Origin of the sequence: Phocaeicola sp. ICN-14070 (genome assembly GCF_037892625.1) — a bacterium.
Taxonomy (GTDB): domain Bacteria; phylum Bacteroidota; class Bacteroidia; order Bacteroidales; family Bacteroidaceae; genus Phocaeicola; species Phocaeicola plebeius.
Genome location: NZ_JBBKBF010000030.1, coordinates 1 through 45,241, shown reverse-complemented (window position 1 = coordinate 45,241; position 45,241 = coordinate 1). Strand labels below are relative to the sequence as shown.

The 45,241-nt window shown below is 44.6% G+C and carries 40 protein-coding genes and 2 pseudogenes; 34 read left to right on the top strand and 8 right to left on the bottom strand.

The genetic code is table 11. The annotated features are described in order from the left end of the window. The 3 genes from WKT20_RS09750 to xseB form a co-directional block, all read left to right on the top strand. The coding region (locus WKT20_RS09750) for a S8 family serine peptidase (RefSeq protein ID WP_340417297.1) at positions 1 to 836 on the top strand (836 nt) is incomplete at its 5' end. Continuing rightward, the gene (gene xseA, locus WKT20_RS09745; protein ID WP_117701384.1) at positions 826 to 2,130 is read left to right on the top strand and encodes an exodeoxyribonuclease VII large subunit; all 1,305 of its coding nucleotides are present in this window, start codon (positions 826 to 828) and stop codon (positions 2,128 to 2,130) included. The genes WKT20_RS09750 and xseA, both read left to right, overlap by 11 nt. Before the next feature lies 1 nt (position 2,131). Further along, the gene (gene xseB / locus WKT20_RS09740) at positions 2,132 to 2,341 is read left to right on the top strand and encodes an exodeoxyribonuclease VII small subunit (protein ID WP_007561272.1); all 210 of its coding nucleotides are present in this window, start codon (positions 2,132 to 2,134) and stop codon (positions 2,339 to 2,341) included. 38 nt (positions 2,342 to 2,379) lie between these two features. On the opposite strand, the gene WKT20_RS09735 is transcribed toward xseB, so the two are convergent. Beyond that, on the bottom strand, positions 2,380 to 4,545 hold the full coding sequence (locus tag WKT20_RS09735) for a S46 family peptidase (RefSeq protein ID WP_370859953.1): 2,166 nt from the start codon (positions 4,543 to 4,545) through the stop codon (positions 2,380 to 2,382). Then, a complete protein-coding gene (locus WKT20_RS09730) occupies positions 4,542 to 6,713 on the bottom strand; it encodes a S46 family peptidase (protein ID WP_340417296.1) in 2,172 nt (723 codons plus the stop codon). Before WKT20_RS09730 ends, WKT20_RS09735 begins: the two co-directional genes overlap by 4 nt. Before the next feature lie 175 nt (positions 6,714 to 6,888). On the opposite strand from WKT20_RS09730, the gene WKT20_RS09725 reads away from it, so the two are divergent. After that, positions 6,889 to 7,584: a DUF4369 domain-containing protein gene (locus WKT20_RS09725; RefSeq protein ID WP_022054774.1), complete on the top strand. Its 696-nt coding sequence runs from the start codon at positions 6,889 to 6,891 to the stop codon at positions 7,582 to 7,584. Between the two features lie 44 nt (positions 7,585 to 7,628). Here WKT20_RS09725 and WKT20_RS09720 read toward each other — a convergent pair whose 3' ends face one another. The 5 genes from WKT20_RS09720 to WKT20_RS09700 are packed head-to-tail and all read right to left on the bottom strand — an operon-like array spanning position 7,629 to position 12,588. Next, a complete protein-coding gene (locus tag WKT20_RS09720; protein ID WP_340417295.1) occupies positions 7,629 to 8,378 on the bottom strand; it encodes a lysophospholipid acyltransferase family protein in 750 nt (249 codons plus the stop codon). Between the two features lie 13 nt (positions 8,379 to 8,391). After that, entirely contained in the window at positions 8,392 to 9,561 is a 1,170-nt protein-coding gene (locus WKT20_RS09715) for a metallophosphoesterase (RefSeq protein WP_117701390.1), read from the bottom strand. 14 nt (positions 9,562 to 9,575) lie between these two features. Continuing rightward, on the bottom strand, positions 9,576 to 10,481 hold the full coding sequence (locus WKT20_RS09710; protein WP_118163043.1) for a vitamin B12 dependent-methionine synthase activation domain-containing protein: 906 nt from the start codon (positions 10,479 to 10,481) through the stop codon (positions 9,576 to 9,578). Between the two features lie 10 nt (positions 10,482 to 10,491). After that, a complete protein-coding gene (locus WKT20_RS09705; protein ID WP_340417294.1) occupies positions 10,492 to 11,832 on the bottom strand; it encodes a dihydroorotase in 1,341 nt (446 codons plus the stop codon). A gap of 9 nt (positions 11,833 to 11,841) precedes the next feature. Further along, positions 11,842 to 12,588 (bottom strand): polyprenol monophosphomannose synthase, encoded by a 747-nt coding sequence (locus WKT20_RS09700; protein ID WP_117701397.1) that lies wholly within the window; start codon positions 12,586 to 12,588, stop codon positions 11,842 to 11,844. Positions 12,589 to 12,984: 396 nt separating this feature from the next. Between WKT20_RS09700 and coaW the strand changes: the two genes are divergently transcribed. Further along, a complete protein-coding gene (gene coaW / locus WKT20_RS09695; protein WP_118162985.1) occupies positions 12,985 to 13,821 on the top strand; it encodes a type II pantothenate kinase in 837 nt (278 codons plus the stop codon). Between the two features lie 44 nt (positions 13,822 to 13,865). On the opposite strand, the gene WKT20_RS09690 is transcribed toward coaW, so the two are convergent. Then, positions 13,866 to 16,031 carry a tetratricopeptide repeat protein gene (locus WKT20_RS09690; RefSeq protein WP_340417293.1) on the bottom strand — a complete coding sequence of 722 codons (2,166 nt, stop codon included), beginning with the start codon at positions 16,029 to 16,031 and terminating at the stop codon, positions 13,866 to 13,868. A gap of 353 nt (positions 16,032 to 16,384) precedes the next feature. Here WKT20_RS09690 and WKT20_RS09685 point away from each other — a divergent pair, with 353 nt between their 5' ends. From WKT20_RS09685 to WKT20_RS09545, 29 genes and pseudogenes are all read left to right on the top strand, one after another. Beyond that, positions 16,385 to 16,969, top strand: a complete 585-nt coding sequence (locus WKT20_RS09685; RefSeq protein ID WP_259300749.1) for a hypothetical protein — start codon at positions 16,385 to 16,387, stop codon at positions 16,967 to 16,969. 26 nt (positions 16,970 to 16,995) lie between these two features. Continuing rightward, positions 16,996 to 17,493: a sigma-70 family RNA polymerase sigma factor gene (locus WKT20_RS09680; RefSeq protein WP_340417292.1), complete on the top strand. Its 498-nt coding sequence runs from the start codon at positions 16,996 to 16,998 to the stop codon at positions 17,491 to 17,493. Between the two features lie 4 nt (positions 17,494 to 17,497). Continuing rightward, entirely contained in the window at positions 17,498 to 17,725 is a 228-nt protein-coding gene (locus WKT20_RS09675; protein WP_117701409.1) for a hypothetical protein, read from the top strand. A gap of 69 nt (positions 17,726 to 17,794) precedes the next feature. Next, the gene (locus WKT20_RS09670; protein WP_340417291.1) at positions 17,795 to 18,550 is read left to right on the top strand and encodes a carboxypeptidase-like regulatory domain-containing protein; all 756 of its coding nucleotides are present in this window, start codon (positions 17,795 to 17,797) and stop codon (positions 18,548 to 18,550) included. Continuing rightward, the gene (locus WKT20_RS09665; RefSeq protein WP_340417290.1) at positions 18,543 to 18,698 is read left to right on the top strand and encodes a hypothetical protein; all 156 of its coding nucleotides are present in this window, start codon (positions 18,543 to 18,545) and stop codon (positions 18,696 to 18,698) included. Before WKT20_RS09670 ends, WKT20_RS09665 begins: the two co-directional genes overlap by 8 nt. 30 nt (positions 18,699 to 18,728) lie before the next feature. After that, the gene (locus WKT20_RS09660; RefSeq protein ID WP_340417289.1) at positions 18,729 to 19,361 is read left to right on the top strand and encodes a hypothetical protein; all 633 of its coding nucleotides are present in this window, start codon (positions 18,729 to 18,731) and stop codon (positions 19,359 to 19,361) included. 47 nt (positions 19,362 to 19,408) lie between these two features. Next, positions 19,409 to 19,549 carry a hypothetical protein gene (locus WKT20_RS09655; protein WP_182423981.1) on the top strand — a complete coding sequence of 47 codons (141 nt, stop codon included), beginning with the start codon at positions 19,409 to 19,411 and terminating at the stop codon, positions 19,547 to 19,549. A gap of 12 nt (positions 19,550 to 19,561) precedes the next feature. Beyond that, entirely contained in the window at positions 19,562 to 19,714 is a 153-nt protein-coding gene (locus tag WKT20_RS09650; protein WP_181976291.1) for a hypothetical protein, read from the top strand. Between the two features lie 60 nt (positions 19,715 to 19,774). Further along, positions 19,775 to 20,128 (top strand): hypothetical protein, encoded by a 354-nt coding sequence (locus WKT20_RS09645; protein WP_340417288.1) that lies wholly within the window; start codon positions 19,775 to 19,777, stop codon positions 20,126 to 20,128. An 84-nt stretch (positions 20,129 to 20,212) separates the two neighbouring features. Continuing rightward, positions 20,213 to 23,581 carry a transcription-repair coupling factor gene (gene mfd, locus WKT20_RS09640; protein WP_340417287.1) on the top strand — a complete coding sequence of 1,123 codons (3,369 nt, stop codon included), beginning with the start codon at positions 20,213 to 20,215 and terminating at the stop codon, positions 23,579 to 23,581. Positions 23,582 to 23,714: 133 nt separating this feature from the next. Then, entirely contained in the window at positions 23,715 to 25,001 is a 1,287-nt protein-coding gene (locus WKT20_RS09635; RefSeq protein ID WP_117701418.1) for a histidine-type phosphatase, read from the top strand. 164 nt (positions 25,002 to 25,165) lie between these two features. After that, positions 25,166 to 27,820: a TonB-dependent receptor domain-containing protein gene (locus tag WKT20_RS09630; RefSeq protein ID WP_118163006.1), complete on the top strand. Its 2,655-nt coding sequence runs from the start codon at positions 25,166 to 25,168 to the stop codon at positions 27,818 to 27,820. A gap of 48 nt (positions 27,821 to 27,868) precedes the next feature. Then, positions 27,869 to 29,296 carry a hypothetical protein gene (locus tag WKT20_RS09625; RefSeq protein WP_270653458.1) on the top strand — a complete coding sequence of 476 codons (1,428 nt, stop codon included), beginning with the start codon at positions 27,869 to 27,871 and terminating at the stop codon, positions 29,294 to 29,296. Between the two features lie 189 nt (positions 29,297 to 29,485). Further along, the gene (locus tag WKT20_RS09620; protein WP_118163044.1) at positions 29,486 to 30,430 is read left to right on the top strand and encodes a metallophosphoesterase; all 945 of its coding nucleotides are present in this window, start codon (positions 29,486 to 29,488) and stop codon (positions 30,428 to 30,430) included. Between the two features lie 281 nt (positions 30,431 to 30,711). After that, entirely contained in the window at positions 30,712 to 32,223 is a 1,512-nt protein-coding gene (gene accC, locus WKT20_RS09615) for an acetyl-CoA carboxylase biotin carboxylase subunit (RefSeq protein WP_007561313.1), read from the top strand. A 25-nt stretch (positions 32,224 to 32,248) separates the two neighbouring features. Next, positions 32,249 to 32,770: a biotin/lipoyl-containing protein gene (locus WKT20_RS09610; protein ID WP_340417286.1), complete on the top strand. Its 522-nt coding sequence runs from the start codon at positions 32,249 to 32,251 to the stop codon at positions 32,768 to 32,770. After that, entirely contained in the window at positions 32,767 to 34,299 is a 1,533-nt protein-coding gene (locus WKT20_RS09605) for an acyl-CoA carboxylase subunit beta (protein ID WP_007561317.1), read from the top strand. The genes WKT20_RS09610 and WKT20_RS09605 overlap by 4 nt, the downstream gene beginning before the upstream one ends. A gap of 110 nt (positions 34,300 to 34,409) precedes the next feature. Then, entirely contained in the window at positions 34,410 to 35,315 is a 906-nt protein-coding gene (locus tag WKT20_RS09600) for a DMT family transporter (RefSeq protein ID WP_340417285.1), read from the top strand. Next, positions 35,303 to 36,931 carry an AAA family ATPase gene (locus WKT20_RS09595; protein ID WP_340417284.1) on the top strand — a complete coding sequence of 543 codons (1,629 nt, stop codon included), beginning with the start codon at positions 35,303 to 35,305 and terminating at the stop codon, positions 36,929 to 36,931. The genes WKT20_RS09600 and WKT20_RS09595 overlap by 13 nt, the downstream gene beginning before the upstream one ends. Next, on the top strand, positions 36,858 to 38,228 hold the full coding sequence (locus tag WKT20_RS09590; protein ID WP_340417283.1) for a vWA domain-containing protein: 1,371 nt from the start codon (positions 36,858 to 36,860) through the stop codon (positions 38,226 to 38,228). Before WKT20_RS09595 ends, WKT20_RS09590 begins: the two co-directional genes overlap by 74 nt. An 822-nt stretch (positions 38,229 to 39,050) precedes the next feature. Then, a complete protein-coding gene (locus WKT20_RS09585; protein ID WP_118441507.1) occupies positions 39,051 to 40,229 on the top strand; it encodes a hypothetical protein in 1,179 nt (392 codons plus the stop codon). Positions 40,230 to 40,375: 146 nt separating this feature from the next. After that, complete coding sequence (locus WKT20_RS09580; protein WP_340417282.1) at positions 40,376 to 40,744, top strand: hypothetical protein; 369 nt, start codon at positions 40,376 to 40,378, stop codon at positions 40,742 to 40,744. 1 nt (position 40,745) lies between these two features. Further along, positions 40,746 to 40,898, top strand: a pseudogene (gene tnpB / locus WKT20_RS09575) (IS66 family insertion sequence element accessory protein TnpB); the annotation flags it as partial. Then, positions 40,899 to 41,543: pseudogene (locus WKT20_RS09570) on the top strand (IS66 family transposase); the annotation flags it as partial. It abuts the pseudogene before it with no gap. Positions 41,544 to 41,856: 313 nt separating this feature from the next. Next, entirely contained in the window at positions 41,857 to 42,306 is a 450-nt protein-coding gene (locus WKT20_RS09565; protein WP_340417281.1) for a hypothetical protein, read from the top strand. Between the two features lie 88 nt (positions 42,307 to 42,394). After that, positions 42,395 to 43,057, top strand: a complete 663-nt coding sequence (locus tag WKT20_RS09560) for a hypothetical protein (protein ID WP_340417280.1) — start codon at positions 42,395 to 42,397, stop codon at positions 43,055 to 43,057. Positions 43,058 to 43,089: 32 nt separating this feature from the next. Continuing rightward, the gene (locus tag WKT20_RS09555) at positions 43,090 to 43,731 is read left to right on the top strand and encodes a hypothetical protein (protein ID WP_117703090.1); all 642 of its coding nucleotides are present in this window, start codon (positions 43,090 to 43,092) and stop codon (positions 43,729 to 43,731) included. Continuing rightward, on the top strand, positions 43,731 to 44,279 hold the full coding sequence (locus WKT20_RS09550; protein WP_118442090.1) for a hypothetical protein: 549 nt from the start codon (positions 43,731 to 43,733) through the stop codon (positions 44,277 to 44,279). Before WKT20_RS09555 ends, WKT20_RS09550 begins: the two co-directional genes overlap by 1 nt. Before the next feature lie 224 nt (positions 44,280 to 44,503). Beyond that, positions 44,504 to 45,091: a hypothetical protein gene (locus tag WKT20_RS09545; protein WP_117703088.1), complete on the top strand. Its 588-nt coding sequence runs from the start codon at positions 44,504 to 44,506 to the stop codon at positions 45,089 to 45,091. Positions 45,092 to 45,241: the final 150 nt, after the last annotated feature.

The window sequence follows — 45,241 nt, the reverse complement described above, 5'->3', positions numbered from 1 at the left end:
ATAATGTGGATGCCATGAAAATCTTCAAGAATACGACGATTTTAGGCACACGTGATTTTGTCAATCCTTCTTCAGATATTTATGGGGAGCATAATCACGGCATGAAAGTCTTGTCGTGCATGGCTGTAAATACGCCTTACGTCATGGTGGGAACAGCTCCCGAAGCAAGCTACTGGCTGTTAAGAAGTGAAGATAATGATACGGAACAGCCGGTGGAAGAGGATAACTGGGCTGCAGCGGTGGAATTTGCCGACAGTGTAGGAGTGGATATTATTAATACCTCCTTAGGATATTATTCATTTGACGACCCGATTGATAATTATACGTATCGTCAGTTGGACGGGCATACTTCTTTGATGGCCGCTTCTGCTTCGTATGCAGCAAAGAAAGGGCTTTTGGTGGTTTGCAGTGCCGGAAATTCCGGTATGGATGAATGGAAAAAAATCACTCCTCCGGCCGATGCGGAAGATATATTGACCATAGGTGCCATCGATAATATGGGAGTGAATGCCGCTTTTTCTTCCATCGGTAATACGGCGGACGGGCGTATCAAACCCGATGTCATGGCAATGGGAGTACACTCGGCAGTGATAGGAGTGGATGGAGGTACCGCTTTTGCCAACGGTACTTCTTTTGCGTCGCCTATCTTCTGCGGATTGGTGGCTTGTTTGTGGCAGGCATGTCCTTGGCTTACGGTACGGCAGCTCATTCAGGTAGTGCATGAAGCCAGCGACCGTAATGCTTATCCAGATAATATCTACGGATATGGAGTGACGGATATGTGGAAAGCCTATCAACTGGCCATGAAACTGAAAGCGGATACTGATGGAAAATAAGCCTCTTTCTTTACTCGAACTGAACTCCTTGGTCAGACGGAGCATCACCTCCTGCCTGCCGGATGAATATTGGGTGCAGGCTGAATTAAGCGATGTACGCGTAAATTATTCCGGACATTGCTATCTGGAGTTTGTGCAGAAAGATGCTACCGGCAATGCGCTCCTGGCCAAGGCACGAGGAATTATATGGGCAAATGTCTTTACCCGCTTACGGAGTTATTTTGAGCGGGAAACAGGGCAGGCCTTCGTTTCAGGCTTGAAGGTGCTGGTAAAAGTCACGGTCGATTTCCACGAATTGTATGGCTACTCGCTGACGGTAGTCAATATTGACCCCACCTATACTTTGGGCGATATGGTACGCCGTCGCAAGGAAATTCTCCGGCAGTTGGATGAGGAGGGAATCTTGACATTGAATAAGGAACTGAAGCTTCCCGTACTGACGCAGCGTATTGCGGTCATTTCATCGGCTACGGCTGCCGGGTATGGCGATTTCTGCAATCAGTTGCTGCATAATTCTTTCGGCTTTGTATTTTATCCTCGGCTTTTTCAGGCCATTATGCAGGGAGAGCAGGTAGAACAGTCCATCATTCAGGCACTCGACCGTATTAATTCGACACGCGATAACTGGGATGTGGTGGTGATTATCCGGGGAGGAGGAGCCACTTCCGACCTTTCAGGTTTTGATACCTACGATTTAGCGGCAAACTGCGCACAGTTCCCGCTTCCTATTATTACCGGAATCGGACATGAACGAGACGATACGGTGCTGGATATGATTTCACATACCCGTGTCAAGACTCCGACAGCTGCGGCTGAGTTTCTGATTAATCATGTAAGACAGACGGCACAGGAGCTGGAAACATACGAGGAGGTTATCTATCAGGAGGTGCCTCGTTTACTGCAACAGGAAAAACAACGGCTGGATTCGTTTATAACCCGGATTCCGGGACAGGTACAGATGCGGTTGCAGCGGGAAAACTTCCGTCAGGAGAAATTTCAAAACCGGATGAAAACAGCCTGGCAGTCGCGCTTGTTGCAAGAAAACTACCGTTTGCAATTGATGCCTCGCTTGCTTTCTGCTTTGCAGAACCGTGTACAGCGTGAGACATACCGGCTGGAACTTCTGGCACAGCGGGTAGATTCGGCTTCTCCGGAGAAGTTATTGAAAAAAGGATACAGCCTTACTCTGCTGGATGGAAAGGTGGTGACGGATGCTTCTCAACTGAAGCCGGGAGATGAAGTGGAGACCCGTCTGGCAAAAGGTAAATTTAGGAGTAAAGTAATAAATAAGTGATATGGCAGCAAAGAAGGAAACCTATTCAGAGGCGATGAAACGCCTGGAGGAAATAGTGTCTCGCATTGAAAGCAATGAACTGGATATCGACCAGTTGGGCGAATACTTGCAGGAAGCCCAGAAGCTGATAAAGTTCTGCAAGAACAAACTGTATAAGGCCGATGCGGAGATAAAGAAAATCTTGGAAGAAGATAATGAGGCACAAGCCTGAAACAAAAAAGCCAGACTTTCCGGTCTGGCTTTTTCTGTTTATCGGATGATGGTCATTTCTTTGAGCAAATGAGAAGCACCGGCAAACTTGTCAATGATGAACAAGGTATAGCGGATGTCTACACAAGCCGCACGTTGCAGTTGCGGGTTGTAGGCTATGTCACCGGTCAGCCCCTCGTAGTTACGGTCGAATCCGGTACCGATTAGTTCCCCTTTCGCGTTGAATACCGGAGAACCGGAGTTACCTCCTGTGTTGTCTGTCGCAGTGGCGAAGCAGACCGGCATTCGTCCGTCGGGCATAGCGTAGGGACCGAAATCTTTCTTTTCATACAACTCTTTCAGCTTGGCTGGTACCACAAATTCCGGATTGTTCGGGTCCTCCTTTTCCATCACCCCTTTCAAGGTAGTGTAATAAAGGTATTCCTTTCCGTCAGCCGGTTCGTAAGAGCCAATCTTTCCGTAGGTTAGTCGGAGGGTAGAGTTGGCATCCGGATAGATAGGCTGTCCGTTGGCTTTCTTCATTTGCAATACACCTTCTACCCAAGTCCTGTGAGCTGCGTTGTATGCATTGGTTTCCTCCTGCATGGCATCGCTGGTAGCCTGGTATCCGTTGCGTACGGAAGCAGCATATCTCACCATCAGGTCGTTTTCCAACTGCTGTGCATCGGGCTGCTTCAGGAACTCATCTAGTGCTTCCGGACTTCTGAAGATAGACTGGTTGAAGCAGGCATCCACAAACGCATCGGTATTTCCCTGGAAATCCTTTTCGATGGTCTGGAATATGTCAATCCGCTGGTCTGCCGGAATCAGTCGGGCATACAAGGCAATCAGCTGTTTGGATACCTTGCGGTCGACTTCCGGATTGTAGTCCTTGTTGAAGAACTTCTGGCCGGCTTCCTTCAGGGCAGCTACAGCTTCGTCAATGTCTTTCTGTTTCTGGCCTTCCAGTGCCACTCTCAACGCATCCGTATCGGGTACTTTAAAGAATTCGGTTCCCAGCATCAAGGCTTCGTAAATCGCCTGCTGGTGGTACACTGCATCGTGACGCTGTGCTATAATCTGCTTGATGCTTTCGTAGGCTTTCCGGTAATTATCATTTCCGATGGAATCTCCGAAAGCTAACAATTGTTCCTGCTCCCGTTTCTTGCGGTCTAGTACTTTCAGACGTACCAGTCCTTCGTTCATACCGATGGCATTTTTCCAGTAGTTGGCCGATGAAGCATACTTGGCTGCATACTGGATACGGGTACGTGCATCCTTAGCCATTTCTTCTCCCAGCACCCGCAGGCGTACGCCGCGAATGGTGTCGCGCATGAAGTTGGTAGTCTGCATGCGTTCTTCCACCTCATCGCTGATCATGTAACGCCAGTTGCGTCCGGGGAATCCCATCACGAAGGTGAAGTCACCTTCCTTCACTCCTTTCAGGTTGATGGCAATGTGTTTCTTTACTTTCAAAGGTACGTTTTCTGCACTGTAATTGGCCGGCTTTCCGTCCTTATTAGCGTAGATACGGAAGATAGAGAAGTCACCGCAGTGGCGGGGCCACATCCAGTTGTCGGTATCTGCTCCGAACTTACCGATGGAAGAGGGAGGAGCACCTACCATACGCACATCCTTGTAAGATGTCTTGACAAACAGGTAGTATTTGTTGGCTCCATAGAACGGTTTCAGCTCCAAGGTCGTAAATTCGTTGGTGCGGATACGTTCCTTTTTGGCAAACTTTTCAGCCACTTTGGCTAAGAAAGAAGGAGAGAGGTAGTTGGTTCCGTCCGGGTCTTTGGACTTCTTCAACTGTTTCTGCACGTATTCCGTTACGTCAAGTATCCGGTCGATAAAGGTCACGTTCAGTCCTTCACACGGAAGTTCCTGTTCGCGAGTCATGGCCCAGAAACCGTCGGTCAGGTAATCATGTTCCACTGAACTGTGTTGCTGGATGTAACCGTATCCACAGTGGTGGTTGGTCAGCACCAGTCCTTCCGAGGAGATGACTTCCCCCGTACATCCGCCTCCGAAATGCACCACGGCATCTTTCAGGCTGATGTTGTCCGGACAGTACACCTGGTCAATGCTGATGTCCAGTCCCAAATCCTGCATCACGGCAGCATTCTGCTGTTTTAGGTCGGTCAGCATCCACATCCCCTCATCCGCATGAGCGGTGAGGGAAAGTGTGGCAAATAAGGATAATAATAACTTATGCTTCATTATTCTACAATTGTCATTTCATCAATCAGGTTCTTGCAGCCTCCCAATTTTTCTACGATGAACAGCACGTAGCGAATATCTACGGCAATACAACGCTGGAGGTTGTTGTCGAAGTTGATGTCACCGGACAGAGATTCCCAGTTACCGTCGAATGCGGCTCCAATCAGTTCACCGTTTCCATTCATGACCGGAGAACCTGAGTTACCGCCGGTGATGTCGTTGGTAGTCAGGAAGCAAGTCGGCATTTCTCCGTTAGGCAGGGCGTAGCGTCCGTAGTTCTTTGTAGCATACAACTCTTTCAGTTTGGCCGGTACCACGAATTCCGGATTGTTCGGGTCTTCTTTTTCCATTACCCCTTTCAGTGTAGTGTAATATTTGTAGTGTACACCGTCTTTCGGATCGTAAGCCTTTACGTTTCCGTAAGTCAGACGAATCGTGAAGTTGGCATCCGGAGCTTTCGGAGTCGGTGCATACATTTCGCAAAGACCGCGTACGTAAGTCTTGTGCAGCAGGTTGATGTCACCGTTGGCTTGATCCAGTTTGTCTGCCAGTTCCTTGTATTTCTTGCTCACTGCAGCAGCATATTCAGCCGACAAGTCTTTGTTGATTGCTTCTACAGTAGGATTCTCGATGAAAGCGTTGAAGTTCTTTTCATTAGTGAAGATACTGTTGTTGTAGAGGGCATCTACGTAGGCATTGTAATCACCCTTAAATGCATTCTTAACAGTCTGATAGAAATCAGGCAATGCTTCAGACGGTACTTTTTCGGCATAAAGTGGCAGTAGTACTTTAGCCACCTTGCGGTCTACTTCATGGTCATAGTCCTTGTTGTGGATGTCAGCGTAGGCTTCTTTCAGGGTAGCGATGGCTTTTTCTACATCTTTTTTCTTATTCTTCTGCAGGGCAGTAGCCAAGTCCTGAAGTGCTTCCATCTTCGAAGTTAGGGTGAATTCGATACCGCTTCTGAAAGTTTCAGTGAAATAAGTCAGCTGTGTGCGCAGCGGAGTGACACGCTTCACGTATTCGTCAATTTTTCCTACTACGGCTGCATAGTCAGCATTCTGTTTTTCTTTGGCAAAAGCAGCAAATTTAGCTTCCTGTTCTGCCTTCGTTTCCAGAACCTTGTTGTCCACAATGGCCTTGTTCATACCGATGGAGTTTTTCCAGTAGTTGCTAGAACCGGCAAACTTGCTGGCATACTGGATACGTACCTTGTCGCTGGCAGCCATTTCCTTGCGGAGAATATTCTGGCGTTCTTCGCGTACGGTGATACGCGGCACGTTGATGCCTTCCATGCGCAGGCGTACTTCACTTTCTGTCAGGTAGCGGCTGGTGCTTCCGGGGAATCCCATAATCATGGCATAGTCGCCTTCCTGTAATCCCTTCAGTGAAATAGTCAGGTGTTTCTTTACTTTCAAAGGCACATTCTCTGCGCTGTATTCAGCCGGATTGCCATCTTTGTCGGCATAGATACGGAACATAGAGAAGTCGCCTGTGTGACGCGGCCACATCCAGTTGTCGGTTTCACCTCCAAACTTACCGATTGATGAAGGAGGAGCGGCTACCATACGCACGTCGCTGTAAGTCTTGATAAAGAACAAGTAGAATTTGTTACCTTCATAGAACGGAAGAGCCTGTGTAGAGATGCCCGGTTTGCCTTTCAGGTCACTTTTCTTCAGTTCGTCGGCAGCCAGTTTCTTCAGGTATTTGCTTCCGAAAGATTCTGCTTCAGAAACTTTTCCTTTACGGATGTCTTCGTTTACTTTTTCCGTTACATCCACAATACGGTCTACGAATTTGAAGGTCAATCCCGGTGTAGGAAGTTCTTCCTGATAACTTTTTGCCCAGAATCCGTCGGTCAGGTAGTCATGTTCCACCGAGCTATGCTGTTGGATGGCATCGTATCCACAATGGTGATTGGTCAGAATCAATCCGTTGGGTGAGATAATTTCACCTGTACATCCGCGTCCGAAAATTCCGACAGCATCCTTTAATGTAATTTGGTCAGGGTTGTAGATATCCATGATATCCATTTTCAGTCCTTGCGCTTTCATTCGGTCCGCAAGGTTCTGCTCCTGCATGAGCTGGAGCAACCACATTCCTTCATCGGCCTTGGCCGGAGAGAATACAGCACAAACAAGTGCGAGTGCGAGTACTTTCAGTTTTTTCATTGTTATGTATAGTGTTAAAATATAGATTGCACAAAAATAGTAAAAAAACGCACACCATTTTCACACAGGTTACTTAAAAGGTAATAAACCACTATCTTAGTATAAATTTTGATAATATATTTCGGTGCTTCCTTGAAAGATTATACCTTTGCCCACAAATTTAAAAGGTTTCAGCATGTATAAACTTTATTTTTTCCTGTTGTGTGCCATGCTTTGCACCTCTTGCAGTAAGAAATATAAGATAGAAGGTACTTCGTCTGTTTCTATGTTGGACGGCAAAATGCTGTTTATAAAAATCCCGGTGGGTGATAAATTGGTCAACATTGATTCGGCAGAAGTAATTCATGGCTTATTCGAAATGCAGGGAAAGGTTGATTCCACGGTTTTAGCTTCATTGTATATGGATGATGAGTGCATCATGCCTTTAGTGATAGAACCGGGCCACATTGATATTCAGATAGACAATGCGGGAATTACCATCAAGGGGACTCCATTGAACGACTGTTTCAATGATTTTGTGGTACAGAAAAACTCGCTCGATGACCGTGCTTACGAAGTAGAGCGCGAGGAAAGTCGCATGATTATGGATGGAAAGGATTTGCAGACGGTGCATCAGGAAATCCAGAAAAAACGTGACGAGATAGCTACGGAGATGAACCAGCTGGCCAAGACTTTTATTCAGGACAATTACGAGAATGTATTGGGACCGGGATTGTTCATTATGTTGGGTAACAGCATGCCCTATCCCTTCATGACTCCGTTGATGCAGGAAATCGTTGACGCGGCTCCTGAAGCGTTCAAGAACAATTACATGGTGAAGGAATATGTGTCTGTGGCACGTGAAAATATGTCGCATGCTCCCCTTCATTAAAAAGAAAATCGGGTAAGAAATTCTTCCTACCCGATATTTATTTTTTATTCTCCACTTTTCTTTTCTCCTTTGTATTTTTCCGGCAAACCTTTTTCAATGGCCTGATAGGATTCTTCCATCAGCATGGTTTGGTTTTCTTGTCCTCTTCCTTGCGGATAGATGGGCTGATGGATGGTCAGCTTCAACGGATGCCAGGAGAGCAGTTTACCCGTGCGCGGTAAAATATCAAAAGAACCGCTAATACTCATCGGTACGACCGGAAGCTGCAACTGGTCAGCTAGCAGGAAAGCCCCTTTCTTAAACTCGTTCATGCGACCAGTAAAGGTTCTTCTGCCTTCCGGAAATACCACGAGTGAAGTACCTCCTTGTAAGATTTTTTCTGCACGCTTGATGGTTTCATACACTTTGCGTGGACTGGATTTGTCTACAAAAATGAAACCGGCCGATTCGCAGGCTTTTCCGACGAAAGGAATGCTGCGCAGGCTTTTCTTCATCATCCATTTAAAGTTTCTTCCCAAGAATCCGTAGATAAGGAATATGTCGAACGCTCCCTGATGGTTGGCTACGAATACATACGATGTTTTGTGGTCAATGTTTTTGTGTCCTTCCACTTTCACCGGAAGCAAAAACAGAAAACAAGTGAGTTGTGACCATATTTTCCCCGGGTAATATCCCCAGAAGTGTCCGTTGCCCAGCCAGCATCCCAGCATGGTGGTCAGTGCGGTCAGAATGGTCAGCACAAGAAAAATGGGAAGCCCGATACAGATTTGATAAATGATGTATAAGAATCTCATAAGTGTGATAGATTTATTGGATTGATTTGTTATTTCCTTTTTTTAGTGTGAGGACGGTAATTTCCGGCCAGGCACCCAGCCGCATGGGGAAAAGCACATAGCCTAACCCAATGTTGACGTATAGTCCCCGGTTGCCTTCCAGATACATACCTCTGTGTTCCGGATAGATAAACTTGGACACTGAAAAGCCGAACAGGCTGATTTGCATGTCGTGGGTATGACCTGACAAGGTAAGCTGTACCGAGGTCTCCGGAAGCACTTTCCGACGCCAATGTGTCGGGTCATGACTTAGCAGCACCTTGAACATGCCGTCTGTGCCTTGCAGAGCCTTGGGCAAGTCGCCTCTGTCAGGGAAAGGTGGTTTCCCGCTGTTTTCCACACCAACTATAGCAATGGAATCAGTACCTTTATATATAATACGGTGGTCATTTTGCAGCATGAACCATCCCATACGGTTTTCGCGTGCAATCAGGCTGTCTACGTTAGCCAGACGGGCCTGCTCGTTTTCCCATTTTACGTAGGAGCCATAGTCGTGATTACCCAATACGGAATACACTCCGTCGCGCGCTTTCAGTTGTGAGAACACAGGCATAAATTCCAGCAATTCGTCAGCGCGACTGTTCACGAGGTCGCCAGTGAATACAGCCAGGTCTGCATCTTGCCGGTTGCAAATATCGATGGCTTCCTGAAGTGCCTTTCCATTTCCTTTCCAGCTTCCAGAGTGGATGTCCGACAATTGCAGAATGCGATAGCCATCGAATGCATCCGGAAGGTTGGGCGAGTAGAATGTAACTTCTTTTACTTGAAAATTTTCCTTTCCCTTAATGGCTCCAAACAATACATATCCGAAAGCAAACAATGCGGGTGCCAGTGAAATCCATCCATGAGGAATAGGGCGCTTTATCAATCTTCTGATCAGTTTCAGCAGAATACTGGTCAGCATGAATATCATTTTAGGAATAGTGAAGCATAGAGCAACAATCAGGTAAGTCCCGAAATATTCATGTAAACTGTCATGTCCAACAAGGAAAACTACTAATGCGAGCAATAGTAATAAGGTGGGCAGCCAGTAGGCACGTTTCCACTTCTTATCGTGCAGGCTGGTCAAATAGGTCTTGTATATATACCAGTCTGGTAGCAGAAACAAGGCCAAAAATATCAGTGACACTCTTAGTAGAATCATATTTGCTATTCATTTTAGGGTTGCAGATTGGCTGCGAGGTATTTTCGCAGTACGTCGGCATCTATATTCCGGCGGGAAGCGTAGTCCATGAGTTGTTCCTCGTCTATTTTTCCAACCGAAAAATAGCGTGAAGCCGGATGGGCAAACATCAGTCCGCATACCGAGGCATGAGGTTGCATCATTCCGTTCTCTGTCAGATGTATGCCGATGCGTTTCATGTCAATAAGCTTGTCGAGCAGAAAACTGACTGATATGTCGGGCAGGGAAGGATAGCCTACAGCAGGACGTATGCCCTGATAGTCTTCGTTGAGCAACTGTTTCATGGTCAGCTTTTCGTCCTTGGCGTATCCCCATACCTCTTTGCGCAGGGTTTCGTGTATCTTTTCAGCAGCGGCTTCTGCCAGTCTTTCCCCAAGTGTTTTGATGAGCAAGGACTGGTAGTCGTCATGGCTGAATTCTTCTTCCATGGCCGGATCGATGGTCGTGGCGAATCCTCCTACCGTATCCTTGATACCGGAAGAAAGGGGACGGACAAAGTCACTCAGGCAGAGAAACGGGTCGTCGGGGCGGACGCGGGTCTGCTGGCGGAGCAGAGGAAATAATGTGCCCTCTAACCATAGGTTGTCGCCCTCGGCATTGGCTTCCATCAGGCGATAAATGGCATAGACCTTGTATTTCCCGTCGATTTTGTTCAGCATGCGTACTGCTTCTTTGTGCAGTTGCATGGCTTCGGCAGCTTTGGCGCGTTCAGCTTCGGGAAATGAAGCCAGCCACCCGGCGCGGCAGGCATCACAGCCATGAATGTCGGCAATGGCTGCATAGCGTGGCTGAAACCCCCATGCGTGGAAAAAATAAATCCAGTTGATGTATTCAGCCAGGTCGTGTATGTCGTAACGGACGGTCGTGATGTCTGTTTTCATTCGCTTTCTTTTAACGTTCAAACCGAAGGGCTTGTCCACGGTGTGCTTTGTTTACTTTTCCATTCTCGTAAACTGCCGTACCGTTGACAAATGTCTTTTCTACCTGTGCATGGAAGGTGCGGCCTTCCATCGGACTCCATCCACACTTGCTTTCAATGCAGTCGGTTGTTACAGTCCATTCTTTATGTGGATTCAGCAGAACAAGGTCGGCCTGATAGCCCGGTCGGATAAACCCTCTTTGGCTAATCTGGTAAAGCTGGGCCGGTGCGTGACACATTTTCTGAACTAACTGTTCGATAGACAGGACACCTTTGTGTACCAGTTCGTAGATGCTGACCAATGAGAACTGCAGGGTCGGCATGCCTGATACGGCTTTCAGTGCTCCTCCTTCTTTTTCACTCAACAGGTGAGGTGCATGGTCGGTAGCGATGACGTCGATCAGGTTAGTGCTCAGAGCCTTTCTCAGCGCATCACGGTCGGCTTTTGTCTTGATGCTGGGATTGCACTTGATGCGTGCCCCTAGTTGCGCATAGTCTTCATCGCAGAACATAAGGTGCGATACGCAGGCTTCTGCCGTAATTTTCTTTTCTTGGAGCGGGCGGTCTTCTAACAGGCCCAATTCACGTGCCGTGCTGATGTGAAGTATGTGCAGGCGGGCACCTGTTTCTTTCGCTAACTGTACGGCGAGTGCCGAAGAATGGTAACAGGCTTCCTCGCTGCGTATCAGCGGATGGAAAGAAATGTCCAGATCTTCGCCATATTGCTGTTTGAGACGTTCGGTATTTTCGCGGATAATCTGCTGGTCTTCACAGTGAGTCGCAATCAGCATACCTGCCTCGGAAAATATTTTTTTCAAGGCTTCCATGCGGTCGACCAGCATATTCCCGGTGCTGGCTCCCATAAACAGTTTCACACCGCATACGTGTGTTTTGTCCAATGCTTTCAGTTGGTCGGCATTGTTGTTCGTAGCCCCAAAATAGAAAGAATAGTTGACAATGCATTTAGTGGCTGCATCCTGGAATTTATTGTCCAGTGCTTCGAGTGTGGTAGTCTGAGGGTTGCAGTTCGGCATATCCATGAACGAAGTTACTCCACCAGCCGCAGCCGCAGCTGTTTCGGTAGCCATGTCTGCTTTGTGAGTAAGTCCCGGATCGCGGAAATGCACATGGTCATCTATCACTCCTGGCAGCAGAAAGCATCCTTGTGCATCAATTTCTTCTTCACAGTCGGCAGCGGGTTTGCCGTCTCCTTCAATGACCTCTTGTATCTTTTCTCCTTCAATCACCACAGAACCGGCAAAACGGCGTCCTTCATTTACGATGATTGCATGATGTATCCACGTACGTTTCATAAGTACTTTTTAATTAGCATGTTTGGGATATTTCTTGAGCCAGCTGTCCCATTTCAGTTGGATGACACCGAATACGGCCTCCCCAAAGATGCTGCTGTTCATTTTGGAAGTACCTAATTCGCGGTTGATAAAGATAACAGGTACTTCTGTAATATGGAAACCGCATTTGTAAGCGGTAAATTTCATTTCAATTTGGAAAGCATACCCTTTGAAGCGGATATGGTCCAGGTGGATGGTCTCAAGTACTTTACGGCGGTAACATACAAAGCCGGCAGTGGTGTCATGAATGGGCAGTCCGGTAATGAACCGCACATATTTAGAAGCAAAGTAGGACATCAGTACTCTTCCCATGGGCCAGTTGACCACATTTACTCCACTTACGTAGCGTGAACCGATGGATACATCAGCTCCCTCTTCATGGCAAGCCTTGTAAAGTCTTGGCAGGTCATTGGGGTTATGGCTGAAGTCGGCATCCATTTCAAAGATGTAGTCGTATCCCTTTTCGATAGACCATTTGAAGCCGGTAATATAAGCAGTTCCCAGCCCGAGTTTGCCTTTTCGTTCAATCATAAACAAACGTTCGGGGAAATCTTTTTGGAGACGGCGTACGATGTCGGCTGTTCCGTCGGGAGAGTTGTCTTCGATGACTAGAATGTGGAATGTTTTCTCAAGTCCGAATACCGCCCGGATTATATTTTCGATGTTTTCCTTCTCATTGTAAGTAGGAATAATCACAATACTGTCACTTGTCTGCATGGTGTTTCATTTATATCTTTGCAAAGATAGAAATAAAAATGTGATTCCTTTTCGTGCTCCGAATTTTTCTTTCCAAAAACGCAAGTGCGTTTAAGAGCAAACGCCTAAGTGTTTTAGTTGAAACATAAGTACATTTTGAATCAAGCGTAAGTGCGTTTGATTCAAAACGCTTGGACGTTTGGGAACATGCGTTTAAGTGCTCTTGAAAAGTCTTGAAAATAAGCGTTTTTCTTTTCGGAACTTTGCAAAAAAAGCAAAGTGTCTTTTCATTCGAAAGTGGGCTACATAGGGAAAGGCTTTCAAATTTTTATAAAAAAGTAACAGAAGTGTCTGCTTTCCCGAAAAAAGTTTGTAGACTTGCGCCCATATTGTAAAAATAGCAAAATCTTTTAAGTTATGATAATAGGAATAGATGTGGGAGGAAGTACCACCAAGATTGTCGGGGTGAAAGACGGTGAAATAAAGCATCCGATGTTTGTGACTGCCAAGGACCCTGTCACTTCGTTGTTTGGTGCATTCGGAAAATATATATACGACCATTCCATCCAGCTTTCGGAGGTGGAGCAGGTAATGCTGACCGGAGTGGGAAGTTCATACATTCAGCAGCCCTTGTACGGTCTGCCTACGGCTCGTACGGATGAATTTATCGCCAACGGCCTGAGTGCCCAGTATGCCACGGGGCTGGACCGGCTCATGGTGGTGAGTATGGGAACGGGTACTTCCTTTGTGAAAGTGGAACACGATGTGATTCGCCATGTGGGCGGAATCGGTATCGGGGGAGGTACACTGATGGGATTGTCGCGTCTGTTGTTGCATACGCAGGACATTCTGTGGGTGTCAGAACTGGCTGGAAAAGGTAATTTGCAGAACGTGGACTTACAGATTCAAGATATTTGTCAGACTTCCTTGCCCGGATTGCCGCTTGATGCCACGGCTTCCTTGTTGGGAAAATTAGATAACAATGTATCTCCCGAAGATTTGGCTTTGGGCTTGATGCACATGGTATTGCAGTCCATCGGGCAGGCAGCCGTACTTTCAGCATTGGAAATGGGAATCCGTGATTTTGTGCTGATTGGCAATCTGACACAATTGCCTCAATGCCGTCCGGTTTTCGATACCATTGCGCAGATGTATGATGTGCGTTTTATCATTCCAGCAAATGCGGAATATCAGACGGCCATAGGAGCTGCATTGGCTTATATCAAAAAAATAGAAACAAGTCCGGTAGGGTGATAAGCTTTATCGGACTTGTTTCTATTGGTATATCTTATGTGCTGTTATTTCTGGCGCAGGATATCGTCCATCAGGTAAACCTGACTTTCTGACAGACCCTGTGCTGTCAGCGCATCTTTGTCGGCCAGAAACTGTGAGATGAACTCCTCGTCCGATTTGCAGGCTGTTTCCGCTTTCCGGTAGTGAATTAGTGCCTGAGGTATATTCCCCATAGCCAGATACACGTGGCCTGAGTTTAGCCAGTCATTGGCTTGTGGGTTTTCCAGAGCGAGCAACTTTTCATACATCCGGACAGCTTCTTCGTACTTCCCGGACATGAAGTAGCACCATCCGATGGCACGCCGTGCCTTTTCCGGATGTGTTTCCAGAAATTCCACCTTATAGAAAACCTTAATGGCCTCCGGATAATTCTTCAGTGCCGCAAGGCATTGTCCGGTTTGCATCAGGATGTGCAGGTTGTCTGGATCGAACTCAAGCACTTTCTGAAAGCAGAAAGCAGCTTGAGAGTAATTACCCGACAGTTTGTGACACTGTGCCAGATGCTTGAGTGTCCATAAATGGTTGGCCTTTAGTGCGTCTGCCTGCACGTATGCTTTTACCGCTTTATCATAAAGCTTGTTTTTCTGGTAGGCGAATCCTAGTTTTTGCCAGGTTTCTGCATTCGCCGGATCTTGTTGAGCCAGACTTTCATAAAGTTCGGCAGCTTCTTGCATGTATCCTTTTGAAAAAAGATATCCGGCAATCTGGTTATGATACGTTCCTTTCAGTATCAAGGGGCGGAGCAAGGTGTTGTTCCAGAAGTCCAGTTTTTCACGGAAAATGTCTTGCATTTCCTGTTTGAATCTCCATAATTTATAAAACCGGTATAAATTGTGGATATATTGCCGTTGTATGGCATTGATTTTCTGTTCTTCCGGATTTTCACTTGTTTCCAGTTCCTTGGGAATCAATTCTTCTCCTTTCATGTGCGAACGCATGAATGTCTGCTGGTCATGAGGCAACGACTGCATGGCCAGACAGAAAGAGAATTTATCGGAATCGCAGAACATCTGTGAGTTAATCATGAGTCCGAACAACGATTTTTCATTGAATTCCTTGTCTTTGAAAATCTGGTATAAATCGGGCACTTTCATGCTGAACAGGTAAAACCAGTGGGCTGCTTCCTGAAAGAACGGGAAGGTCTTGAGTTGTGAAAAGGCAGTCATGTAGGTATCAGCTCCTTCCATTTGCAGCTCTCCCAATTCACGAATGTGGCTGTTTATTTGTTCCATGTCTTTCTGCCATTCCGGATTGAGGTCTTCGATGTCTTCTATCTCAATGACTTTTGACTCTGAATTTCTGAGATTGGGATTGCGCATCATTTGGGGAATAATCTCCTCCCTCATTTTTTTATCTATTTTCTCCGTTTCGCGTGAAAGAAGGAAAATAATCTGTATATCGTGCAATTGTTTCAATGCTGTAGGGTCATCTTCCATCAGCTTCAAGGCAGAAACCAGTTCCGGATAGAGTTTAATCCGGTCAGTCTGGAAATAGGTGGCAAGAGCAATTCCTGTCAATGCCCGCTGGGTAACAGCCGGTTCTTGGGTTTGCTGATAGGCTGTGAGTAACAGCAGGAATTTTCGGCTGTCAAAGAGCTGAAGCAGATTGAGCGTGACGGCACTCATCATTACTGCTTTGTCGTTGGTGGCCATAGACGGAGAAAGTAGAAGTTCACGGGCTTCCTGATAGTCTTCTTCACTCCATTGTGTAGATACCCATATCTTATTGAATAATTCATCGACTGTATTTTTGTGAAGCGTGTAGCATTGTAATTTTTGAGCTTCTTCTTCCTCTGTGTTTTGGGGAGTGGCAGACGTGTGCTTAGCTGCTTCCAGCATGAAGCCGATTTCCTTGAATGAGTGTGGAGGAGTTTGAGAAAATTTACGGAATTTATCGGCAAAATAGCCATACGCTTTTTCCCAGTCTTTCAGGAAATAAGTCTTGTCAGCCAGTTCATATCCCTTGCAAAGCAACTGGTTATAAATTGTTTCACGTTGTGGGTCTTGTGTGCCCATTGCCATGTATTGAAGCATATATTCATAAGTCGTCTGTTGGGTTTCAACCTGTGCCTTTAGTTCCCAGTTATTAAGCGTGTTTGCCGATTCCTTAATTTGGGTAAACGCTTCTTTTAATCTTTTCTCGTTTAACAGTTGAATGATTTCCTTATGCATGATGTCGTTTCAGAAGTCTTATAAAATACAATCAGAAAAATACCTTAGTAAAAAACTTTTTCCTGTAGACAAAAGTAATAATTATTTCTCACTTTTTGTCGGTAGAATATTGATAAATGAAAAAAAGTCAGTTACAGATGTTTTTATTTAAGCTTCATTATCAGGTATTTAATGGGATGTGGAGATTTTTTTCAAAAAAAATGATTTTTCGGATAGGGGTTTTACCTAAGAACTGCGTTATGAAGACAAAACCACCAGGCCGGGTGAAACAACAGAGAATTAAACGTAAGACTTTTTAAAACTAAAAAAACTAGACATTATGAAAATTCAATTGATTGCTTTATTCTTTGTGTATGTTGACAAGTACAAATCTGGTAAAAGGACAGGGTTTTACTCCTTCTGAAAATAAACACGAAATACGTTTGTCTGTCAGTGACGGGTTGACTCAGGGTACGGTAGATATACTGGGAATGGGATTAGTTGATGCAGTGACAGGAAGCAAGCGGACCGATGAAAATTACAGTCTGGTATATGGCTTTGGCTATCGCTATTCTTTAGGGCGTTTCAAGGTAGGAACTGATTTGGGCTTTTCTACTTCCAGCAGTAAGTTGGCATTGGCGGGTGAGCAGACTCCTTCATTGAAAGAAAGCAATGTAAACTTCCTGGTTCTTCCTGCTGCTGAATTTGTATATTATAAAAGAGGCTTGTTTGAATTATATGGAACAGCGGCAGCCGGTGTAAACCTGAGTCGTCACAAAGAAACAGTTTTGACGGAAACAGGAAAAAAAGCCGCAAAGAAAGCCGATTTGAGCACTTCTTTTGCCTACCAGGTAAATCCGATAGCCTTGCGAGTAGGAAATGACCGGATTGGTGGTTTTGTAGAAGCAGGATTAGGAAATAAAGGCTTCTTGACAGCAGGTGTAAGTTTGAAATTCTGATTATTTGTATTGACAGAATCATGATAATGAGTGCCGATAGAAAGGACATATTCAAATCTCGGTTTCAGGAACATTATTCAAGGCTGTGCTGTATAGCCTATGGATATGTTTCTGACCAGGATGATGCGGAAGATATTGTGCAGGAACTGTTTATCAGCGTATGGAACAAGCGTTTGGATAGTATGCCTGAAAAGGAGTTTGCTGCTTATATGACGACTTCCGTGAGAAACAGTTGTGTATCCTTTCTGCGGAAGCGTAGGGATGATACGGTGTCGATAGACGCATATCCGGCTTCTGCCAGTTGCATGCCGGACGAAGGTCCTGAAGAAGGTAAAACCCTTCAGAATATAATGGAATCGGCGCCAGATACTCTACCTGCCAGATGCCGGGAAGTTTTTTTGCTGGCTAAACTCCATGGACTGAAATATCGTGAAATTGCTGAAAAACTGGAAGTGTCAGAGCATGGAGCACTGCTGGTGACAGTGGCTGTCATTATATTGTCCATTATTATAAATTGTGAATAAGACTATGAGTAACAAGGAAGATATCAACCAACTACTGGCCCGCTATTTTACGGGTGAAACGCTGAGTCTTGTTCAGCAACAGGAACTGGATGCATGGATTGCGTCGCATCAACAGGAATTTGAGCAGATGCGCAGATTGATGAATACTCCGATGGAGACTTCTGCAGAAATTCATTTTGATGCGGGTAAGGCCTGGCAAAAAATTGAGCCGCGCCTGGAAAACCGGACATAGCCGGAGAACTGGCTTTTCTTTGTGGATGTAAATGCGAGACATTGGTGAAAGGAAAACATTACAGATTATATGAAAAGTAAATGGCTGTTCCTCTTGCTGTGGATGTGCGTGATAGTACGGCCGGAAGCATGGGGACAGGAAGTCAAATCAGCGAATACGGTAGCGGAAGAGTGGATACAGGTGAGCTCCTCTTCCGCTACCGTATTGCAGTGGTTTGAATGGATTGAAAAAAGTACGGGAATCGTATTGTCATATAATCCGGCACAGATGGAACTGGGGGATGTATGCCGGATAGAGCATGGGGGAAAAATGACTGTGGAGACACTTGTGCGTCGCATTCTCTCCGGTTATCAGATGAAAATTGCTGTAGTACCTCCTCGGAAGCTGGTGATTCATGCACGGAAGATTGAAAGTTATGATGTCAGCGGTACGGTGTCCGAAGAGGACAGCGAAGAACGTTTGTATGGGGCGGTCGTTACATTGGAGGATAAAGATGGAAAACAATGGAATACTATTTCGAACGGGAAAGGTATTTTCCGTTTGCATGTACCCGAAGGAACATACACGTTGAAAACTTCTTATATGGGCTATGCTCCGCAGTCACAGTCGGTTAGGGTAACGAGAGATTGCTTTGTGCGTACTTGTCTGAAACCGTTGTTGTTTGAGATAGAAGAAGTTACCGTGGAGTCGGGTAAACGGGAAAATGAATTGGGAGAACTGACTCCATCCAACTTGCTGGCTTTTAGTGGAGGTGATTTGTTTTCACAGATATGGATTCTGCCGGGGGGGGACTTCTTCCTTGGCTGGCCAGAATTTTATGGTTGATGGAGGAGGATATGATGAAAATCAGCTACTGCTGGATGGCGTGCCGGTTTTTCATCCCGGACATTTCAGTTCGCTTTTACCTGTGTTCAATGGAGATGCCGTGAAGAATATGGTCTTTCATAAAGGTTTTTTCCCGACTCCTCTGTAGGGGCGTATTTCGTCGGTCACGGAAGTCAATTTGAAAGAAGGAAATAAAAAGGAGCATGTACGTACATTGACGTTGGACATGCCGGCTGCCTCCGTCATGCTTGAGGGACCGATTATCAAGAATAAACTATCGTACATGGTTGGTGCACGTAGAAGCTGGCTGGATTTCTTTGACAGTCTTTTGTCGGAGGAAAATCGTTTGAATCACTCTACTTATGATTATAATGCCAAGTTATCGTATAACTTGTCTCCTGTTACCATGATGAATTTTCTGGCCTACGGTGCCCGGGATGATTTTCATTTACCCATCGAGGAAAACGGAGAAAATGTGTCAGTGTTGCGTTGGGACAATCAGGCCTATCAGCTCTCGTTTGCCACGCAGAAGGGAAGACTGGGAAATAACGTGACGACGGATTTTAGCTATTCGCTGGAGAATCTTTATCATGCGCGCTGGGGAGTGAAATATGCGTATGAAGTCTACGATTTGGTGTCGCAAGGTGAAGAGATGCGGGTACGGCATGAGCCGGTGAATCAGGTGTCGATTTATTATGACAACCTGTTGCGCATTTCTCCAGAATTCTCAGTGCAGGTGGGTTGCATGGAGTGGCCTATTGCCCACAGCACCACCGGTCGTACTATAGTATTCAGCCACGTCTGTCGGTGAAATACTTCCCGTCGGAAAGAAATCTGCTTTATCTGAACATTTCGAAGATGGAGCAGTTTTATCATTTCCTTCGTTTCGACAGCTTCTCTTTACCCACAGATTTCAGAATGCCCAGCATTGACAGTTTCAAGCCTCGCTCTTCCGAGCATTATGAGATGGGTTGGAAACATTTTATGGATTCGGGATAGTGTGAAGTCTCTGTGTACTATAAGACAAGACGGAATGTGCTGGCCTTGCGCCCGGACACGTGGGTTGAAGATGAGAGCTGGCAGAAATACTTGATGGTAGGAAATGGAGACAGTTATGGGGTAAAGGGATATTTGTATCAGCACTGGAAGCGTTGGAGTCTGTAACTGTCGTATGCTTACTCTCGAAGCCGGGAGTGGTTTGGTGAATTGCCGGAAAAAGGGAAGGTGCCCTCTTTGTACGATGTACCTCATCAGTTGGGAGGAGCTTTGTCGTATCAGCTGACGACTCGTTCTTCTTTCTCTGTTGGAGGGATGTTGCGTTCCGGAAAAGTCCGGTTCTTGAATGAAGATTATGGGCCTTTGTCGGTGGACGATTTTCGTGAAAAGCGTGAGCCGCTGAACTACCGGGTAGATGTGGGCTATTCTTACCGGAAATCATTCGGTGAGAAATTGCTGTTGCTTCGTCTGGGCGTGTATAATGTCGTGGGAAACCCTTCCGAAGAGGATATTTTGAGTTTTTATTCCGTGCACTGGAGAGGAAATTGTTTGCCGTACGGAAGCATCAGCTTCAAATTTTAAGGAAGAGTTGCTGCGGTATTCTTTGTTTTTTGTGCGCATATTCAAACGAGATTGCTTATTTTTGCAGCATCTATTGATGAGACAATGAGTATAAAAGAGCTTCAAGAGGTATATGCCAAGCATCCTAATGTGGCAGGCTTGGCTTCTTTACGTAAAAATAAGGATATAAAGACTGTTTATTTGGAAGGTATGCACGGCTCGTGTGCTTCCTTGTTTGCTTCGGTATCGGTCAAGACGATGCCGGGGATTCATGTGTTTATACTGAATGATTTGGAGGAAGCCGGGTATTTTTATCATGACCTGGTGCAGGTGGACGGAGAGGCTGATATTCTATTTTTCCCGTCTTCTTACCGTCGTGCCATCAAATACGGACAGAAAGATGCAGCCAATGAAATTCTTCGCACGGAAGTGCTGAGCAGACTGGAGCAGAAGAAGCCGGTCACGGTAGTCACTTATCCGGAAGCTTTGGCAGAGAAAGTGATCTCACGGAAACGACTCTCGGATGCGATGCTGACTTTGAAAGTGGGACAGCAGGAAGATACGGTCAAACTGATGGAGACGCTTTCCAAGTATGGGTTTGAGCATGTGGACTATGTCTATGAGCCGGGGCAGTTCGCCTTACGCGGCAGCATTCTTGATGTGTATTCTTTTGCATCGGAATATCCGTACCGAATTGACTTTTTCGGAGATGAAATTGATAGTTTGCGTACGTTTGAAGTAGAGACTCAGTTGTCAAAAGAAAAGAAAGATTCTATCTGTATTGTACCTGAACTTTCAGGAACGGAAGGAGCGGATATTTGTTTTCTGGATTTCGTGGATAAAGACGCTACGCTGTGGGTAAAAGATTTGCTTTGGGTGCGTGAACGCATTCAGGTCGTACACGATGAGGCGGTTTCTCCTCAGGCACTGAAAGCATATGAAGGCGAGCAGACGGAACTGATGAATTTGTCCAAAAAACTGATTGACGGAGCCGAGTTCACGGTGCGTGCCCTTGATTTCTTCCGGGTAGATTTCGGACATAAAGCCTTAGGAACTCCGCAGGCACGCTTGTCGTTCGAGACCTCCGTACAACCAATTTTCCACAAGAATTTTGATTTGGTTGCAAGTTCTTTCACCGATTTCCTGCAACGGAAATACCGTCTGTATATCTGCTCGGACAGCATGAAGCAAACGGAACGTCTGAAAGATATATTCAAGGAAAGAGGCGATGACATTACCTTTGAACCAGTAGACCGTACGTTGCATGAAGGGTTTGTGGACCATGCGTTGCGGGTTTGTGTGTTCACGGACCATCAGATATTCGACCGTTTCCATAAATACAACCTTCGCAGTGACAAGGCACGTAGTGGAAAAGTGGCATTGTCGCTCAAGGAGCTGAATATGTTTGAACCGGGCGATTATGTGGTACATATCGACCACGGTATCGGACGGTTTGCAGGACTGGTGCGTATTCCGAACGGAAACACTACGCAAGAAGTCATCAAACTGGTATACCAGAATGAGGATGTGGTGTTTGTGTCCATTCATTCATTACATAAAATCTCCAAGTACAAAGGAAAAGAAGGAGAACAGCCCCGTATCAGTAAGCTGGGCACAGGAGCCTGGGAAAAAATCAAGGAACGGACGAAGACTAAAATCAAGGATATTGCCCGTGATTTGATTAAACTTTATTCTCAGCGTAAACAGGAGAAAGGGTTTAAATATAGTCCGGACAGCTTTTTGCAGCACGAACTGGAGGCCAGTTTCTTGTATGAAGATACTCCGGATCAGTTAAAGGCTACTCAGGAAGTAAAGGCGGACATGGAAAGTGATAAGCCGATGGACCGTCTTGTCTGTGGTGACGTGGGTTTTGGTAAGACAGAGGTCGCTATCCGTGCCGCATTTAAGGCAGTGACTGACAACAAGCAGGTAGCGGTGCTGGTGCCGACTACGGTACTGGCTTATCAGCACTTCCAGACTTTCAAGAAACGTCTGGAGGATATGCCTTGTAAGGTGGAATACCTGAGCCGGGCACGTACGGCAAAGGATACAAGCCGTATTCTGAAAGAGTTGGCCGACGGTAAAATCAATATCCTTATCGGTACGCATAAGATTATTGGCAAAAGTGTCAAATTCAAGGATTTGGGTCTGCTTATCATTGACGAGGAGCAGAAGTTTGGCGTAAGTGTGAAGGAAAAGCTTCGCCAGTTGAAGGTCAATGTAGATACGCTGACACTGACGGCGACTCCTATTCCGCGTACGCTTCAGTTCTCTTTGATGGGGGCCAGAGACTTGTCTGTCATCCAGACGCCTCCTCCCAACCGTTACCCTATTCAGACAGAAGTGCATACATTCAATGAAGAAATTATATCCGAAGCTATCAATTTTGAGATGAGCCGCAACGGGCAGGTTTTCTTTGTGAACAACCGCATTCAGAATCTGGTGGAGCTGAAGGCGATGATTCTGCGAAATATACCGGATTGCCGAGTATGTATCGGGCACGGACAGATGCAGCCGGAAGAACTGGAGAAGATTATTTTCGACTTTGTCAATTATGATTATGATGTCTTGTTGGCCACAACGATTATTGAGAGTGGAATTGACATACCTAATGCCAACACCATCATTATCAATCAGGCGCAGAATTTTGGATTGAGCGACTTGCATCAGATGCGCGGACGAGTGGGACGAGGCAACAAGAAAGCATTCTGTTATTTGCTGGCACCACCTTTGTCGTCGCTTACACCGGAAGCCAGACGCCGCTTGCAGGCCATTGAGAATTTCAGCGATTTGGGTAGTGGCATTCACATTGCCATGCAGGATTTGGACATCCGTGGAGCTGGAAATATGTTGGGTGCAGAACAGAGTGGTTTTATTGCAGACTTGGGATATGAAACTTATCAGAAGATTCTGAATGAAGCGGTTACTGAACTGAAGAATGAGGAATTTGCCGATTTGTATGCTGAGGAAATCAAAGCGGGTGAAGAAAAAATCAGCGGAGAGGAGTTTGTGGATGAATGTACGGTGGAAAGTGACCTGGAGTTGCTCTTCCCGAATGAGTACATTCCAAGCAGTAGTGAGCGAATGTTGCTGTATCGTGAACTGGATAAACTTGAACTGGATAAGGATGTGGAAACCTTTAAGGCCAAGCTGGTTGACCGATTCGGGAAAATACCGCCAGAAGGGGAAGAGTTGTTGCGTATTGTTCCGTTGAGACGTTTGGCCAAGCGTTTGGGGGTGGAAAAAGTGGTATTAAAGGCAGAGCGGATGACGCTCTACTTCGTCAGCAACTTGGATAGTCCGTATTATCAGAGTATGGCTTTCGGCAAGTTTATTGATTACATGGCCAAGAATCCTCGTTATTGCAATCTGAGAGAGCAGAACGGACGGCGCAGCATGGTGGTATCGAAAGTGACAGATGTGAAGAGTGCGGTAAGCATCTTGCAGGAAATTGTCAGTATAGAAGCAAAGTAGCCGTTTTCTCAAAGTAGTGACAAGAGGATTTCATTTCTGTTTCATGGGAAGTGTTTTCATGATTTTCCAAGTTGCATAAGAGAGGATTAAGTGGAGTAATGGTGTAACTTCACGCCTAAAATTTGGAAAATATATGAAGAAAAGAGGATGGATTGTGCTGTTCCTGGCTTTTCCTTTGTGGGGGCAGGGACAAAGTGCACGTGAGGAGATTGGAAAGAATCCGGCATTGGCTGCAGGAAAATATTATGCTTATCAGACTCCGGAGGAGAAGTTGACTCCGGCTCCTGCTGGATATGAACCTTTTTATATATCCATGTTTGCCCGGCATGGCTCCCGGTATCTTACAAAAGAGAAGAAATATGCCGCGCCGTTGTCACTCCTTCTTGAGGCAGACGAGGAGGGAGTGTTGACCCCAGATGGAAAGCGTGTGCTGAAGGTGGTGGCTTCTCTGGCCCAGGAGGCAGAGGGACGCTATGGAGAGTTGACTCCGAAGGGAGCACAGCAGCATCGGGAATTGATAGACCGGATGTTCCACCGTTACCCTGAGGTGTTCAGTGACGGTACGCATGTGGATGCACGCTCCACATACAAGACCCGTGCTTTTCTTTCCATGGCTGCCGGATGCGTGGAATTGAAAGGTTTGAACCCTAAACTAAATGTTACGACACAGACCAGTGAAGCGGATGCTTATTATATAAAGTATAAGAATCCTTTGTATGAAGCACAGCATTTGGAGAATGTGGATTCTGTGTATCGTGCTGCCGATAGTGTTTATGTACATCCGGAACGATTGATGAAACAGATTTTCCGTGACTCTGTTTACGTGGAAAAGCATGTGGATGCCGCAAAACTGATGATAGACTTGTTCGAACTTCATGGCATCAGTCAAAGTAGTTACAAGCAACCGGATCTTTCTTTTTTATTTACTCCCGAAGAACAATATGATTTGTGGCAACGGAATAATTTTGAATGGTATTACGAAAAAGGGCCTTCTCCGTTGAGCGATGCGTGTATGTATAAGCTGGAAAGAAATCTGCTGAATAATTTCATAGAAACAGCCGATACGGTAATTGCTTCCCGGAAAAATGCAGTGACGTTACGTTACGGGCATGATACGAATCTGGCTCCATTGGCCACGCTGATGGGAATGAACGCACTGCAAAAGGAAACTGCCGATTGGAATAAAATAGCGGATACATATCGCACTTATCGCCTGATTCCGATGTGTGGTAATGTTCAGCTTATTTTCTATCGAAAACGAGGCAGTCAGGATATTTTGGTGAAATTGCTGCTGAATGAGCGTGAAGTCGCACTCCCTTTGCAGACAGATGTCTCACCTTATTATCATTGGAACGATGTAAGGGAATACTGGAAGCGGGTTGTAAAAGGAATTTCCCTTCCAGAAAGTAAGGATAAATAATCGTATTTGTAATATGTTTGTAAAAAGAGGTATTTGCGGGCTGGACCTGAAAGTACCTCTTTTTATTGTAAAGGATATTGGGCGTAAATGTAACACAATAGAAATCTCTATGCAATACCTATGAAAATCATACGGGATACTTTTGCGGCAAATAAGGAAAGCAAATGAAATTTAAGATTGTATTGGTATTGTTATCACTGATGTCGGCTGGAGTTCAAGCTGGTGTGATAAAAGGTAAAATTAAGGATGCACAGACTGGAGAGGAGATTATAGGTGCATCGGTGATTGTAAAGGAAGACCCAGGAAAAGGAACGGTAACCGGATTGGACGGAAGTTTTAATCTGTCGGTGAACAGAGACAAATATACGTTGGTCTGTTCTTATGTGGGCTATAAAAAATATGAAGTCAGCATAGCAGCAGATAAGAAAGAAATTGTAATTCCTTTGAAAAGTGACGATGTCGCTTTGGATGAAGTGGTGGTGGTAGCTTCTAATCCGGGAAGAACGGAAGCTGGTGCAAGAGGTATTGAACGTCAGGCTATGAACGTGGTGAATGTGATGAGTGCGAAGGCGATAGAGCTTTCTCCGGATATTACGGTAGCCAACGTGATTCAGCGAATGTCTGGTGTGACAATTGAACGTAACAGTAGCGGTGAGGGACAGTATGCGATTCTTCGTGGTATGGATAAGCGCTACAACTATACCTTGGTAAACGGAGTAAAAATTCCGAGTCCGGACAACAAGAACCGTTTTGTGCCACTGGATATTTTCCCGTCAGAAATGTTGGACCGTCTGGAAGTGACCAAATCTTTGACTGCCAACATGGAGGGTGACGGAATCGGTGGAGCTGTTAATCTGATTATGAAGGATGCGCCTTCTGAACGTCAGTTTACAGCGAATCTGTCAACCGGTTACAATGCAATGTATTTTGACCGCGATTTCCAGTCGTTCAATCATGGAGCGATTGTGAAGAAATCTCCTTACGAGCAGATGGGCATGCCGGAAGACAGCCGTGTGACAATGGATAACTTTACGACAGATAATCTGCGGATGAAATGGAACAAACCATTGCCCGATTTGACTGCCGGATTATCTTACGGTGACCGCTTCTTTAACAATAAATTGGGTGTGATGCTGGCAGGTAGTTACCTGAATACGTATAGAGGAAAAGAAAGCCAGCTGTATTATCAGCCGGGAACAGCCCATAATGGTATCGAATACCGAAATTATTCTTCGCAACAGACTCGTATCGGGGCACATGCCAAGCTGGATTATCATATCAATGCCAATCATAAACTGACCTGGTATAATGGATATATGGATATGAGAGAAACAGAAGTACGTGACGGGCATGACGATAAGGAAGGAGCTGTACGTATGAAGTGGAATCATCAGTATATTATCAATTCCACGCTGAAAGGTGAGCATGCCTTTCTGGAAGGCGGTGTGCTTCGTTTGAATTGGTCGGCTGTACTTTCAAAGGCATACAGTGAAACACCGGATAATGCGGAAATCTTTTTTCTGGGTAATCATGTACAGACTTCTGGAGCAGCAATCCGCCGTTGGGAACATAACTCCGATAAGGACAAGGCAGGATACCTTGATTTGATGTATAAGTTGAAACTGGATGGAGGTTCTGTATTCGACTTCTCAGTAGGAGGTATGTACCGTGATAAGAAACGTGACAGCTTTTTCAATGAATATACTTTTAACTCTGCTACGGGAGTGAAAGATCCGCAGTATCAGGGAGAGGACTGGAATAACTACGATGAAATCTTGTTTACCCCGCTTAAATACGGTAACATCAGTGACCCGTTAAACTATGATGCCACTGAAAAGATTGGTGCAGGGTATGGAATGGTGAAATACACATACCAGAAATGGGAATTTATTGCCGGAGTTCGTGTGGAACATACCAATCAAGGTTACACTTTGAAGTTCCCTACAGAAAATACAGATCCTGAAGGATACCAGAAATATACGGATGTATTGCCGAGCTTCCATGTAAAATATGGAGTACATAAAAATGCGAATCTGCGTTTCTCGTATGCCCGTTCCATCAATCGTCCCAGCTTCTTTGAGATTGTTCCTTACAGCATTATCAATGAAGATTATAAAGAAAAAGGAAATCCGGATTTGAAGCATACGGTAGCCGATAACCTCGATTTGCGTTATGAATTCTTCCCGAAATCATCCGAGCAGTTCATGGTGGGTATGTTTTACAAGAAACTGAAGAATCCGATTGAATACGGATTGCTGAACGAAGGACAGGATACCTATTATAAGCCGATGAATTTTGGTAATGCTACCAACTTGGGAGTAGAAGTGGATGTAATGAAATATTTTAACTGGTTTGGAATAAAAGCCAATTATACTTACACGCATTCTTCCATTACGACCGAAAAGCGAATTATGGATGGAAATGATGTGAAGGCATGCACTCAGACACGTCCGTTGTTTGGTCAGGCTGCCCATGTAGCTAACCTGTCATTGCTGTTCAAAAGCACTAAATATGGCTGGGAAGGACAGATTGCCGGAAGTTATACCGGAAAGCGCTTGAGCGATATTTCTAACTGGTATGATGACGATATATGGGAAGATGGCTATATGCAGTTGGATGCTTCTGTAGAGAAAAGTTTTAAGAACGGTATCAGCCTTTTTGCCAAGGCATCTAACTTGCTGGATACTCCTTTGATTCGCTTTATTCAAAGTGGCCCTCGTACGGAGAATGTCAATTCCGAACGTAATAATGGCAATGTGATAGAACGAAAGGAATGGCACGGACAGTCATTTATGCTGGGAATCAGATACAAACTATAATAAAGAGATAAAGAACTATATTGACTAACGTTTCTAAATTATTACAAAATGAAACTGAAGAATTATTTGTTGGCCGGAACGGCTCTGATAGCATTGTCTTTTATGGCTGCTTGTACAGAAGAAGACCCGATTGCAAATGGGGATGGAACTGAGACTCCCGGAAACGATGATGATGGAAATAACGATGAAAATACCGATGGTGGAAATGGAGAGACAACTGGCGACATCATTGTCTGGCCTGCAGATACTACAGTAAATCTGACTAACCATTACACAGTACCCAAAGGTAAAAGCCTTGTAATCAAAGAAGGTGTGAAAATTATTGTAAGTACAGCGGGAGTAGGAGCTAATCATGTTCCGGTAGAATTTACCGTAAACGGAAACTTGTATTGTGAAGGTACTGCTGAAAAGCCTATCTTGTTCTCTGTTCCGGAAGATGAACGTACAGAAGAAAATATTTTTGCAGGTCTTTGGGGAGGTATTGTGGCTTCATCCACTTGTGAGGAAATGTTGATTGACCATACAATCATTGAGTATACAGGTGGTCAGGTTGTAGAAGGTTCTCCTGCTGCTGCAACTGAAGTATATACCGCTGGAGATGATGCATATCCGCAGATTACAACCAATAACATCAATGGACATTATGTCATTACCAACTCTGTATTGCGCAACGGATGGTCAGATGGTATTTATCTGATGGGTGGAAATGCCATTATTGCTAACAATGTGTTTGCTGCAAATGGATATGATGGTGCAGAAGCTGTAAACGTAAAAGCTGGATGTGTGGTCGATGTAGCTGGAAACGTAATGTTTAGCCCGAACACCAACGGCTTGAAACTTTCCAGCTCAGGTCAGAGTGAAACACGTGATATGGCAAAAATCCAGGCATACAACAATACCATTATTAATGCAGGATGGCGTCGTGACGGTGAAAAAGGTGGTGGCGTGTATGTAGAAAAGAATGCATTGGCTAATGTGTTCAATAACCTGATGGTGAACTGTAAGTTCAGAGCCATGACTCCTAGCTTCAATATTCCGAATGATCCGGAAGAAGGATACAATGATAAGTCGGTTATTGACTATAACTACTATGCTTCAGGTACACAGAAGAGTGACGTCGTGTTTGCTGATGAGTCAGGTGTGGCTTACTCTTGGGAAGGATATGCTTATGCGCATGAAGATTATAATGAAGGAGTGGTAGATGCACACAGTATAATTACGAAGACACAGGAGGCATGCGCTACTAATGATCCGAAATTCGTAAACTATCCGATTAATGAAGTTGGTTTAACTGATTATGTATATCAGGATGCGTGGGACTTCCATGTACAGGCTGGTTCACCGGTACTGACTGGTGCTTACAATGGTAATGATGAAGCTATGCAGCCTTATTTCGCAGCAGGTCTGGAAGTAAATGGAGTGACTTATACCTCTCCGAAAGTGGAAGCTCGCTTCGGAGCACACGGTACAAAATAATAACATCCTTTTCTAGGTTTTGTTAAGGCAGTTGTGAAACTGCATTTTTCCTTAGACGAATAAGTCCGGACAGTTGTGTTTCGGACTTATTTTTTGAAAATTTTCTGCAGAGGAGTTTTCCTGATTTTATTCAGAATTGGGATTTACCTTTGCAACAACAAATAAATAATTGATAAAACTAAAATGATTATGATCTCATTAAAAAGAATTTTCTGTACATGTTGTCTGCTTTTATCGGTATGGGCAGTTTTTGCACAAGGTCCTTCTGAGTGGAAGGCATTGGAGAAGCCCTTGAATTTTTATCTGGCAAATGATTTGGGCCGTAATGGATATTACGACCAGAAACCTATTGCCGAATTGATGGGTCAGATGGCAGAGAATGTAGATATTGAAGCTGTAGTAGCTGCTGGCGATGTGCATCACTTTGAAGGCGTACGCAGTGTAAACGACCCGTTGTGGATGACCAACTACGAATTGGTGTACAGCCATCCGGAACTGATGATTCCATGGTATCCTATATTGGGTAATCATGAATATCGTGGTAATACGCAGGCTGTATTGGATTATAGTCAGGTGAGTGCCCGTTGGGAGATGCCGGCACGTTATTACACAAAGGTGCTGGAGAACGATGATATTACGGTGCGCCTGGTAATGATTGACACAGCTCCTCTGTTGGATAAATACCGTGAGGATACGGAGAAATATCCGGATGCATGCAAGCAAGATATGGACAAGCAGTTGGCATGGCTGGATTCTGTACTGACATCTGCCAAAGAAGACTGGGTGCTGGTCGTAGGTCATCATCCTATTTATGCGGATACAGACAAGAATGATTCGGAACGCTTGGATATGGAAAAACGAGTAGACAGCATTTTGCGCAAGCATAACAATGTAAACATGTACTTATGCGGACATATCCATAACTTCCAGCATATTCGCAAAGCAGGAAGCAAGATCGATTATGTAGTGAACACTTCCGCATCTTTAAGCCGCAAGGTAAAAGCTGTAGAAGGCACTGTGTTCTGTAGCGGAGAGACAGGTTTCTCTTTGATTTCTGCCGATAAGAAAGAATTGTGCCTGTATATGATTAATAAGGAAGGCAAAGTGTTGCATACAGTAAGACAGGCCCGTTAATGCGGCTTTCTGTTTGTTTTCATTGTTTTGTAAACTCGACTTTGCGTTATTGTTTTTAAATAGATAATCTTCTCCTCATTTTTAGGTATTTTAGAGGGAAAGAGTAGCAATTTGGCAAAAAAAGAGACATTCGTTGGAACGGTGTCTCTTTTTTTGCTATTTTTGCACAGTTTTTGGGGCATTTGTGCCGAATCGACTATGAGGGGCATGCAGATACCCAGCTTATTGGACTATATGAGAATAGTCCTGCATCAAAAGAAATCATTATTAAAACATAAAGCATGATACACAAAGTATTAATCGCTAATCGTGGTGAAATTGCTGTGCGCGTGATGCGTTCTTGCCGTGAAATGGGTATCCGTACCGTAGCAGTTTTTTCCGAAGCCGACAGAACGGCTCGCCACGTACTTTATGCAGATGAGGCTTGCCTGATAGGTCCGGCAGCATCTCGCGAAAGTTATCTGAACATAGATAAAATTATCATGGCTGCAAAACGTCATGGAGTGGATGCTATTCATCCGGGATATGGCTTCTTGTCTGAAAATTCAGAATTTGCACGCCGTTGCCGTCAGGAAGGTATTATCTTCATTGGTCCGGATCCTGAAACGATGGATGCGATGGGTGACAAGATTTCTGCCCGTAAACACATGATTGCAGCTGGAGTGCCGGTAGTTCCGGGTACAGAACAGCCGCTGCAGAGTGTAGAAGAGGCAAAGGAAATCTGTAATAAAATCGGTTATCCGGTCATGCTGAAAGCTTCTATGGGAGGCGGTGGTAAGGGTATGCGTCTGATTCATAGCGAAGATGAAGTAGAAGAAGCATATAATACTGCCCGTTCAGAATCTATGTCTTCATTTGGTGACGACACCGTTTATCTGGAAAAATTTGTGGAAGAACCGCATCATATCGAATTCCAGATTTTGGGAGATAATTTCGGAAATGCCGTACACCTGTTCGAGCGCGAATGTTCTATCCAGCGTCGTAACCAGAAAATCGTAGAAGAAACTCCTTCTCCTTTTGTAACTCCTGAATTGCGTCAGAAAATGGGTGAGGCAGCTGTAGCAGCAGCCAAGGCTGTACACTATAAAGGAGCTGGTACAATTGAATTCCTGGTCGATAAGCACCGCAATTTCTACTTTCTGGAAATGAATACCCGTTTACAGGTAGAACATCCTATTACAGAAGAAGTAGTAGGTGTAGACCTGGTAAAAGAACAGCTTCGTGTTGCCAATAACGAGCCGTTACACTTCAAGCAGGAAGATTTGAAACAGCGCGGACATGCCATCGAATGCCGTATTTGTGCAGAAGATTCAGAAAACAACTTCATGCCTTCACCGGGTGTCATCCGTCAGCTGATGGAACCGAACGGTATCGGTGTGCGTATCGATAGCTATGTGTATGAAAGCTACGAAATTCCTATCTACTATGACCCGATGATTGGTAAACTGATTGTATGGGCTACTACTCGTGAGTTTGCTATCGAACGTATGCGCCGCGTGTTGTACGAATACAAGATTACCGGTTTGAAGACCAATATCGGTTACCTGCGTCACATCATGAACGTGCCCGATTTTGTAGAAGGACATTACAACACATTGTTCATCCCGAAACATCAGGACATGCTGCGTGAGTGGGCCGGACAGAAAGAAGAGGAAACTGAAAACATCGCCATGATTGCGGCTTACATTGACTACCTGATGAACCTGGAAGAAAACAAGTCGGCATCAAGCGACAACCGTCCTATCAGCCGCTGGCGTGAGTTTGGCCTGAAAAAAGGTGTGCTGAGAATCTAAGTATTTTGAATTAAAGTAGAAGATTATGGAAATACATATAGGAGACAGAGTTGCGGATGTGACATTGGCCAGCAAAGAAGGCAACAAGGTACAGTTGACCATTGACGGAGTTCCATACGATGTAGACATCGTGATGGCCGAAAATGGTAGCTGCTCCATTCTGCACGAAGGAAAGTCGTACAATGCCGAACTGATTCGTAAGGAAGGTGGAAAAAGCTATACTGTAAATGCACATTATCAGTCATATAACATTGACATTATCGATTCACAGGCTAAATACCTGCGCATGCGCAAGGGCGGTGACGAGAAACAGCAGGATAAGATTGTTTCTCCGATGCCGGGTAGGGTAGTCAAGATTCCGGTGAAAGCAGGCGACCGTCTGCAGGCTGGCGACATCGTAGTAGTGATTGAAGCCATGAAGATGCAGAGCAACTACAAGGTAAACAGCGAATGCGTAGTGAAGGAAATCCTGGTGAACGAAGGAGATTCTGTCAACAGCAATCAGGTGATAATGACTTTGGATGTAATTAAAGAAGACGAACAATGACAACAGCAGAACAATATAAGAAATTTGAGGAGCTGGATAAGCTTGCTTCTCAGGGTGGTGGCGTAGAGCGCGTGGAAAGACAGCACGCCAACGGTCACATGACAGCCCGCGAACGTATCGACATGTTGCTCGATAAGGGTACGTTCAATGAAATGGACAAGTTCGTAATCCATCACTGTACAGACTTCGGAATGGATAAGAATCACATTCCGGGTGACGGTATCGTATGTGGTTACGGTAAGATTGACGGACGTCTGGTGTACGTATATGCATACGATTTCACCGTATACGGTGGTACACTGAGCGCAACAGGTGCACAGAAGATTGTGAAAGTGCAGGAACTGGCATTGAAGAACGGTGCTCCGGTGATTGCCTTGAACGACTCAGGTGGTGCACGTATTCAGGAAGGTGTAGGCAGTATCTCTGGTTACGCTTCTATCTTCTACCAGAATACCATCGCTTCAGGTGTGATTCCACAGATTTCGGCCATCTTAGGTCCTTGTGCAGGTGGTGCCTGCTACTCTCCGGCACTGACCGACTTCATCTTCATGGTGAAAGAAAAGAGCCACATGTTCATCACAGGTCCGGACGTAGTGAAGGCCGTGACACACGAAGAAGTGGACAAGGAAGAACTGGGTGGTGCTTATACCCACAGCAGCAAGAGCGGTGTAACTCACTTCCTTTGCGATACAGAAGAAGAAACTTTGATGAGCATCCGTGAATTGTTGAGCTTCCTTCCGTCTAACAACATGGAAGATGCGCCGATGATTCCTTGCACTGACGACATCCGCCGTGCAGAAGAATCACTGATGACAGTCATTCCGGATGACCCGAACATGCCGTACGACATCAAGAACATCATCGAACCGGTAGTCGACAACCACTACTTCTTTGAAGTGATGCCTCACTTTGCCAAGAACATCGTGGTAGGATTTGCTCGCCTGGGCGGACGTTCTGTAGGTATCGTAGCCAACCAGCCTGCTTACCTGGCCGGTGTGCTCGACATCGATGCTTCTGACAAGGCTTCTCGCTTTATCCGTTTCTGCGACTGCTTCAATATTCCTATCGTTACTTTCGAAGACGTACCGGGCTTCTTGCCGGGATGCACACAGGAACACAACGGTATCATCCGTCACGGAGCGAAGATTGTGTATGCGTACGCAGAAGCTACAGTGCCTAAGATTACCGTAATTACCCGTAAGGCTTACGGTGGTGCTTACATCGTGATGAACAGTAAGCCTATCGGTGCCGATGTAAACTTCTCTTACCCGACTGCAGAAATCGCCGTAATGGGTGCCGACGGTGCCGTAAATATCCTGTACCGCAAGGCTACTCCGGAAGAAAAGGCGAAGGCAGTAGAAGAATACAAGGAAAAATTCTCTAATCCTTACCGTGCAGCCGAACAGGGTTATATTGATGAAATCATCCTTCCGAAGGATACTCGCTATAAACTGATTCAGGCATTGGAAATGACTCAGAACAAGAGCCAGAGCAATCCGCCGAAGAAACACGGTAACATGCCGCTGTAATCAGGTAGCGATTGTATAGAAAATAAATAAGAAGAAGCGAAGAATTCCGCCGGTCATACGTGAGGAGTTCTTCGCTTTCTTGTATCGTGTTCACATTAGACTCTTTTTATATGAAGGAAGCATTCATAAAACTGCATCTTTCCATTCTCATTGCCGGAGGAACGGGGATTTTCGGGAAACTGATTTCCCTGAATGAAGGCCTGCTTGTGTGGTACCGTATGATGTTCGCCTCCGTGATGTTTTTCCTGTTGCTTTCGTTTCTGAAAAAGCTGCGGAAAGTGACCTTGGGCGATGTAACCAAGATTGGCTCAGTGGGATTGCTGTTGGCCTTGCACTGGATATTCTTCTATGGAAGTATCAAAGCCTCCAATGTATCCATCGGCGTGGTTTGTCTTTCGCTGATGAGCATCTTTACCGCCATCTTTGAGCCCCTCATCAATCGTCACCGCATTTCCTTGCGGGAGATTCTGTTCAGTCTGGTGGTCGTGCTGGGCATTGTGCTGATATTCCATTTTGACACCCGCTATCGGGTGGGTATCTGCATGGGAGTCATTTCGTCGGCTTTAGCTTCTCTGTTTACCATTGTCAACAAGAAGGTAGCCGTGAACTACACCTCCAGCACCATGCTGATTTACGAGATGCTGGGCGGTTTCTTAGGCATCTCCTGCATCCTGCCTTTCTATCTGCACCATTTCCCGGTGTCCTCTATTCTGCCCGGTGCGCAGGATTTGATTTACCTGCTTTGCCTGGCTTCGGTATGTACCGTGGGACTTTATATCCTCCAGATTCAGGTGCTGAAAGTGATTTCCGCCTTTACGGTCAACTTGAGCTATAACCTGGAGCCGATATACAGCATCATCGGTGCCATGCTGATATTTCAGGAAGCCAAAGACCTGAACTTCAGCTTCTATTTAGGACTGGGGCTGATTGTCCTGTCCGTCGTGCTCCAGACCCTCAATGTCTTGTCGCAGCACCGTAAGTTTACTCCTTCATTTTTTGTAAAATGGAAACGTTGAAAAACCGTATCGTGAAACTGCTGGACATCCTTAATGAGCGGGTGTACGGCAAAGAAGAAGTCATGGCCCTGGCGCTGCTTTCGGCTGTGGCAGGAGAGAGCATCTTCCTGTTAGGCCCTCCGGGAGTGGCCAAGAGTATGGTAGCCCGCCGGTTGAAACTGATGTTCCGTGGAGGAACAGCTTTCGAGTACCTCATGTCGCGGTTCAGTACCCCCGACGAAATATTCGGTCCCGTATCCATTGCCCGGCTGAAAAACGAAGACACCTACGAACGCATGACAGAAGGCTATCTGCCCACCGCCACCGTCGTCTTCCTGGATGAAATATGGAAAGCCGGTCCCGCCATACAGAATGCCCTTCTGACCGTCATCAATGAGAAAATCTTCCGCAACGGACAGTTTTCGGTACGAGTCCCCATGAAAGGACTGATTGCCGCATCGAACGAACTTCCGGCTTCAGGACAAGGCCTGGAAGCACTGTACGACCGCTTCCTGGTGCGTAAGCTGGTGGGCGGTATTGAAGACCTGTCCGATTTCGACCGGATGATTTCCATGGCCGACGAAAGCGAGCCGGAAATGGACGAAAGTCTGGCAGTGAGCGACGAAGAATACCGCCAGTGGCAGGAACAGATGAAATCCGTCGGCCTGCACTATTCCGTGCTGGAAGTCATCCATTCCCTTAAAGACAAGCTGGAAGATTATAACCGCCAACTGGAGAATGCCGATTCACCTTCCGATGTAGCACTTTATGTGTCCGACCGTCGCTGGAAGAAAATCGTCCGTTTGCTGCGGGCCGCTGCCTTTTTGCAAGGAAACACTGAGGTACGCCTGTTCGACTGCCTGCTGATGGTACACTGTCTGTGGAACGAGACCAGCCAGATAGACTGGGTACGCGATGCCGTACTGACGGCAGTAGGCGAGAGCGTGCGTGGCTACGTACTGAACCTGTCGGGCATTGAAGCCGATTTGCAGGCTTTGAAAAAAGAACTCGACTCGGCAGGAGCCTTGCGCGAGCGGGCCGATGCCGGATTGCAGCTGGTCGATACATACTACTATCAGGTGGAGCGCGTACGCCTGGCCGGAAGGCTGCTCCTCTTTGCGTCCGACTATCAGCAGTTGGACGACACCGGTAAACAGTTCTATCTGCATAAAGACAAATACAAGACCGATTGCTATGTACTGAAGAAGTACGACCCTTCCATGCGCAACAAGGTATCCCCATCCAAAGTCTATACCCTGCGCCGTGGCCGTCGTTCAGTATTTATCAACGACTATGAATACCCTTTGCTGTGCACTCCCAACTGTACGGCCCTGCCCGCCATGGAAGTACAGGCACAGGAAGACATCCCCGCACGCTTCAGTCAGCTGGAGCAACGGCTCAGCCATGCAGAAGCCCATTGCGGCGACTGGGTAAAAGAAGAAGCCGACTACTGCGCAAACCACCTGTTTGTCGGGAAAAGAGAGAAAGAAGCCATGAGCCGGATACTGGGCGAACCGTCGAAAGCCCTGTTCCGCTATCGGAACGAGTTGGAGGAAATGAAACATGCATACTGGAAAGAGAACGAGGAATATCCGTCTGAAAGACCTGAAGACAGCCTATTTGGAGCAACTTCGTGAGCGAAGCCGGGCGCGGATGGAAGAATACCTTCAGCACCACACCGTGCTGGAAAGCGAACTGGAAGAGTGCATCTGGGATTATTATCGCCAGACAGCCCCTTCCTTGCAGGAATTCTATTCCCGCTACACCCCCGAATGGGAAGTCTTCTACGAGCACGAAACCCTGCCGCCGACCGATTTCCTGATATTCCTGCAACGGATGGAAACCGCCTTCCGCAAACGCTACACCCTGGCCGAACTCGACGTATCCTATTACATCGGTCGCCTGTCCCGGCTTCCCGAACGGAGCGAAGAACGGGCAGCCTTGCAGGAACTTTTCCTCGACAAGTGGCACCATCTGCTCACGGTCAAGGAATATGACTACCAGTACCAGCACCTCTTCCGCCTGTGCGAAGGATTTCAGATTCTGGATAAATCGTTCGGCCTGAAAACGGAAGGCAATCTTCGGGGCTCGCGCGTGAAATGGCTGTTGCGGAACCATCCGGAACTCTACCAGAAAGTAGTCCCCTACGAAAAAGCTATGGAGCAGAGCCGTCAGATACGCGAGCTGGTGCGCTGCCTGGGAAAGAACGCTGGCGGACGGAAAGAAAGCTTCGACTCCCTGTCGGGCTTACGGGCCGACAGCCTCATTCGTCATGCCTCACAGAGTGATGTGGAAGGCGTGACCCTGGGCGACGACCTCAACAGCCTGCTGCCTGTGGAATACTGCTACCTCACCGACGAAGTACTGCATCCCTTCTTCATGCAGCGTTATGTAGAAAAACGCCTGCAGCAGTTTGATTCCTATTCGCATGAAGATACCTCCGCTCCTTCACCGGAGAAAAAGAAAGTCAGTTCGCAGGGACCTTACATTATATGTATAGATACCTCCGGCTCCATGCGCGAAGGCCGCGAACGCCTGGCTAAATCGGCCGTGCTGGCCATTGCCCGCCTGACGGAGGCCACCTCACGAAAGTGTTACGTTATCAACTTTTCAGAAGATATACAAACCTTGCTGATTCGTGACCTCAAAGCTGATTTTCCGATGCTGGTGGACTTCCTGCAACGTCGTTTCGACGGAGGAACCGATGTGCGTCCGGCTTTTTCCGAAGCCCTGATGATGCTGCGCACCCACGGCTGGCATCGTTCTGACGTGGTGCTGATTTCCGATTTCGAGATGCCGCCCCCTGCGGACGACCTGTTGGCCGAGATTCATCGTGCCCGTTTGCGGGGCACTTCCTTCTATGCGCTGGTGTTCGGTTCTCATCCGGAAACGGACTACCTTCACGAGTGCGAAAAGTACCGGGATATGTATTAGTTTGAAAAATTATTTTGCTTTTATTTAACGGTTATTCCCGGATAAAAGATTTAAAATGCGAGATTCTGCTTTCTTTCTGAATGGCGGAATTTCGCATTTTTTCTTGCCGTAGATTTTGTCACCCCTCTCAGAAGCCTTCTGGAAGGGGTGACTTTTGTATAAAAACGAAGGTTTGGGCAGATTTAGGTAATCAAATACGGGAAAATCTGTGTGAAAAGCGAGATTTCGGGCGAAAATGCCGAGGAGTTTGGAGGAAAACCCTAAAGAGCTTTTGGGAAAACTCTTTTACGTTTGGAGGAAAACGCAAGTGCGTTTGAATTCAAATGTACTTGTGTTTTGGGAAATGTGCTTCTGGGCCTTTTGAGAGGGGATGGAGAATGAAGACTTTTGAGGACTTTTTTTGCTGAAGTGAGTCTTGTTGGGAATAAAGTGAGGGATTCTTTTTGCTTGTGTAAATCTTGTGTCGTATACTATTTTGTGTAGTGTTTGTCGTTATTGGTGATATTTTGATTGAGGTTTGGGCCGATTTTGATTCGGTTAGAAATATGCAAATAGGTTTCTCTTTGAAAAAATGGGTTAAGTATAAGGAGTTTTGCATTTTTAGAAGCTTTTTATATAGTTGAAATTGATTTGACATTTTGTTATATCGAATTCTTTAATCAAGCTTTAGGATAATTATATCTCTCACAGACAAGAGGAGTTGAAGAGGTATAGTTTGGTATTAGAATTTAACTTAATAAAAGTTAAAAAGAAATACTTGAAACAAGTTCTAATTGATGAATCTTTATTTTTGAATTAATTATCATAAATAGGATATAAGAAATGAAAGGGAATTGGCTTGAAATATACGATATATTGAGTTACTGCATCAGTAACGAGGTAATGGAATCAATTTATCAGAGAGAAATTGAGAACTGCTTCAAGATACTTGGATGGAGAAAGACCAACAATACATTGCAATCACAGATTACTATACCTATTGGAAGTAACAATTTCATCAGACCGGATATAGTCTTGCAGAAAGAGAATGATAGCGGGACCTGTGTTCCATTGATTGCCGTTGAGATTAAAAGGCCGGACAACATAAAACGTGAAAGGCAGGAACTACAACTGTTTTCATATATGAGACAACTCAGACTCAACTTCGGTCTGTATATAGGTGAGAAGATCCAGCTGTTTTACGATACTCAGGACAATAAGGAAAATCCAATAGCAAACCCAGTGCCAGTACTGACTGTAAATATAAAAGATACAGACAATAATGGAGAAATCTTCTGTGAACTTTTCACTTATAGTAGCTGTAGTGCGGATAGGATAGAAAGTTTTTGTAAGGACTCATTAAAGAGGAAGCAGGAATACTCTAGACTTAAAGAAAGAATAAGCGACTTTGTTCTGGATGCAGAAGAGAACATAAAGAAGTTAATAAAGGATATGCTGCTAACAGAGGGTTTTGAGGAAGAAAGAATATATAAGGAACTGTCGAAGATAGATATTCATGTAAACAGTAGGACAGTTGAAAGTAAGATACAACATACTGTCCGACAGCTGGAAGCTACAGCAACTAATCATATCGCTGACAGCAATAGTTCACAAACAAGAGATACCACTCGTTTTTCCTTTGATGGAGGAATACATTACTACAACAAAAGGAAGTTTGTACTGGAGATAATTAAGCACTACGTCAATACGCATTCAGGAATAACATTTGAGGAACTAGAGAAAGTATTCTATCCGGAAATTTTTAACAGGAACAGGGGTGTTGTAAAAAGACTGACTGATGTGCAGAAGATGATAAGCCAGTCAGAGGATGTAAAGAATAGGTATTTCCTTGATAGTGATATTATAACCTTATTTGATGGAACGCAAATAGCAGTAAACAATCAGTGGGGTACGAGATTTCCAAAGTTCCTTGCAGCTATAAATGGGATTTACACGGTGGTAAGCAATAATGACTATAAAGCATTTAAATTATTAGAAAGAAATGACAAAAACGGAAAATAAATAAAATATCATCAAAGGCAGGCATTGAAAGAAATGATGTAGCAGTAATGGTGGAAAGCCTGATGAAGTAACCATTCTATTTTCCGCCTTGACACGCATGTTCCCTAAACCTACCTTTGCGCCGTAACCCTTAAACAACAATGATTATGGCAAAAGAAAAAGTAAACTACCAGGAGGTATATGACCTCTACCAGTTATGCAGCGAGACCAAGGATCTTCGGGAGTTCTGTGCTGATTATGGAGTAAATTACGACAAGTTCATGAACTGGCAGCGTCACCGGCTGTGGAGCGAAAAGTTAGGCAAGACAGTTCAGATTGAGCAACCCAAGGTTGCCAAAGTCCGGATAACCGGCAAGCCTTGCAACAGTCCAACCGTAAAGTTGGAGGTGAAACAACCTGAAGGTGAATCTCCTATAAGATGGGTTAAGCTGCAATTGACATCAGGTGCCACACTGTTCCTGAGAAACACCACAGTTCTTGATTTGAGTCTGTTGCTTAATAAAATGATAGGATGATATGCTTGGACTTAGCGCTAACCTGAACTATTACCTGTTCAACGGTAATGTGGATTTGCGGAAAGGAATCTTCCGCCTGTGTGAGAGTATAAGGGAAGAGATGTCACTTGACCCGAGCGATGCATCCAATGTATATATGTTCATGTCCAGGAACCTTGAACATTTTATGGGATCTGTATCTACAGACGGATATACGGTTTACAGGATGTTCGACGGAGAAGACTCAAAGGTGCTTCATATAGGATGCTGGACACACTGCAGGAGGCTGTGGGTCGATGCCTTGCCATCAGACAGAACTGCGATGGATATAATAGACCCTATCGGTGATATGTTCAGAAATGAAGACTTGTTCCGCACAATGAAACTCAGCGGTGAGCAGATTAAGGAAAAAAGACTTAAGCTTACGAGACCTATTCTTGAACGTATCCATCATAAGGTGGTCATGATGATGCAGGATACTAAGCTCATGGCAAACGAACTGATGAGAAAAGCTGTGAACTATACGATAAACCAGTGGAAATCCCTGAAAAATATCCTCAAGGACGGTGCGGCGGAAATATCGAACAACCTCTGTGAGCAAAGGATGAAACCTGTAAAGCTGCTGCTCAAGAACTGTATGAACATAGGCAGTGAGGATGCAGCAGGAAACTCGGCATTCATCTTTTCTCTGATAGAAAGCTGCAAGCTTAATGACATAGATCCTCAGGATTACCTGAAGCACTTGTTTGAATGTATTCTTCATGGTAAGGACTGCGACAAAAAAGCCCTTCTGCCATGTTTTTATCAATCGGAATGTTAAAACTAAACTATTTTCTTGCGGACATTTTTATTTTATCGGCTGAAAGACAGCCGATAAAATTGTCATGGCGGAAAATAGAATGCTTACATGTCTATACGTATCGTGTCACTCTTGAACATTTTAGAATATGCGAAGTAATGGACGGCTTGACTTCCCAACCATTATATGAAGTTGAAAATTCCGCATATCTGAGTGAAATGTTAATGACAGGAATGAGAGAATTGTACGGCTCTTTACTTAATGTAAGGCACTATACGATAAGCACGACTGAGCATATCATTGATGTATTAACAGCCGAAACTTATGTTATAGAATGAAACTGACCGATAAACGATTTTGGATATTTGAGGCAATAGTACTGATATGCACAATCATCTGCATTTTCATATTATGGATGAAACATTGGTTGGTGCTGTTTGGTTTAGCATCCTTTGGATTTTGTTGCCTTATGCTTTTTGGCGGAGCAGCGTCATGGAAACTATATAAAGGCAACCAATGGTGGAAATTGGCTGGATACTTGTTCCTAATTACAACGGCAATTCTTTCCTTTGGACTGTTCTGCTTTGTGTGGGATTGGAATGATAATGGTGGACGCCCAGCGAATATTCCTCCTGACGAAGGATCTTATATTACTACTAATGAACTGGTCGGAATTATAATGCTGTTATGGACTATATTCGTTCCTATACTCTCTTGCGCCATTTCATATTTTGCCAAACGATTATTGTGTTCTGGTAATTTGTCTGACAAAGAACTTAAATGAAACAAAAACATCTGGCTTTGCATTATTGATATAAAAGATGGTTTTTGTAAATTTGTGCAGCTGTGCTTAATATTTTACTTATGAAAAAGTGGCAGAAAATAGCAGGTCTCATAATATTTTTCTTATAACACTATATGAATTTCTGACATGGGCTAATACTTATGTATACTTAAAATATGTGGTGGAGCCAACAGACAATGACTTGCTTATTGAACAAAGCTACATGTATATTGACGGATTGTCTTTGGGTATGTGGATGAATTTATCGTTAGCCATATTCTTATTCATATGTTTATGGCGGAAAGGAATGAACAAAACTTATCCTTCGCCCATTAAACCCATTTCAGTAGAAAAAATAATTATACCCTTCACTTTTGAGAGAGCTTACTGCCATATCGGAGTCACAACCGATAATAGTGGTATAGAACGTATGGAAGTCTATTTTGTCAGAAACGACAAAACGGCAATTTGTTATGCGAATAGCTCTTTCAATCAACTTGTCATTGATGATGCAAAGCTTGATAAATATGATAATCTTAAAATAAATATAGGTACTATTAATAGTATTCGTGAAACAATAGGACTTGCAAATCACATTATTAAATTGTCGGATGAAAGATTGATTGTTTTTGAAGTCCTTCCCAAAGGGTACGGTGAACTATACGAAAGTGTTACAATAATAGCTCCAAGTGACGACGAATACTCAGACTATTTAGAAGATTATAAACAAGGAAAAGAAATTGATTTCTGAAAAGCAGAAATAAAACAATTAAATCACAAAAGATGATACTACTTGGCATTATAATACAATTGATTGTCTTTACATTGCTGGCAATAGTGATTGCATTGCCATTGGTTGGTATCGTATGTTGGCGAAACAAGAAAAACAAAAAACGGAATGCAATATTGACATTTATATCTCCGTTCGTGTTCATATATACTTTCTATTTCGGTTGCATGATAGGTGGTTTTACCTGTTCTTCAGTTTTTGGTACAGGTTGCGGTATAGATGGGTATTATCACGCAACGTTACCAAACGGCTATGAATTAGAAACTATTTCGGATGACTTTGACCGTGAATATTTTACAGGGTATATTCGCAAAGATGGGAAGGATGTCATTGAATGGGTAACTAAAATCAAGGTTTCAGGCGACTCTATTTATGGAGAGCGGTATTTCGTAAACGAAGCTCCGGGAAGCGAATACTACTTTGTCATTGACACTAAATCCGGCATCATAACACAATACAAATCATTTCGGGAAGCTAATAAAAATGATCCGACCCTTCTAACAGGATTGACTCACTTGGAGGCGTTTTATTACAAAAGTTGGTCGTGGGTTATTCCTTTGGGTAGTATTGCATTTATAATATCATTAGGGGTAGTATTTCTTTTATGGTTTATAGTCGGCAAAATATCTGCATAATGGAAAGATTAACTACAAAAGATAGATTGTTATTGGTAGGATTATTCCTATTGGAAGCAATAATCATGTTTTGCATTGTTCCCAAAGCCAATGCAGATGAAATTAGCGTACAGGTAGAGTTAGTACTTGGTTTATCCTTAGCACTAATGATAAGTCTGGCGATATTGATAAAGCATAATAGAGGTAAGTGTAAGACTATGCTTTCTATCTTTATCGTATGCGCTGCGACCTATCTTCAAATATCCTACTGTTCTCTGTTTTATGAATGGGGTGTTGTCATTTGTGTGACATTGCCTGTATTTCAACTGACATTTGGTTTCTTGATATCCAAATTCTCCCAGAGTATAACGGACTTATGTACAGGCTGCTCCAATTTGATGTTTTCTGCTATATGGGCCAATCAGATGGTTGGATTCCTATGGTTTCATCATGAATCCAGCGACCTTGAAACGGTGGGAATAGCGAGTGCGTGTGCTCTTGTCGGTGTAGTGATTGTGTTTATGATATCGATCATTATGATAATGAAATTCAATCCAAAAGTTCCTTGATAACTATGAATTTACCGATAAGTGGATGGTTAGGAGCAAAGGGGAAATTCAGGTAAGGTTTGGAACAAACAATGGGAAAGATACGAAAATAGATGAATATAGCAACAAACCATCTATATAACTGAATCACAAAAGAAAAGCTGATAATTACAGACTAATGAATGGTATTATTTTGTAGATTTGTAGACTAATCAAAGAAAAATAGGAACCATGTATAACGACGTATGAAAAAGAAACGTGCAAAAAAATACTGTAAAAAGGTAGAATCATCAGAAAGTACTTCAAAATACTTGTCATTATGGCTTCTTTTGCCAATCCTCTTCTTCTGCCGACAGGGAATAATAATAAATCAAAATACTCTGTTTGAGGTTGGATGGTGGTGGTACATTCTCTGTGCCATAACTGGTTTGGCTGTTGGTATAATACGGCTTATTCGAGATAAAGAAATCATATGGAATTGGAAAGAATACTTGGGTGCTATTTTCTATTCTTTTATACATTCGGCAATGGGATTGATAATAGGTGTGCTGCTAATCTTTGGTGTTGAAATAGCGAATTACTATATTCCGTCCGAGTATAAATATTACAATGAATCAGCAACTATAATTAACAAAGATTTCAGTTCTCTTTATAGAGCAGGACTTCATTTTGATGTAGAATTTCATTTTGAAAATAAAGAACTTGGAGTAAGAACGTTTGATTTTGGAAACGACTTTTATAAGCAAGCTGAAATAGGTGACAGATACACTTTCACCTTCCAAAATGGTTTCTTTAATATTCCTATAATAAAGGGTAAAGTCAAACTAGAATAACAGAGTAAACAAAGCCCAGTTATTAAGCTTTTCATTAAAAGAGACGAATACAACAGACATTATAATAATCCGCTTTTGATAAATCAAGGATGAACAGTAAGGAGTAACCATTCTATTTTCCGCCTTGACATAAGTTGTTAGCCGACATAT

Coding starts and splice junctions, on each gene's coding strand:
- xseA (WP_117701384.1), top strand. CDS start 826: ATGGAAAATAAGCCTCTTTCTTTACTCGAACTGAACTCCTTGGTCAGA.
- xseB (WP_007561272.1), top strand. CDS start 2,132: ATGGCAGCAAAGAAGGAAACCTATTCAGAGGCGATGAAACGCCTGGAG.
- WKT20_RS09730 (WP_340417296.1), bottom strand. CDS start 6,713: ATGAAAAAACTGAAAGTACTCGCACTCGCACTTGTTTGTGCTGTATTC.
- WKT20_RS09725 (WP_022054774.1), top strand. CDS start 6,889: ATGTATAAACTTTATTTTTTCCTGTTGTGTGCCATGCTTTGCACCTCT.
- WKT20_RS09720 (WP_340417295.1), bottom strand. CDS start 8,378: ATGAGATTCTTATACATCATTTATCAAATCTGTATCGGGCTTCCCATT.
- WKT20_RS09715 (WP_117701390.1), bottom strand. CDS start 9,561: ATGATTCTACTAAGAGTGTCACTGATATTTTTGGCCTTGTTTCTGCTA.
- WKT20_RS09710 (WP_118163043.1), bottom strand. CDS start 10,481: ATGAAAACAGACATCACGACCGTCCGTTACGACATACACGACCTGGCT.
- WKT20_RS09705 (WP_340417294.1), bottom strand. CDS start 11,832: ATGAAACGTACGTGGATACATCATGCAATCATCGTAAATGAAGGACGC.
- WKT20_RS09700 (WP_117701397.1), bottom strand. CDS start 12,588: ATGCAGACAAGTGACAGTATTGTGATTATTCCTACTTACAATGAGAAG.
- coaW (WP_118162985.1), top strand. CDS start 12,985: ATGATAATAGGAATAGATGTGGGAGGAAGTACCACCAAGATTGTCGGG.
- WKT20_RS09690 (WP_340417293.1), bottom strand. CDS start 16,031: ATGCATAAGGAAATCATTCAACTGTTAAACGAGAAAAGATTAAAAGAA.
- WKT20_RS09685 (WP_259300749.1), top strand. CDS start 16,385: ATGTTGACAAGTACAAATCTGGTAAAAGGACAGGGTTTTACTCCTTCT.
- WKT20_RS09680 (WP_340417292.1), top strand. CDS start 16,996: ATGAGTGCCGATAGAAAGGACATATTCAAATCTCGGTTTCAGGAACAT.
- WKT20_RS09675 (WP_117701409.1), top strand. CDS start 17,498: ATGAGTAACAAGGAAGATATCAACCAACTACTGGCCCGCTATTTTACG.
- WKT20_RS09670 (WP_340417291.1), top strand. CDS start 17,795: ATGAAAAGTAAATGGCTGTTCCTCTTGCTGTGGATGTGCGTGATAGTA.
- WKT20_RS09665 (WP_340417290.1), top strand. CDS start 18,543: ATGGTTGATGGAGGAGGATATGATGAAAATCAGCTACTGCTGGATGGC.
- WKT20_RS09655 (WP_182423981.1), top strand. CDS start 19,409: ATGGAGCAGTTTTATCATTTCCTTCGTTTCGACAGCTTCTCTTTACCC.
- mfd (WP_340417287.1), top strand. CDS start 20,213: ATGAGTATAAAAGAGCTTCAAGAGGTATATGCCAAGCATCCTAATGTG.
- WKT20_RS09635 (WP_117701418.1), top strand. CDS start 23,715: ATGAAGAAAAGAGGATGGATTGTGCTGTTCCTGGCTTTTCCTTTGTGG.
- WKT20_RS09630 (WP_118163006.1), top strand. CDS start 25,166: ATGAAATTTAAGATTGTATTGGTATTGTTATCACTGATGTCGGCTGGA.
- WKT20_RS09625 (WP_270653458.1), top strand. CDS start 27,869: ATGAAACTGAAGAATTATTTGTTGGCCGGAACGGCTCTGATAGCATTG.
- WKT20_RS09620 (WP_118163044.1), top strand. CDS start 29,486: ATGATCTCATTAAAAAGAATTTTCTGTACATGTTGTCTGCTTTTATCG.
- accC (WP_007561313.1), top strand. CDS start 30,712: ATGATACACAAAGTATTAATCGCTAATCGTGGTGAAATTGCTGTGCGC.
- WKT20_RS09610 (WP_340417286.1), top strand. CDS start 32,249: ATGGAAATACATATAGGAGACAGAGTTGCGGATGTGACATTGGCCAGC.
- WKT20_RS09605 (WP_007561317.1), top strand. CDS start 32,767: ATGACAACAGCAGAACAATATAAGAAATTTGAGGAGCTGGATAAGCTT.
- WKT20_RS09600 (WP_340417285.1), top strand. CDS start 34,410: ATGAAGGAAGCATTCATAAAACTGCATCTTTCCATTCTCATTGCCGGA.
- WKT20_RS09595 (WP_340417284.1), top strand. CDS start 35,303: ATGGAAACGTTGAAAAACCGTATCGTGAAACTGCTGGACATCCTTAAT.
- WKT20_RS09590 (WP_340417283.1), top strand. CDS start 36,858: ATGCATACTGGAAAGAGAACGAGGAATATCCGTCTGAAAGACCTGAAG.
- WKT20_RS09585 (WP_118441507.1), top strand. CDS start 39,051: ATGAAAGGGAATTGGCTTGAAATATACGATATATTGAGTTACTGCATC.
- WKT20_RS09580 (WP_340417282.1), top strand. CDS start 40,376: ATGGCAAAAGAAAAAGTAAACTACCAGGAGGTATATGACCTCTACCAG.
- WKT20_RS09565 (WP_340417281.1), top strand. CDS start 41,857: ATGAAACTGACCGATAAACGATTTTGGATATTTGAGGCAATAGTACTG.
- WKT20_RS09555 (WP_117703090.1), top strand. CDS start 43,090: ATGATACTACTTGGCATTATAATACAATTGATTGTCTTTACATTGCTG.
- WKT20_RS09550 (WP_118442090.1), top strand. CDS start 43,731: ATGGAAAGATTAACTACAAAAGATAGATTGTTATTGGTAGGATTATTC.
- WKT20_RS09545 (WP_117703088.1), top strand. CDS start 44,504: ATGAAAAAGAAACGTGCAAAAAAATACTGTAAAAAGGTAGAATCATCA.